Here is a 57,671-nt window from a genome sequence, read left to right as displayed (position 1 = left end):
CCTGCCAGGCGGCGGGCACGGGGTGGGCGCGGTGCATGGCCTCGGCGAAGCGCCGGTGCCGCGCCATGGCACGCAAGCCCGGCACCACAGCGGCGGGTGCCGGAGCGGCCGCTGCGGCCGTGCCGGCGGTGAGGCCCTCGAGGACCGCCAGCGTAGCGCCTCCGACGCCGGTGACCTCCCCGGCCAGGAACAGGCCGGGGATGCTGGATTCCTGTCGCTCGGTGACTACGCCGACCAGGGAGCCATCGGCATCCATGCGGGTTTCAACTCCGAGGGACAGGGGCAGTTCCATCTGCGGTGTGAAACCCCAGCCGAAGCCAACGACGTCCACGTCCCGGTAAACGCGCTCCGTGCCGGGCCGGACCCGGCCCTCGGCGTCGACCTTGGCTGTGCGCACCCCCGAGGCGCAGTCGGTTCCCAGCACCTCCGTGACGATGGTCCGAATGCGGTACGGGATCCGGTGCCGGGCGAACACGGCTCCGTACTCCACACCCTCGAGGGCCTTCTCCGGCACACCCGCGGCTGCCCTGAGGTGCGGCAACCAGGCCTTCGGTGAGGACGATTCGAGCACTGCGAGGACCTGGCCCCCGGCTTCGGCAATGCCCGCCGCCACCGGCAAAAGGAACGGACCGGTGCCGGCGATGACAAAGCGCTTCCCCGGTAGGCCTCCGTTGCCCTTGATGAACGCCTGGATTCCGCCGGCGGCCATCACGCCGGGCAGGTCCCAGCCGGGGACCGGCAGCTGGCGGTCGTAGCCGCCGGGGCACAAAACCAGTCGGCGGGCGACGACGGTGCTGCCGCCGTCGGCCGTCCCGGACGTCGGGCCCGCGGTCACGGTGGGTGTCGTGCGGACAACGAATCCGGCGTGGACCTTTTCCGCCATCCAGACCTGTTGGCCGGGCACGTACGTGATCCGGCCACTGTGGCGGGCGGCGTCGAAACGGGCACGGAGGTCACGGTAGGTCCGCCAGCCATGGTGGCCTTTACCATCGGGGTCGGGCTCGACGGATTCGGGGCGGTGCCGCCAGAACTGGCCGCCTGGTTGGGGGCCGGCATCCACAACCACGACAGCGGCTCCCGCCTCGGCTGATGCGACGGCCGCAGCCAGCCCGGCCGGCCCTGCTCCCACGACGGCAACGTCCGCTTCAACGGTGCCCGGAAGTGCGGCGCTCATTTCCGTCCCCCTTCGGGTTCGGCCAATGGAGGCACATTGGGCTCTGAGGAACCCTTGATTTCCATGCCTTCGTGCACTTCCACCAGGCAGGCGCGCTGATTCGGTGCGCCGTCGACCGTTACGAGACAGTCGAAGCAAACGCCGATGCCGCAGAACAGCCCGCGGGGACGTGCGTGCTTGCGCGTATCGCGCCAGGCGGTGATGCCGTTGGTGACCAGCGCGGAGCCAACGCTTTGGCCCGCAGACGTCGTGATCGGACGGCCGTCAAAGCTGACGGTTACCTCGCCCGGCGTGCCGGAAGGGTTGTTTCCTGATGTGTTGGCGCTCATGCTGTGGCCTCCTCTCGGTGGGTGGTGCTGTTGAGGGCTTGTTCACCGAACCGGGCGGGGGCAAAGGGGGCCAGGGCCAGATCCGGTGACTGGCCGGCCAAAGCCTGTGCCAGGAGCTTGCCCGTTCCTGCGGAAAGGCCAATGCCGGCACCCTCGTGGCCGGCCGCATGCCACAGTCCGGGGGCGCGCTCGTCATGGCCGATCACCGGGAGGTGGTCCGGGCAGTAGGGCCGGAAGCCGTGGTAGTGGCGGATGGCCTTGACGTGTTCAAGGAAAGGAAACAGCGACACGCCGTTGCCCGCCAGGAGCCGGAGGGCGTCGGTGCTTACGGTGCGGTCGAAGCCGACGCGTTCGCGCGTGGAGCCGATGAGGATGGTGCCGCTGGGGGTTCCTTCGACCACTGGGGAGGCCTGGAGTCCGGCGTCGGAACTGCCCACGTTGTCGATGTATTCGGCCGCATAGACCTTGTGGTGGATCATGGGCGGCAGCGGCTCGGTGACCATAACGAAGCCGCGGCGGGGAAGGACGGGAACGCTGACCCCGGCAAGGGCGGCGAGCTGGCCGGCCCACGTCCCGGTGCAGTTGACCACGGCGCCGGCGGAGAAGTCGCCGCGCGGTGTCCGGACGCCGGTGACGCGGTCTCCGCTCCTGAGGAAGCCGCTGACAGGCGTATCGGCAACGAAACGTGCTCCTGCCTGGGTCGCCAGCCGGACCAGGTGCCCAGCAACCAGCATCGGCTGTACCTGGCAGTCCTCCGGGTAGAACGCCCCGCCCAACGCGTCGGGCGTGATGTGCGGCTCGGCTTTCCGCAGGTCGTCCGGGTCCAGCCTGTCCACACGAACGCCGTAGCCGGCCTGCGAGGCCATCACCCGGTTGAGCGAGGCCAGGCTGCTTTCGCGGGAGGCCACGATGATGCCGCCCTTGGACTCGAATTCCCAGAGCCGCTTGTGCTCAGCCAGGTCGCCATGCCACACGTCCAGCGAGTAGCGGGTAAGTTCAAGCTCGGGGCCGAGTTCCTTGTCCGAGACGAGGATGTTTCCTTCGCAGGCCGACGACGTGCCGCTGGCGGGAAGCCCCTTGTCCAGGACGGTCACAGTGAGGCCCTGTTGCGTTGCGAAATAGGCAGTGGCAGCCCCGATTACGCCAGCGCCGATGACAAGCACATCGCTTGCTGCGTTCATGTCTGCTGCTCCTGCGGTGTCTCGGTCTCGCCGGTTGCCCAAAGGCCCCGGGCGTGGCTGATGTGTTGGCGCATCAATTCAGTTGCGCCGGCTGCGTCTCCGGCCTCGACGAGGTCCAGCAGGACGTGGTGTTCCTGGGCGGAATCGGCCAGGCGGTTGCTCTCGCTCAGGATCTTGAGGCCGTACAGGCGGGTTCGGGACCGGAGGCTGGTGGCCAATTCTACGAGCTGGCCGTTGCCGGCATACCGCAACAGCTCGGCGTGGAAGATGCGGTCCGCGGAAAGGTAGGCCGTGAGGTCGCCCTTCCGCGCTGCCTCCACAATGTCGTCGGCCATGGACCGCAGGAGCTTGATTCCGGATGGTGGAACAGCGCCGGCTACGTCGCCAACAACCGGGGGCTCGAGAAGCAGCCGGATTTCCGTCAGTTCGTCCAGCTCCCGGTCGCTCATGGTGGTGATGCGGAAGCCTTTGTTTTTGACTGTCTCCACCAGGCCTTCGCGCGTCAGGTCCATCATTGCCTCGCGCACCGGTGTGGCCGAGACACCCAAAGCGGCGGCGAGTGCCGGCGCGGAATAGAGGGTGCCTTCCTCCAATGTGCCGGCGATGATCGCTGTTCGCAGCGACTCCGTCACTGACTCGCGCAGGCTGTGCTGGCGGCCGAGCGGGGCGATCGGGAGCTGGCTATTGGTTGGCACGGTGAGCACTCCTTGTACGGAATTCATGATCGAGTGCCTCCTTCATACACCAGGCCGGCGATCACAAGGTCTTCCCATGCCATCCCCACTCCTGCGTACAGGCAGGACTTTCCTGCCGAGCGCCCGAATTCGCCTTTCACAAGATCGCGGAGGTTGGCGGGCCGGATCGCTTCCCATTCCTCTGCAGACCGTGCGGGTATCAGGTCCCCGGCTTCGCGCAGCGCCGAGGCCCGTCCTTCGACCACGACGTCGCTTCGCCGCACAAGTTTGGCGTCCACTTCCCGGGCGTCCAACCCGTGCTGGCCCACCGCTGCCACTACGGCACCGGGGGCAACCAAACCGCCGTCAAACAGCGGCGTGCGGGAGGAGGTTGCGCAGATCACGACGCCGGCGTCGGGCACATCGGAGGAAGCGCCCTCACGGACTTCAAGGCCCTCGGCAGCCAGCTGTTCGATCAGCGCCGTCACCCGCTCGGGGCGCCGGCCGACGACGGCGAGGCTCGCCTCCGGGAGCACGGCGTGCGCGGCGCGCAGGTGGTTGAGCGCCTGCACTCCGGTACCGAACACGAGCACCCGGGTCGTGCCGGGGTGACGGGCAGCGGCGGCGGGCGGCGCCGAGGCAAGGATGTGTTTGACCGCCAACAGCGTGGTGGCCGGTGTCCGGATAGCCGTGATCTCGTTGCCATCCATCGTGGCCAAAGGGGTTGAGGTGTCTGAATCGAAGAGAACATAGACCCCCTGGATCTTTTCCAGCCCCCGTGCCGGGTTGCCCGGGGCCACGGTGAGCGCCTTGATCCCGCTATACTCGCGGTTCGATGCGGGCATGAGCAGGAATTCGCCGTTTGGCGCGGGGCTGAACAGCCGCGGGCTGTCGTCCTCAGGGTCAACGACGTTCAGGAGGGCCTGCTCAAGGGCATCAATGGCCGTTGTCCAGGGAGCAGCAGCCCGCACCGCCGTCGAATCAAAGTAGGGAATGTTCACAGCAGGAACCCAGCAGGAAAGGGATCGGTGGGATCGAGGAAATACTGTGCGGTGCCGGTCAGCCAGGCCCGTCCTGTGACGGTGGGGATCACTGCTGGACGGCCGGCGACTTCCGTCTCCTCGACCAGGCGGCCGATGAAACGCGAGCCAATGTAGGACTCGTTGACGAAGTCCGTGCCCAGGGCCAGCTCGCCGCGGCCGTGCAACTGGGCCATCCGCGCACTCGTGCCTGTGCCGCAGGGGGAGCGGTCGAACCAGCCCGGGTGGATGGCCATCGCGTGGCGGGAATGCTCCGCTGTGGAGCCCGGCGCCTTGAGGTACACGTGATGGCAGCCGCGGATGTCGTCCCGCTCCGGGTGGACCGGTTCGTCCATGGCGTTGATCGCGTCCATGATCGCCAGTCCGGCCTTGAGCAGGTCATTCTTGCGTCCGCGCTCGAACGGCAAATCCAGGCTGTCCAGGTCCACGATCGCGTAGAAATTTCCGCCGAACGCCAAGTCATAGGACACAGGGCCGAACCCGGGCACTTCGACCTTGGCGTCGAGCCGCTCCACGAACGACGGAACGTTGCGGATCGTCACGGATTCGGCGTGCCCGTCGTTGACCGCCACCTCTGCGATCACCAGACCGGCAGGCGTATCGAGCCGGACCGTGGTGACCGGCTCGACAACCTCCACCATGCCGGTCTCCACGAGGACCGTTGCGACGCCGATGGTGCCATGACCGCACATCGGCAGCAGACCGGAAACCTCGATAAACAGCACACCGAAGTCCGCGTCCGCACGCGTGGATGGCTGGAGGATGGCCCCGCTCATCGAGGCGTGGCCGCGCGGCTCGGTCATCAGGAGGGTACGGATCCAGTCGCTGTTCTCCATGAACCAGAGGCGGCGCTCAGCCATGGTGGCACCGGGGATCGTCCCGATGCCGCCGGTGATGACGCGCGTGGGCATGCCTTCGGTGTGCGAGTCCACGGCGTGGAAAATGCGGCTGGTTCTCATGGAATACTCCCTCTTTGTTCCATCTGGTGGTCCGTAACTGCCCCTTTGGAGACCCAAGGGGCAGTTACGGAACTGGCGGTGACCTGGTTGGTTATTTGTAGCCCTTGGCGAGGGCTGCTTCGGTGTCACGGATGACGGCGTCGCGCACGGCCGGGGTGAGCGGACCGCGCGGCGGGCGGCAGGCGCCGCCGCGGAGGCCCACGACGTCCATGGACAGCTTGATGGCCTGGACGAACTCCGTCTTGCTGTCCCAGCGGAGCAGCGAGTGCAGGTCACGGTAGATTTGGCGGGCCCGCTCGAGGTCTGCGACATCGCCGGAGGTGGAGAGGCGGTAGAGCTCAAGGGTGGCTTCCGGAATGGCGTTCGGGTAGCCGGCTACCCAGCCCACGGCACCTGCCAGGCCCATTTCGACGACGGTATCGTCGGTCCCGATGAGGAGGTCCACTTCGGGAGCGAGCTCCTTGATCTCGTAGGCGCGGCGGACATCGCCGGTGAACTCCTTGACGCCGACGATCAGGCCTTCGCCGTGCAACCGGGCGATCAGCTGCGGGGTCAGGTCCACCTTGGTGTCGATCGGGTTGTTGTACGCCACGATGGGCAGCCCGACGGCGGCCGCGAGGCGGTAGTGCTCCACCACCTCGTCATCGGTGGCCCGGTAGGAGTTCGGCGGGAGCAGCATCAGGGCACCGGCGCCGGCTTCGGCGGCCTGTTCCGCCCACTTGCGGGTTTGAAGGCCGCCGTAGGCGCCCACGCCGGCCATGACGGTAAAGCCTTCGGGGGCGGCGTCGACTGCCGTGGTGATGACCCGGGCGCGTTCTTCTTTGCTGAGGGTCTGGTATTCACCCAGGGAACCATTCGGGGCCACGCCGTGGCAGCCTGCGTTTGCCAGGAAGCGGACGTGCTCGGCGTAGGCGTCGTAGTCCACGCTGTGGTCGTCATTGAACGGCAGCGAGGTAGCGACGAGCACTCCATGCCACGGCTTACGGGTTTCGGTCATGAGGATGATCCTTTCGGTTGGCACGCTTGGCGCGTGTGCTGCGGCCGTGACGTACCTCACGGCCAAACTTACCATGTGACATTGCACAGTTGGCTGAAAATCGGTGATCGTTTTCGTTGAGATCGGTTCCGGTGCGATCAAGCACCGGGGCTAGCTAGCCGGAACCACGTACTGTTCGGCGGCGACCTTGCCAAGCCCCTCGGACAGGCCGGCGTCGGTCAGTAGCTTCGCGATCGTTCCGTCTTCGCGCTGGGCGACAATTCCGGCGTCGAGCGCTTCCTTAAGGCTTGTGTTGCCTTTCGTGATCGGGAAGGCAGCCTCGGGGGCATTCTTGATGGCGCCGACGCGCGGATCCGGCTTCTCGTTGGAAAGGGCCACGGTCACACCCTGGGCATCCTTGAACTGGAGCACCTGCACGCCATAGGCGTCGACGTCCGCGTCGAGCCGACCGGCGTCGAAATCGGCCTTCAGCTCCACGCTGCTGGGGTACGTCACCAGGCGGTCGCCCAGGATCTTCTTGAGGTCTTCGACCCAGAGGTAGCCGTCGATGGTGCCCACCTTGTTCATCTTCTCCAGGTCTGCCACCGTGGTGGCGCCGGACTTGGAGACGATGCCCATGCCGTCAAGGTACGTGGAGGCGGAGAAATCAACAGCCTTGAGACGCTTCTCGGTGGCGTCGATCGTGCCGAGGGCGAGGTCGATGTTTCCGCCCGAGATGGACTGGACGGCGTCGGCATAGGTGGCCTGCTGGTACACCGGGGTCAGGCACTCATCCGTGGCGATCTTGTTGACGATCTGGACGTCGATGCCTGTCGGGGTGCCCGAGCCGTAGCTGCTGAACGGCGGGATGTCGATGACTCCGATGGTGAGCTTTCCCGGGGCGACGGTCTGGATGTCGGCGTGCTTGGGCGTGCACCCTGAATTGCCTGCCTCCGAGGCGCCTCCGCAGGCAGAGAGGCTGAGGCCCAGCGTGAGTGCGCTCACGGTCAGGAGTCCGGCTGTCTTGATGCGATTGTTGATCATGATTGCTCCCGTGGTGGTTGGGTGGGGGACTGATGGAACGTTGAAGATGGTGCCGGAAAACGGTCAGGCGTGGCGGGCCATGCGTTTTTCGAAGAAGACGGTGATCCAGGTGGCAGGCATTGAGATGGCGGCGTAGCAAAGACCAGCGAGGGCGAAGATCTGCAGGTAATTGAAGTCCTGGCTGCCGATGTTGTAGGCGGACTTCATCAGCTCGGGGACCGCGATGGCGTATGCCAGGGACGTTCCTTGGAACATTTGAATGGCGACACCCATGAGCCCGGGGATTGCCGAACGCATGCCTTGGGGCATGATGACCCGCCAGAAGGTGTGCCGCTGGGCGAGCCCCAGGGCGCTGGAAGCCTCGAGCTGTCCGCGGCCCACAGACTGGATGCCGGCCCGCATGATCTCGGACGAGTAAGCGGCCGAGTTCCAGATCAGTGCCAGGCATGCCGCGGTGATGCTTTCGAAGGCGATGCCGAACTTTGGCAGGCCGTAGTAGAAGAGGTAGAGGATCACCAGGGCCGGTGCCCCCCGGCCGATTTCGACGACGGCAAGCGCCAGAGTGCGGAGGGCGAGGTTTCTTGCGCTCACCATGACGCTGAGGACCAGGCCCAGCGGGTAGCCGGCGACGATTGATACCCCTGCGATCAGGAGGCTGACGCCGAGGCCGGACATCATCTGGGGCAGGTATGCTGCCCATTCGGTAAGCCAGGTCATGCGTAAACAGCCTTCCTCATATGGGAATCGAGTCTGCGGGACAGGTAAGCGACCGGCAGGCTGAGCGCGATATAGAGAATGCCCACCAGGATGTAGGGCAGGATCCCCTCGACGGTGGGGTGCTGCCGGGCGAAGGACTGGGACTGGAAGACCATCTCGGCAACGATGATCGTCGAGGCGATCGAGGAGTCCTTGAGTAGACCGGTCAGGTAGGTGGCGATGGACGGCGACACTATCCGGAAGGCCTGGGGGACCATCACGCCGTAGAACGTGGTTCCGCGGGTCAGGCCCAGTGCGTGGGCAGCTTCGCCCTGGCCACGCGGAACTGCCTGGAGTCCACCACGGTAGATTTCGGCGAGATAGGCAATGGAAACCACACCCAGTCCGACTATCGCTGCGGCAACGGGGTTGAACTTGAAGGTTCCGATCTGGATGCCGAACTTGAGCAGGAACAGCCAAACGATGATCGGCACACCCCGGACCAGATCGACGAAGAGCCGCGACGTCAGCCGGATGAGAATGTTCGACGACGACAGGCCTACGGCCAGTGGGACGGCGCCTAGTATGCCGATGGCGAATGCCGACAGGGTCAGCACGATGGTCATGGGCAAGCCTTGGAGCACTGCTGAAAGGGCGTCCATGTCAGCGCTCCAGCACAGCTCGCAGGAAGCGGCGGGTCCGGGCCTCCTGGGGGTCGCTCATGATGGCGCCCGGATCGCCCTGTTCGATGATCTTGCAATCGGCCATGACCACGAGCGTGTCGGAAACGTCCCGGGCGAACTGCATCTCATGCGTGACCACGATCATCGTCATGCCATCGGCCGCCAGTTCGCGCATGACGGCCAGGACCTCGAGCCCCACTTCAGGGTCCAAGGCCGACGTCGGCTCATCGAACAGCATGATGCTCGGATCAAGTGCCAGGGCGCGGGCGATGGCGATGCGTTGTTGCTGGCCGCCGGAGCACCTCCCCGGGGGTTGGTTCGCCTTCTCCTTGAGGCCAACCCGTTCCAGCAGCTCCATCGAGCGTGCATCCGCTTCCTCCCTGCTGCGTCCGAGAACCTTCTGCTGCGGAAAGCTGATGTTTTTCATGGCGGACATGTGCGGAAATAGGTTGAAGGACTGGAACACCATGCCCACAGTGCTGCGCAGGGCGGCAAGGTCCTTGTTGTTGACCACCTTGCCCGGTTCGATGGTGTGCCCGGCGACTTGGATGGTGCCGGAATCGGGACGCTCCAAGAGGTTGATGCACCTCAGGAACGTGCTCTTGCCGGCACCCGAGGGGCCGATAAGTGCTGTGACCGTACCCGGCTCGACGTGCAGGGACACGTCGTCGAGGACAGTGTGATCGCCGTAGCGCTTGCAAATGTTGTCTAATTTGATGCCCGTACGGGGCGCCAGCTTGCCGTCTGCAATTTCTGAAAGGGTCATAGCGATCTTCCATGTGGGGACCAAAAGGCCATCATTCGATGTGGGCCATGTCACGTGATATGTAAAATGGTACATGTCACACCGCGCAAAGGGAAGAGTGTTTTCGCGACGCGCGTCGACGGCCCTCGGTATGGCGGTCCGCGGGTAGGAAGCGACAAGCGTGCGTCTGATCGTCGTTCGGATAGGAGATCGCCTCCAGCATGCCTTCCCAAAGTGTCCGGGCTTGTTCGAGAGTATCGCCTGCGTTCATCCCGCGAATTGCTTTCACCCGGTCATCGACGGCGTCCGCGGTGCGGCCTTCCTTGGTCGAGGCCGGCAGGGTGATGCGGTTTGTCCGTTCGATGGTGTTGCCGCGATAGACGAATTCGGCATTGATCTGGCTGGACTTAGTCGCCGTCAGCGGCAGTGCCATGCCGTCCCGGGGGTCGCCGTCGTACGGGGAAACGGTCTTGTCTCCGACGAGGAGTCCGTCACGGATAGTCATTCAGCGTTCTGCCAGCGCACCGGTTAGTGTTGCGATGGTTGCTGCGTGCGGGGCTGCCCGGGTTTCTGTGGCTCAGAGGTGTACACGGCGAAGAGCACGCTGGCGGCGCTGGTGTCATGGGCGAGGTAGTCGGCGACGTGCGGGCGTACCTGAGTCCGCCCTCGCGGTTGGGGAGGTCAACCCTGAGTGTGGCCCCGACGCGGTTGGTGTCCAGGGTGATGCACACGAGGCTCTCGTGCGGCCAGAACCTGAGCGTGTGTCCAACGAAACTGAGGACGTCGGCCGGGGTTTTGATGGTGAGCGGTTCCATGTTCCTTCTCCTTCAGCTGTCATCAATCACGACGAGGTAGGCGCGGAGGATGCGGGTGACGGCGCGGGTGACGCTGTCGTCGGTCCGGTGTGCCCGGATCAGGGCGCCGAGGTCCTCGAGCCGGAACCAGGCCACGCGCATCCCGGCTTCGACGGCTTGCTGGCCGAGGGCTTCGAGGAAGAACGTTTTCCCGGTGCCGGAGGGCCCGCAGACGACGAGGTTTTCCCGCCGGCCGATCCATTCCAGGGTGCGCAGGGCCTGCTGGGTCGGGGCCGGGATGGACGAGGCGGCGGGGTCCCAGGCGTCGAAGGTTTTCCCGGTCGGGAAACCTGCTGCTTTGCGGCGGGTCGCGAGCATGGAACGGGCCCGGCCGGCGGTTTCCTCGGTGAAGAGGGCCTTGATGATTTCGGCCGGTTCCCAGCGCTGGGCGCGTGCGGTCGCGATCAGTTCCGGGGCGAGGGCCCGGGCGTGGGGCATTTCCAGCTGACGCATCAATGCTTCGAGGTCGGAGCACTATGGATGCGTTTGGTCGGCCCGTTGCCTCACTTGGATGCGAATCTTAACATGTTGACATAGAGCGAACTTCTTCGCACTATCGCGGCGGGCGCTGTGAGGCGCCCTCGTCACAGGAGGGCACAGATGGCACGGCAGGACATGGTGACGGTTGAGGCTCGGCCCGGGCCTTTCGGTCTCGATCTCGGCCACGCAGCGGTGATCGTCGTCGACATGACAAACGACTTCGGATCGACGGGTGGCATGTTCGAACGGGCCGGCATCGACATCGCCGCGATCCGAGCGGCCGTCGGGCCAATCGTTCGCGTCGTGGACGCGGCGCGCGAGGCAGGGATCCCGATCGTTTATCTGAAGATGGGGTTCCGGCCCGATCTCTCCGACCTCGGGCCAGATCATGCGACCAACCGCCAGCGTCACCTGTTCTTGGGCGCAGGTGAACCGGTCGTGGCGCCGGACGGCACCCCCAGTCGCGTGCTTGTCCGCGACACCTGGAACACCGACATCGTCGATGAGTTGGCGCCGGCCCCGGGGGATCACGTCATATACAAGCACCGCTTCAGTGGCTTCTTCCAGACCGACCTGGAGGGGCTGCTTCGGAGTCAGGCGGTCCGGGACATCATCTTTACGGGCTGCACGACGAGCATCTGCGTCGAGTCGACGCTCAGAGATGCGATGTTCCGGGACTTCCGCTGCCTCCTGCTGGAAGACTGCACTGCCGAGCCCATCGGCGCGGCGGCTGATCGCACCAACCACGAGGCATCCTTGCTCGCCATCGAGACGCTCTTCGGATGGGTGGCCACATCGACCGCGCTGCTCCACGAGCTCACGGCGACCGCACCGGCAGATCTTCGTCGCGCCGCCAGCGCCTGAGACACTGCCCTGGGTCAACACCGTGACGGACCTCGTCGGGCTCGCCCGGCGTAGATCCGGACCCGGACACAACCAGGCCATGGCGCTTGCGCAAACGTTCAGCAGAGTTGGGTCCGGGGTCTCCCGGCCAGCCACTCAGTTGAAGATCAGCACCTCTTCTCAGCGCACACATCCGCGTCCAAACTAGGTGCCATCGCCGAGGAGGCGGGAGTCAAACAACTGGTGCTGAACCACCTGGTTCCATCCGAACCATCGCTGTCCCGGTTCGATCAGGCCCGGGAGGGCTTCTCGGGCAAGTTCTACATTGGGAAGGACATGGAACGGCTCCCCATCCGGCTCTAGGGCAGAGAATTGCAGGCATAGCCATCATTCTTACCCGCCTTGGCCCATCTGGAAGACACGCGACTTCGATCCGCAAAGCTGTCAGTGCTCGGTGGGATCATTGGTCCATGACGGCTCCAACTGTGGAAGCGGCGATCAACGACCTAATGGATCGTGCCTGGAATGTTGTCTATGACCTGCTCGCCGAGCGGGGCCTGCTCGGTGACGGGCTGGACGTCGAGGAGTACACCGGGATCCATTCCTGGGTGGAGGGCCGCACGCGGTACACAGTGGTCCACTCCCGATCGGCGGCAGTGCTCTTCATGGACACCCGACCGGTGGATGCCATTGTGTTCCACCACGACCTGCTCGGTGCCGACGACCCGAAAACCTTCTTCACCGTTCCTGGGTGAAGCCGCTGCATCCTTTTGGCCCATCGTTCATCTGGCTGCCAGTGTCCTGGCGGCTGTCACCGGAGTGGGGATTGACGGCAGCAAGCTCATGGACCTGGACCGGGGGTATTCCCTGGAAGCTGGACGCCCGTCTCGCCGCAGACCAGCAGACGGGGGAGCGGGTCTACGCCCGGAACGACATCGACTGCGGCCACCTGGTCCGCCGGTCCTCGGCCGTCTGGGGCGACAGCCTGGCCGAGGCTGAGCTGGCCAACGAAGACACCTTCCACTACACCAACGCCGCCCCGCAGGCGGCCAAGTTTAACCAGGGCCTGGAACTTTGGCTGGGCGTCGAGTCATAGCTGCAGGAGCACGCAGCCGAATACCGCAGCCGGATCGGGGTCTTCACGGCCTGATCTTCAGCGCCCTCGATCCGGTCTACCGGGGCGTGGACAGTACGCTGGGCTACTTCAAGGTCGCCGCCTTTATCCACCAGGGCGAGCTGGCGGCCATCGGGTATGTGGTGGACCAGTCCCCGCAGCTGGCCGACCTGCCGGAGGTGCCACGGCCCGGAGCCATCGAGGACGTCCCGCCGCTGGGTCCGTTCCGGACGTTCCAGGCGCTATTGTCGCCGCACTCGCCAGGCTGACCGGTCTGAACTTGGACAGCAAGCGTATCCGGAACAGCGGGAAGCAGTTGTTTGGGGTCACCTTTAGCCGGCCCACTGCAGCCCAACGTGAACGAGAGTTGCGTTCGACTTTTGAGCAGCCGGAGTGGGGGCATAGCAAGCTGTAGTAGAAGCAGCCCGTTGAAATCATGTTGCGATCGACAGGGCGACTACTCTCCGGGTACTCAAACTTCCACCCAAACTTTGTCGCGGCCTTTGACTCAGCTTGTCATGTTGTTTGCAGCATTTTTCATCGGGTTTTTCTATTCTTTTGATATTTGTTCCCGTACTTTGGGCTCAACTATCCAAACGCTTGCTGGGGAGCAACGATGCTTAATGGGGGACGGCGCGCAGAGTGCCACTTTTCTACACATCAATCAGTGCATGACGTACAGCTGATTTCTTTGATTGGCCAAGGATTTGTCAGCCCGGTACTTGGTTATGGCCTGACCGTGAAGGCAGATAATCAGATTTCGTTGGCCGGAGCGCCCGCGACTATGGGTTCGAGGGGCTGACGTGGGGCTGCCATTCGTAAAACCTGCAGGTATCGCATTCGCTCTGGCGCTCGCCACAGTATCTCAGATCGTTGGCGCTGCAGGGCCGGTTCAGGCTGCAAACAGCCTTGCTAACGATATTGCCTCAGTAGCCACCGCGTCTTTCGAGGTCACGAGCGCGGGGGCAAAAGACGTGCTCGTGGCTTCACTGAAACCAGCAGAGTTGAAGACACCGGGGCCGGCCCGCGTCGATGCAGTTGCGGGAACCATCGGCGGCTACGTTGACGGCGTACGCTACCGGGAGGATTTCAATGGTCAACAAGCGTTCCTCGATGACCTCCAGCTAACATCGCACCTTGACTCCGCCATCGGCAAAGCCACTGACACGGTCGCCAAAGAGGTCCTGTCCGCCGCTCTGATAGATCTGCTGCTCGCGGATCGTCTGACTTCCGAGACGGCGGTTGGGGACACGCGAACCGCTCTCTCTTCGCCGGCAGGTTCATCTGTAGTGCAGGACGCTTCAGAGCGTGTAGACGCGGAGAAGGAGCTGGCTTCAGCCGAGAAAGCGCTCGAACAGGCGAAAGCTGCCCTGGCTCAGGGGCTGCCGGTTGCAGCTGAGGCGCACTTCGGTACTGCTTGGCGGCACGGCACGAACGCGCTGGCCGAGCTCGGCATTACATACGACGGGGACCGTGACAGCGATGGCATACCGGACCGCGCGGAGCTGAGCGTGGGTGCCTCGCCACTGTCGCTCGACACCGATGGCGACGGGTTGCGGGACGCCTTTGAGTTCAACGCCATGGCCGTATTGGCGCTGAACAAAGCGGATACCGACGCTGATGGAACCAGTGACGCCGAGGAAGACCACGACGGCGACGGGCTCACGGCGGCAGGGGAACAGTCAGCGGGAACCTCCGCTGTCGACCGTGACACGGACGGTGACGGCCTCAACGACGCCCAGGAGCCGACCAACCGAACGGACCCTCTGCGAGCCGACACTGACGGCGACACGCTACGGGACGGCGCAGAGCTGCGTGCCAAAACGGATGCAACCAACCCGGATACCGACGGTGACGGCGTTCGGGACGCAGACGAACTGCTCTCCGTATCCGTAGAGGGCCCCGATCGTGCCTCGGCCGAGGTAAGAGGAACGGGACAGTCTGCCCTGGGTGCCTGGATTGCAAGCGTGCCCGCCGAGGACCTACGCACGAAAGTCGGCGCCAAAGTTGGTCCGGCCTTCGAGTTCGAGTCCCCGGGCGAGGGGATGGTCCAAGCCGACATTACTTTGCCTTACGACCCCGCCGCCCTGCCACACTCTGACGCCAACGCTAAGGCGCGCGTGTTTTGGCTGGACGAGAACGCCAACACCTGGGTTCCCCTGACTGCGGAGCAACGCGTAGACGCTGCTGCGGGTACCGTCACCGTTACCGTGGACCACTTCTCCACCTACGCAGTTTTCGACATCGTCAACTGGGGCCAGACTTGGGAAGCAAAAGAGAACCCGTGCCGCCTGCGCACGGACGGTGGGGGAGACGACGTCGTCTTCCTTGACCTAGCCCTCTCCATCGACTCGTCCGGCTCCATGAGCTGGAACGACCCAAACGGTCTGCGCCGGGACGCCGCAAAAATTTTCGTCGACGCGCTGCTGCCCGAAGACCGCGCAGCCGTCGTCGACTTCGACAGCAGTGCCCGTGTCCTGCAGTCCCTCACAACGAACAAGGACGCGGTCAAGGGAGCTATCGACCGCATTGACGACTTTGGCGGCACGAACATCTCCGCCGGTGTCAGCACCGCAAACAGCGTCCTGATCAATAACAACGACCCGGACCGTGGGCGGGTAATGATCCTGCTGACCGACGGTGACGGATCGTGGAACTCGTACTACCTCGACCAGGCCAAGCAGGCCTACATCACGATCTACACCATCGGCCTGGGAAATGCCGTGAACACCGGCCTGCTCAGCACCATCGCCTCCGAGACCGGCGGCCAGTACTACCAGGTCGACAGCGCCGAAGAGCTGCCCGAGGCTTTCCGCCGCATCAGTAATGACACAGGCGGAGACGAGGGCGTCACTTTAGATTCAGACACGGATGGCCTCAACGACTGCGTGGAGATCCAGGGCGCGCACAGCCCCGGCACTGAGCTGCGCTACACATCTAACCCCTTTGACGCCGACACGGACAAGGATGGACTGCCAGACGGCGACGAGGTGCGTCCCCTCGGCGCCGCAGTCGGCATCCCAACAGCATCAGACACTTTCCAGGTGCTATCCGATCCTGCAAAGCCGGACACGGATGGCGACGGACTCACTGACCCCGCCGAACTCGACGAGGACACCTCCGTATGGCGCGCCGACACCGACGCCGATGGGCTAGGAGACTCCGATGAGCTGACCTGGACGACCGACCCCCTGGCCGGCGACACAGACGGCGATGGGTACGGTGACGGCACCGAGGTAGGTCAGACGGCCGCAGGATTCAGCCCCGTCGTCTTCGATGACCCGATGAGCCCGGACGAATGGGCTAGCGAGTTCGCTAAGGGGGCAGCCCTTGGTGATGCCGGGGACGGCACTACTGTGCCGTACCTACTTGGAACGATCAGTTCTTCCGCTACCAGCTTCATTCCGGTCGTTGGCTGGATTGTCGGGGCGATCCTCGATCTACGGGACCTGATTGCCAACACCGTGAAAGGTGACTGGGTCGCCGCCGGTATGTCCCTCGCCGGCGTAGTGCCATATGTAGGGGACACCGCGAACATCATTGCGAAGGTCATCAAGTTCCTCGGCCGCAGTGCGCACCTGATTGATGATGTTGTCGCGGCGATCGCCAAACTTGACGATTTCCCCACCAGCGCCCGCGCTCAGATTATTGCCGGTATCAACAGCAATTGGGACGCGCTGCGCAAGGCCTCACCTGGGATGAGCGAGGCCAGCTTCCTTCGCCTCGCCTCCTCGCGGCACGGTGCGGACCACATAGTCGAGGCGCTACGGCGTTCCAACGGAAGTGTCGGGGCCTCCATCCCCTTTGTTAGCCACTGGCGGGAGGCAGAGGACGCAGTTGTCGCCCTCTTCGATGTGGCCTCCGACCAACGCCAGCTCTACCGCAAGGCACCAGGATTCAGCTTCGGGCGCTTCGTGGACATGATTGACGAGGACTCCGTTATGCGTGAGGTCAAGTCCGGGTTTGTCCCCTTCCGATCCAGAATCCAACGGCAGATCGAAAAGGACGCCGCAATCGTCGCGGACACAACTGGCGAGAACGTGCGGATAGAAGGCGTGGTCTGGCACTTCGTGGCAGGCCCGACCGGTTCACTTGGCGCCGACCCGCGCGTACTGAGCTTGCTTGCCGATAAAGGTATCCCCTACATTGTCCATCTGCCATGACTAATTATCGCGACCTAACCAAGCCCGAGGCAGCCGCCGCCCTCCAGGAATTTCTTGACGAACGTGGACCAGCGCTCGCGCTGCTCCGGGAGCGCCTGGATGAAGACAGGCAGGATACCGATGCGCTCCTCGATGGAAGCCTCGAGAGCCTGGTACCACTGTGGCGCTGGTTGCTGTCCCGCATGACGAGACGGGACGCCCCGGGCGCTACCGACCCCGCCTCGGTCGCCCGGGAGGCATGGCCTTCTTGGGAACGATACACGACAGAGGATGAGCGAACCCTATCCCTCGAATCCCTGAGTCTCCTGGACGGCCTCGTGTCCTACCTGGCCGCAATAGCGCTGAACCACGCGCCTAGGGCCAGGTGGGAGATAGCCAGGGACCGCGTAAAGCGTTACGTCTACAACAACCACCCGGTCCTCGTCAGCGGCAGGGGCGACGTACACAACTTCCTGCCCGATCTACCGGTGGCTCAAGCACGCGCGTCAGTGCGCGGCACCCGGGAGTCGCCGGACGACAGAATCGCGGCCTACGCGCGAAGTTTGATTGAACAACTGCACCAAGCTGAAAGTGTCAATGGCGAGGCCGAGGAAACGGAGCCGTTGCTTGAGATCGAGGACATCCGGGACGAACCGGGCGGATATGACTTCGAGATTGGCTTGAGTGACGAACTCGCCCACGGGCGGTCACGTGACGTGGACCGCTTGGTCAGTGAGTTATCGGGCGAGGACGGCGTAAAGAAGGTCTTGCGCGAGGACCGGGACATGGTTTTAGTGAGGGCACCGTCGTGGAGTGCAGACAAGCTTGAAACCTGGATCCTGCGAAGACTTTGACGAGTGGCATCCTGGAATCGTCAGAGCGGCGAGGCCTAGATGTACGTGGCCCTCCGCATGCCTGCTTACTGGGTCCGCAGCGCTTTGCAACCGCAGGTTCGCCGCGGGTAAAGACCAGGACTGCCGGTTAGAGACGGTTGGGTGGCACGGCAGCTTATCTGCCGTGCCACCACTGTGCATACTGGTCATAAGGGATAGCAGATGGATTGACAGGTGCCAGATACTCCAAGCCCGGGGTAAAAAAATGAGTCACCACACCTCAATCCCCAGCCGCCGGAGTTGGCCCGAACGGCTACTCTGGGTGCTGCTTATCGCCGCCTCCGTGATCCTCGTGTCGATGGGACTGCTCCGGTCCACGTTCTTCGGGTTCATGCCTGAACCGGCGATGATTGCGGCAGCCAGGGTGGGAGCTTGTACATTCTTGCCGGCTCTGCAGCGTCAATCGCTGCAGCAGGATGGTCGATCTACCGCGGGCACCGCACTGGTGGTGGCCTTTGTCGCAGCGCCCGCGGTGCTTGTAGGCGGAGCTGCATTGGCGGTGCCGCACAGTCTGCTTAGGCATGTTGCCGCCGCAGCCGTCGCCGTCCCACCAGCCCTCACCGCCATCTTATGGGGGTCACGCTTCTGGACCTGGCGGAGCAAGAACTGAGCACGTGGCTGGCCGCCGGTCACCGCCTGGTCGCACATAGGATGGTCCGGTGTTCGACGAACCCAAGAAGCGCCGATTCCTGACTATGTCGCCAGCAGCCGAAGAGCTGAAGGTGAGCCCTAACTAAATCCGGGCCTTAGTGAAGACGGGGATCTGCGCGCCATCCAGATCGGCGGCCGGGGAGTGTGGCGCATAGGGGTCACTGACCTCGAAGACTATATCGCCGAGGCGTATCGGCGGAGTGCCGAATAGGCGGCCACGAAAATGCCCACTGACGGCCAGTAGAACTGCCCCTTGGTGGCCATGAGCTCTGCCCACTTCCTTACTGAACCTGCCGCGTCTTAAGCGGCGGGCGCCTCTCCCCGGGATTTGATGACGGTGTCTAAGCGCACCAAAGTCCGCTTCTTCATGGTGCTGGGCACGTCCGAGGCCATTGCTGTATTGGTTCCATATAACCCGTCTGGAGACCTTAGAGGGGCGCTGACAGTTTTGCTCGTGCAGCTCGCCATGATGTGTGGAACCCTTGGCGTGGGGGCCGACTTGATGGCTCCGCAAGGCGAACGAGGGCGTTGAACGCCTTGCTGATCTCTACAACGTGAGCCGGCTGGCACTGGGGTCGACGGGAGTCGCAGCATCCGCTGCCACAGCCTTGGTCACGGCCCTACTCGGAGCAGCCCTTGCAGCCGCCACCCGAAGTCTCCTTCCTCCGCCGCCGCCACCGATCGTCCAACCGCAGAAGTCTGCCCCGACCGAGTCGGCCCGTGAAACGGCAAATTTACCCGACCGCGTCACAGCGCCAGAGACTCGACCAGACTTTGCTGGCGGTACCCCGTGTTCTGCGGCATCACGAATGACTCCGCCTTAAGCTGCCGGATCGGCCGCGGTGCCGCCGCTGATGGGTGAGGCTTCCTGGGCTGCGCGCTGTCCCACGACCTCCGCAGAACTAACTGACACCATGCGCGTCGGGGATTGAACAGCGCACGGGCAGGGTTCCTCGTAGATCCACGGGGCCGCGCCTCGACGGGATGCGCTTGTCTTCGCCGTCAGGGCCTAGAAAATTCTCTTTATGCAGGCGCCGAACATGATCTGTGCCGGTGTCGCCGACACCGGGACCCAGTGTCCGCCCGAGTCGACGACGCCCTCGATAGCGGTTCCATGTTCCTTCTCCTTCAGGGGCTGGCGGGCACCGGATGTGTCTGTCAGGGTTTCGGCGTCGTTCTGATAAACGGAGTTGCCGCTGGGTTGAGGGTCCGGAATTTCGTGAGGAAGTAAGCGACGGAGGACCAGCGCGCGGCGGTGTGCCGCCACAGGGTCCACTTCGGCATGCGACAGGCTGGCGGGAGCAGGCTGGTTCAGGGTCGCGTCAGTGTCCGCTCTCATGCGCGATCACACCGGCTGTGGGATGATCCGAATGTACGGCTTTGGCTCCTTCCAATCGCCAAAGATCTCGCGGGCCTCGCTGTTCGGGACGGAGCCGGCGATGATGACGTCCTCGCCTTGCTTCCAGTTGACCGGCGTCGCCACCCGGTGCTTCGCGGTGAGCTGAAGCGAGTCGACGACGCGAAGCACTTCGTCGAAGTTGCGTCCGGTCGTCATGGGGTAGACGAGGATCAGCTTGATCTTCTTGTCCGGCCCAATTACGTACACGTTGCGGACGGTCTGGTTGTCCGCGGGCGTGCGGCTCTTGGCGTCCCCGGACGTGGCTGCCGGGAGCATGCCGTAAAGCTTCGCCACGGTGTAGTCGTCGTCGCCGATCACGGGGTAATTGGGGCGGGCCCCTTGCGTCTCCTCGATATCGGCGGCCCACCGCTCGTGATCAGCTGTCGAGTCCACGGACAGGCCGATGATCTTGACTCCGCGTCGGTCGAACTCGGGCTTGATCTTGGCCATGTAGCCGAGCTCAGTCGTGCAGACCGGGGTGAAGTCCTTCGGGTGCGAGAACAGCACTCCCCATGAGTCTCCGAGCCAGTCATGGAAGCGGATGTCGCCTGCGGTCGTCTTGGCGGAGAAATCGGGTGTGATCTCACCGAGTTGCAGTCCCATTTTGTCCTCCTGGGCGTTGTGATGTAGTGACGGAGCCCATTGGCTCGCCGTCACTTCTAACGGTAGGGTGACCCTGTTCCCCGACCGTTCCCCCAGCTACCATAAGGGCGTGGAGAAGTGCGCCGTCGTCATGCTGGGCGCGTTCCGTGTCGTGGTTGACGGCCGGCCGGTTCCGGGCAACGCGTGGAAACGGACCAAGGCGGCCGGGCTCGTCAAGATCCTCGCCCTCGCGGAAGGGCATCGGCTGCATAGGGACGTCGTCGCCGATTTGCTCTGGCCCGATCTCAGCGGGCAGGCTGCCGCTTCGAACCTACGCAAAGCAATGCATTTCGCGCGCTCCGCCCTCGGCTCGTCAGACGCCGTCCAGGCGCGCGGCGACCTGCTGGTGCTGCTGCCCGACGCCGAGGTCTCCATTGACGCGGAGCGGTTCGAAGCGGACGGGCGCGCCGCGCTCGCCTCATCGGCAGGGCTGGCCGAGGCGCTCGCCCTGTATCGAGGCGACCTGCTTCCTGGTGATCGATTCGCTGTGTGGTCCGAGGACCCCCGCGATCGGCTGCGCACGCTGTACCTGCGTCTGCTTAAGGCCGCGGCTCGGTGGGACGACGTGGTCAAGGCCGAGCCAACGGACGAGGACGCCCACCGCGCGATCATGGTTCGCGCGCTCGACGCCGGCGATCGCCAGGGCGCTATCCGTCAGTTCGAGCGACTCCGTCGACAGTTGCGTGCGGACTTGGGCGTCGGCCCAGGGGCGGCGACGGTTGCGGTCTACGAGGAGGCCATCGCCGAGGATAGCCGACGCGTTGAGAATCGCACGCGGGTCACGTTGGCGCGAGCACTCATCGCACTCAACAGCGGCGACCTCATCGAAGCCACCTCATACGCCCGGCGTGCACGGGACCTGGCCATGGAAGCGACCTTGGGCCGAGAGATCGGCGAGGCCAGTGCGGTGTTGGCGATCGCGGCGAACATGCAGGATCGTTGGCCCGAGGTGTTTGAGGCTGAGTTCGTGGAGTTCACACGGCACGACTCCGCGCGCTCCGGCTACATTCTTGACGCGCAGTTGTGCATCGCCGAGTTCTGCCTGTGCGGGCCGGACGGGCACCGGGATATTGCGCGGCGGGTAGCGCGTCTGCGCACGATAGCCGAGCGAGCAGGCTCGGTGCGTGGCCAGGCGATCGCCGACCTGTTGCTGGGGGAGGCGGCACTGTTCTCCGGCGAGCTCGGCGACGCGCGCAGTCTGCTCCAGTCCGCGCTCGAGCTGCACCGGCGGGCCGGGGCACCGGCCGGCGAGATCGTGACGCTGCAACGACTGGCTGAGGTTGACCTCGCGCAGGATCGGCCCGAGGAGGCCGCTCGGGCAGCCAGTCGCGCATTGGCTGTCGCCGCGTCCACATGGCTTGAGCCGCACCTCGTTGTACGCCTATACGGGGTGCTCGTTGAGGCAGCCAGATCTCCGGCGCAAGCGGTCCGCATCATCGAGCGAGCCGACGCCGCTCTGGCCGGCAGGAGCGTCTGTCCGCCGTGCTCGATGGGTTATCAAGTCGCCGTGGCGATGAATTACGCACTGGCAGGGAAGCTGGACGCAGCCCGCCGCCGGCTCGCCAATGCCGAGCAGCTCGCTGGCATGTGGCCTGGCGGACCGTGGCACGCCGCCCTCTGGGAAGCACGAGCCATCCTGCGCCGCGCAGAGGGTCACGAGGATCAAGCCATCGCCCTGTTTCGGGAGGCGGCGGCTACTTTTTCCGAGCTCGGCAGGCGCCAAGATGAGCAGCGCTGCCTAGCTCGAGCGGCACAAAGATCGCCAATGACGATCGGAAAGTCTCTTGCCGGCTAGGCGGTATTCACTTCGACAAATGCATCAACGTCTTCGACCGGGCAGGACGACCTTGGATCTTTCCCCTTGGACACCATTCGAACAGGAACGGGCACTCTCAAAGCAGCCGCCGATGATCCTGCTCGGCATGCAGTACTACGCCATGCTCGGGGCCTTTACCCACGCGCGGTGGAATGAGGGCCGCGCTGGCGAAGGCGGAGTCGGGCGTGTGGCAGGAGTCTGCTCGAAGGGAGCTCCGCCTGTCCGGGGAGGGTGGATACCCGGTGTTGTGCACCAGTTGTTGAACCGTCTGGCGGCCACGTTGTGCTGGAATGTTGGTGGGTGAAGTGAAGCGCTTCGTCAGGGGTCGTTACCGGCTTCGTCCTGACCGCCCCGGTCTGTCCTGTCGAACGTATTGGTCTGGAGTGTCCGCCGCGCCCCGTCTCAGGGGCGGCCGTTGTCGCCTTGGACGGGGAAGCTGTCCGGGGGCTCAACACTGTCCGATAGCACCGGTGCCTTCCACCTCACGTTGCCTGACGGTCGTTACGTGATCAGAGCGAGCAACGTCGGCGGTTACGCTTCGACGGCTATCCAGCCAGTGGTGATCTCGGACACCCCCGTTCACATCACGTTGGTTGTTGACAGCGGGATTCGCTAAGCGAGCACGGGACAGGCAGGCCCGAAAGCCGGCGACTTGATTACGGAGCAGACGCGTGAGGGCGGTGGGGGCGTACTGAGAGTGACTGACGGCTCTGAGCTGACGGCCGCAGCCGCATCTTGGACGTCAACTTTTTGGGCGGCCGCCTGCTGACGCCCTAACTGTTGGCCGCGGTTGCGTCGTAGGCCCCGCGGGGGTATTGGATGGTCTTGTGAATTGTCTCGGTGAAGTCCAGGAGGGTGGAACTGAGGGTTGGGAGTTCATGGGCTGGCAGACCGTATTTGGTGTATTCCGTGGTTGGGAGTGTCCGGTGCCTGGTGATGGATGTTGCGAACATTGGCAGGTGCAGGTTCGGGTCTCGACGTTGGCACAGTCTGATGAGCTGTTGGTTCGTGAAGCGTCTGCTGGTGATGATGGAGTAGGCGTCGAGGAAGTCTCGGGCGTATCCGCGGCTGTAGACGGCGAGGAGCTTGGACGCTACCGAGTCGTTCAGGGAGAGCATCGGTCCGATGTCGATGATGGCGGGTGAGTTCTCCCACCAGTCCAGGCCAAGGTCGATGACGACGGCTTCATCATCGTGCCCTACGGTGACGCTGGCGAATTCGTCGTACTGTCGGGTGATCTCGACCGCGTAGCCGGAGGCTTGGAGTGCGTCTGTCATCTCACGCCGGCAACCTTCGCTTGGCCGCCGGCGAGGATGAAGCCATCAGCTGCCAGAACAGCAGGGGAGATCTTGGCCCCTACACGCTGAGAGTGGTCCACGATGGGTGTTCCTTCGCTTCGTGGTGGGCGGGGAGCTGGGGGAAGGTTGTCTCCCAGAGCTGTCTGCACCGTGCGGGCAGGATCATGGTGGGCCACAAGGCGGTCAGCCGTTCTCCCTGGACGATGCTACAGATTTCCTCGAGGGACCCGGAATTTTGAAGTGTGAGTTGGTACAGCACTGTGCAGCTACCGTCTTCGTCCACGTTGTAGGTTCTCTCTGGTCCCCAGTCCACGCCCGGAGTGGGGGCCAGCAGCTCCTGCCGAACGACCACGGGCTGACTCCAGGTGTGAAGTGCCCCAGTGGGTAGCTCAGCCGTAGGCACCCACCGGTCTTGATGGTCGCGGAGTGGTGTCCGGGCAGGACTGGACACCGGAAGGAAATTTGCGCCGGTTCAGGGTCAGCCCGGATGCGGTATTTCGACACGTTCATGCCCGCCGTAGTAGCCGGCCGTAACATTGAAGTAGATGCAGGTGCTGGTTGCCAAGTTTGGTGAAAAGGACTGAGACGTTGCCACTCGAAACACTGCCCGTACTGGACTTCTCGCGATTGAACGCGGGCGCGGAGGCGGCGTCCCAGTTTCGTGAAGAACTGCGCAATGCCATGCATGAGGTCGGTTTCCTGTATCTGGCCGGCCATGGCATCCCGCAGGAGTTCACGGACGCAATGCTGGACGTGTCCCGCCGCTTCTTCGAGCTGCCCGAAGAACAGAAGCTCGCGATCGAGAATGTCCACAGCCCGCAGTTCCGTGGCTACACCCGTGTCGGCGGCGAACTCACGGACGGTGCAGTCGACTGGCGCGAGCAGATCGACATCGGCGTAGAGCGGGAGACGGTGGCGCCGGGCCCAGGCGTCGCGGACTATTGGCGCCTCGAAGGGCCCAACCTGTGGCCGGATGCGCTGCCCGAAATGCGGGAGATTGTCACCGGGTGGACGGAGCGGCTGAGCACAATCTCATTGACTCTCCTGCGGGCCCTGGCGGTGTCCCTCGGAGCGCCTGAGGACATTTTCGACGCGGCATTCGCCGCACGGGCTTTCCCCATGCTCAAAGTTGTACGTTATCCGGGGGCGTCCAACAGGGAGCCCATGCAGGGTGTCGGCTCCCACCGCGACGGCGGGGTGCTGACGCTGCTCCTGGTGGAGCCCGGGAAGGGCGGCCTCCAGGTCGAGTATCAGGGGATGTGGATCGATGCACCGCAGGTGCCCGGAACTTTCGTAGTCAATATCGGCGAGATGCTCGAGCTGGCCACGAACGGCTACCTGAAGGCGACCCTGCATCGCGTGGTCTCGCCGCCTCGCGGCACCGACCGGGTCTCTCTTCCGTTCTTCTACAATCCGGCACTGGATTCGAGGATGCCGCAGCTCGCGGTGAGCCCGGAGTTTCAAACCAAGGCGCGCGGCCTGTCGGTTGACCCGATGAACAACCCGATTCTGGAAACGTACGGGGATAACGCCCTTCGCTATCGGCTTCGGGCCCACCCGAACGTTGTCGCGGTGCACCACGCGGACCTGCTGAAGGGCTGACGGCGCCTGTCCCAATGACCAGCCTCGCGCGGGGTGGGCCTGCCCTGGACCCCGCAGCTCCCCAGGGACTCCAGTGTTGCCTCAAAGTGTTATACAGACACTCCGGTTCGATAGGGCGTCCGCTACCAGAACTGTTGGCCGGTCCGTCCAGTGCAGCCAGCAGTCGCGAGACCATGCGGACTTGTCTGGACGTACAAGGGGACTCTCCGACTGGCCCGCGGCGCCCGATTCTCTCTATTTGTGCGCCTCACCCCATCAGTCCCGAAAGAACGATTGTGGGTCAGTACCCACGGCAACGGAAAGTGGTGTCTAGACCGGAACGGGGTGCGTAGGAGATTTCGGACAGCGGATTTGTTGGTTTTGTACGCTGACATGGCTGGCTGCTGGTAACTGTAGTGGACCTCGTTGGCTGTACCGGATAAGGTCGCGCATGGCCTGGCCAGGGCCTTTGTCGCGTAGCCCGTACGGTAGACGCGCTCGTTCTTCAATGCCAAGAAGAACGTTTCCGCTTGGCTGTTGTCCCAGGACACACCGGTGCGACCCATGGACGAGCGCATTCCCAGTTCCTTCACCAGCGCGCGGAATGAGGCCGAGGTGTACTGGACGGATTCAACCGGTCGTCGCAACACCTCGATTCGGAGGAAGCGATGGGAGGCCGGCAGGCTGGATGAAAGCGTTGACGGGCAGGTCTGCGATGAGATCACCCCGAAAGCCGTCATTACGGCGGGATACTGAGCGGGCGTTCTGGCGTGCGATCGCGACGGGGTGTACGAGTGAGGCGGCGGCCGGGGGCGTCCTTTTACATCAGAGGCTTTCAAGCTGCGCAGCGCGTCGGTAATGCGTGCGTCTTCGATGGTGCGCAGGGCCGGCAGGCGTTTCTTCCACGCCCGGTAGGTTCGTGCGGCGACCTGGACGCCCTGCTCCCGCAGGACAGCGCAGATCGACTCGACCGCATAACCTTCAGCCCGCATTTCGTCGATGAATCGACAGATCAGCGGCGGCGAGGGTCGAGCTCCCTCGCGAAGAAAATCGACGCCTGCTTCAGGATCTCGTTGGACTCCTTCAAATCCCGCACCTCAGCCCGAAGCCGCTTGATTTCCTCCAACTCGTCACTACTCGGACCGGTCTTCTCACCGGCATCGAACTGGGCCTGGACAACCCAGCGGCGCAGCGATTCAGGACCGACTCCGAGCTTCGGCGCCAGCGCCTTGCAGGCAGCATAAACAGACGGAAACTCGGACAACCGATCCGCCGTGCCTGAGAGGGTGGCGACTGCGGTCGCCGCTGCGGGAGGCCCGGTAGCGGTGGAAGAGGCGGGCGAGGATGAAGCTCACCCAGGCCTGTTCTATCCAGATGAGATCATCGACTGGGTCGAAGAGATCGCAAATAATGAAAATCCACATGACTCCGTGTAAAGGGAGTAGATCCGGGGTCTGTGCGCAGCCAGCACGCGGGGTTAGGCAGCGGCGCAAGGGCGGCGGACCTCGAACCGGTCGACGTCCAGTAGCTCGCATCCGGCGAGCACCTTCTCGTCGACGTAGGCTAGGCAGGACGCCGGCCCTGCCCGGGCCGGCACTCCGGCCCTTTCGCAGGCTGGCACCGACCTACGGAAAGGGCCCCCACTCATGAGCGAACCCGACTGGGTCCAGCACGCCATCTGGTGGCACGTGTATCCGCTGGGCTTCGTCGGAGCCGAGAAGACAGCGACGGCGGACCCCGCCGCTGCGCACCGGTTGCTGGACCTGGTGCCATGGCTGGACTACGCAGTGGAGCTCGGAGCGTCGGGGCTGGCGCTCGGTCCCATCTTCGCGTCGGAGACGCACGGCTACGACACCACGGACTACTTCCGGATCGATCCACGGCTCGGGACCCTCGAGGATTTCGACAGCCTGGTCGCGGAGGCGCACGGCCGCGGGCTGCGGATCCTGCTCGATGGCGTCTTCAACCACACCGGCCGATCCTTTCCGCCCTTCCAGCAAGTCCTCGGACAGGGCCCTGGTGCAGCTACCGCCCCGTGGTTCTCGCTGCAGTGGCCCGAAGGAGCCACGGCCGGAGTCGAGCCCGGGTACCGGGACTTCGAGGGCCACCACCACCTCGTGGCGCTGAACCACGAGGAGCCTGCCGTTGAGGATTTCGTCGTGGACGTCATGAAGCACTGGCTGCGTCGCGGGGCCGACGGCTGGCGCCTCGACGCCGCCTACGCTGTCCCGTCGCCGTTCTGGGCCGGCGTGACGGCACGCGTCCGTTCAACCCACCCCAGTACCTACTTCGTGGGCGAGTACATTCACGGCGACTACGCGTCCGAGGTACGCAAAGGCAGGCTCGATTCTGCGACCCAGTACGAGCTGTGGAAGGCCGTGTGGAGTTCACTTAATGACGGCAACTTCTTCGAACTCGCTGCCGCACTGGAGCGGCACAACGCCCTGCTCGGGTCTTTCGTGCCGCTCACCTTCATCGGCAATCACGACGTCACGCGGATTGCGAGCAAGCTGGAGGATCCAGGGCTGCTCGCGCACGCCGTCGTGGTCCTGCTCACGGTCGGCGGAACCCCGTCGATCTACTACGGCGACGAGCAGGCCTATCGCGGCATCAAGGAGGACAGGGCAGGGGGCGACGACGACGTCAGGCCGCTCTTTCCGGCTTCGCCCGGCGATCTGTCACCCGTGGGGCGACCGGTCTTCGAACTGCACCAGGAACTGATCGGCCTGCGCCGCCGCCATGCGTGGCTGCATCGGGCACGGACCGAGGTGCTGCAGCTGTCCAACGAGGTGTTGGTGTACCGCGCCTCGGCCGGTGGTCCCGAACAGCTCATCGTTGCATTGAACCTCTCATCCGAGCCCCAATTCGTCCGTACAGCGAGCGCGCAGGTGCTGGCAGGACGCGCAACCCCTGACGGGAGCAGCGGGCATGCTGTCCTGGCTGCACGGTCATGGGCCGTGCTGGGCTGACCCTCGGTGCATTGCCGGTACCAGCGCTGATGGTTCCTTTATGCGGTGCGCGGGGTCCCGGTCTAATGGAGCCGTCTCTCAAGTCACGGCTTGCGGGACAGCAGCGGGGGCTTCTGTTCTAAGATCAGGAGGTGTCCGTGGCTGATTCCCGCCCAACAGCGTAGGCCTCGCATACAATCCCGGCACCAGAGGGTCAATCTGTGGGCGCCTCAACCAGGCTTACGGGACTTCGCAAGGGTGATCCAGTAAGTGGGTGCCAGGGGTGGGGACGGCTACTTCCCGACGGTGTCGGCCAGGCCGCGGATGAAGTACCGCTGGCCGGCGTACACGGAACACGGAACGCCGTGTACAGAATCAGCAGCGCCCAAAAGCTGTTGTGGAGGCCCATCGCCTGGAACATCTTCACCAGCGGAATGAGGCCACGGTGGGCGCCAGCATCAGTCCGCCCAGGATAAGGATCAGCACGGTACGGCTGAAGGGGATGTTGACCTTCGTTAGTCCATAGGCCGCCCAGGCACTGATGAACACCGTCCGGGCGAAAACCCTGCCAAGAACGATGAGTACGGACGTGCGGGTTAGCATTCGACTCTCCTGCGCTTGGTAACCGGAGCTGAAGCACTGCGAGCACCAGCGTGATGATGAATACGGCGGTGGCAATGGCGGCCGCGTAGCCGAAGTCGTTGCGGACAAAACCGCTTCGGTAGAGCCAGGTACCCAGGACCTGGCTGGAATTGTTCGGACCGCCGGTCGTCATCACCATGACTTCGTTGAACACCTGGAAGGCCCCTGAGACCGTGACGATCATCATGAGGCTGCTCATTTCCCTGACCAGCGGAAGGGAAATGGAAACGAACCGCCGGAATGGGCCGACGCCGTCGATCGATGCTGCCTCATGGAGTTCTGTGGGGATCGGCCGTAAACGCAGTGAAATAGCGCCACTGGGTCGAAGCGGGCTGGTCGTGGCTTGTAGCTGGTCAGATACTGCCCACAATCGGCCCGTTGTTGGTGACAGGCGTTGTTGCTGGCCTAACCGTGGCTGGTCGTGAACAGCTACAGTCCACTTGTGGGCCACAAGTGGGCGGACGCGGGCTGGGCGCGCAAGACGAGCTATTCGTTGCGTTGAGCTGTGGCACTACCGATCGAAGGGTCAGAACGGAGGCGGCTGAACATAATTTCTCCGTGGTCGGCCCGTGTTCGCCGGGCGCGGAACACTCTGTCCACTATCAACCCAAGCGCCGTAGCGTGGCCGTATGCGCATCCTGGTCCTCGGCGGTACTGCCTTCCTGTCAGCAGAAATCGCACGGCAGGCGGTTGCCTCCGGGCACAATGTCACCTGTCTTGCGCGCGGCACGTCCGCGAACCCACCCGACGGCGTTGCCTGGGTCCGTGCCGACCGCGCCTTGGGTGCCGGGGCCTACGCGGAACTCGACGGCGGCTGGGACTCTGTAGTTGAGGTGTCACGGGATCCTGTGCAGGCGCGGGACGCGTTGGGAGTACTGGGGGTCGGTGCCGCGCATTGGACGTTCGTCTCGAGTTGCTCCGTATACGCGGACCATTCGGTTCCCGGCGCCGATGAGGGCGCCGCACTCCTTGAGCCCTTGCCCGAGGGTGAAGCGGGCACTCCGGAGACCTATGGTGAATCGAAATCGGCAATCGAGCAACTGACCCTTGGCCAGGTGGGCGACAAGGCCCACATTGTCCGGGCAGGGCTCATCGGAGGTCCGGGAGACGGTTCGGACCGCTACGGATACTGGCCTGCCCGCTTTGCTGCGGCCACCACGGATCCGGTCCTGGTGCCGGACATACCCGCCGACGCGACCCAGATCATCGATGTCCGGGATCTTGCCGCCTGGATCATCCAAGCGGCCGAAGCCGGACTGACGGGCGCCTACAATGCGCTGGGGGACGTTGTGCCGTTCGGTGAGTACCTTGCCGAGTCGCAACGAGTGGCCCGGGCGACAGCTGACCGGGGTGCGCAGGCTGACAGGGGTGTGCAGACTGAGGCGGCTATGCAGGAGGAGCCCGTATGGGCTGACCCTGAGTGGCTTCATGCCCAAGGCGTTCAATATTGGGCCGGGCCCGACTCGCTTCCCCTGTGGCTGCCACCGGACTACGAGGGACATTCGACGCGGTCAAACCGGGCTGCGAGGGAACGCGGCTTGTCCCTGCGCCCGTGGCAGGAAACGCTTCTGGCAACCCTGGAGGATGAGCGCCAGCGTGGCTTGGACAGGGAGCGCAAGGCCGGCCTGGGCCGCGAAACCGAACGCAGGCTCGTGGCACTTTGGCGAGGGCAACAGCGTTAGGCTGCGTCCGTCGTGGTGGTTGGTTCGTATAGCACCGGGAAGTTGACGCTGCGGGCGATGAAGCAGACCTGGTTGGCCTCGTTTTAGGAAGGCTTGCGGCTGAGGAATTATGTCGGCATGGTATACGTTGCAGGTCGGACGACAACTCCTGCTAAGAAAGAGATGTATACCTCAGTGGCAACTGACTACGACGAGCTCCGGACAGAAGTGAAGGAATCGCAGAACGATTCTCTGGAGGCGCTCAAGTCAGCAAGCGCACCCGATGCGCGCAGTGTCGTGCGCGAGCTGGACGAAGCGGATGACATGGACAGTGTCGGAATCCCCGGCGGAGAATTTGTGGCCGAGGAACTGATCGTCCAGGTCGTTCCGCAAGGTGACGACGAGTTCACCTGCTATTCCTGCTTCCTGGTCCGCCACCGTTCCCAAGTGGCAAGGGAGAAAGACGGTCACTGCATTGAGTGTGAGGGCTGAATCAGTCCAGCTTGTTCGTAGACCAGACCTGCGGCCGCTGGCCTGACGGTGGTTGTTGGAGCCGAGCTGTAGCATCAGGGCCATGACCCGAGACGAGAACTATGTCGAGTATATGCTGCACGTCGGCGGAGGGTTGAGCGGCCTCAGTCTGGAGCAACTGGGGTACGAGCGGCGCCCGGAGGATCTGAGCGATGACGAGCGGAACCTTCTGGAGGTCGATGACCTGGAGTGGATGGAGTCAGTCACCCGGAGCAGCGTGACAAAAGCCTGTTCCAGGCAAAGCTCCTGGCGGGCGCGCTCCGGGAGGCGTCGGCTGTACTGATAGACCAGCTATTCGAGGACATCGCCGAGTTGCGGGGCCCTTGACGAGATCACCTGCAGTCAAACCTTCGCAGGGTAGATCCCCATGTAGCGCCTCATCGACTTGCGGGAGGAATCCCTGAAATGGGTCGTGGAAAATCGGAAGGGTCATAATCTAGTCCGAAGTATGTGCACGTTGACGGCGACGTGCGGAGTAGAACAAGGCGTCGCTTCTAAGGCCTGGCGGAAAGGCCGTGCCGCACTAATGGGCACCGGTGCCACAGCCTGCCATCGTCCTGGATCCGAATGTTGAGGTGCATAAAACTGAAGGGTCAGGCGCAGGAATACCAAGCGGCAGCCGCAGAGTTAATGTGACGGAGCGCCACCCGTTCTGATCCGGTAGTACGCATGTCCTAAGCAGACTTAGCCCCTAGTCAGTTTCCGGTCCTAAGCAGTAGTGGCAGTCCTCAGAACACGGGTCGGTCATGACGCCGCCAGCCGTAGATTGTAGCCGTCTAGGATATGGAACAGGCGGCGGCCGCCGACAGGGTTATGGACCCAAATGATGTCCCCATCCAATGTCCGCGCGTCCACTTCGCCGGCATACTCTGTCCGCCCCCTGTCGCTAAGCTGCACGACGTCTCCAACTTGGACATCGTCCCAAGCAGAGCCTTTCACGAGATTCGTCTTTGAAGTCACAATTCTCTCCTTGTGTTTGGTTGGCCAACGGAGCCGATGAACTGATCTAAGCGGAACGCGTAAGACTCTCTCAATGGAGGAAGCGACTATCAAGACGCGCTGTGCTGTGCAGAAGTCCAGCAGGGATCATGCGAATAGAAGCACGATGGTTCATGCCTTTGAAGCATGCAATGCCCAAACATTTGGTCTTAGACAGCATGCACTGCTGCTCGGACAATAGGAGGATGTTCAAATCCGAAGGGAAAAGCATGTCCGTTTCAGTGGAGTCTTCCGCAGATGTTGCACCAACGCATGCACCAGCCGGCGCTCAGCCTCAGGTGCTCGCGCACCGAACTCTCGCTGCCCGTCCTTCGGAGGTTCGCAAGGTGTTCAGGGCGGCGCAGCGGCCCGACATGATTTCCTTTGCCAATGGAGCGCCTTATCTCGGAGCTCTGCCATTTGACCGCATCGCCTTGGATGCCCACCGGATCCTGCTCGACAGCGGTGAGCGCTCGTTTCAGTACGGATCCAGCAACGGCATTCCCGAACTGCGTGCCCACATTGCCGAACTTATGAAGCTTGAGGGCATCACGGCGAGCCCGGAGCGCGTCCTTGTGACGGCGGGAAGCCAGCAGGCGCTCGATGTCGCCGCTCGCGTCCTGGTTAACCCCGGCGACGTGATCTTCGCTGAGGCACCGTCCTATGCGGGCGGCATGGCCGTGTTCACTAGCTATGAAGCCGAAATCGTGCACGTGCCGATGGACGCCGACGGGATCATTCCGAATGAACTCGAGCGGCTTGTCAGCGAGGTCCGCGCTGCCGGCAAGACAGCCAAAGGCCTGTACACTATTCCCAACTTCCAGAACCCGGGAGGTGTAAACCTTTCTGCGGAACGCCGTTTGCAGGTTGGCGAGCTGTGCCGCGACAACGGCCTACTGATTTTCGAAGATAACCCTTACGGCCTTCTTGGCTTCGACGGCGAGACCATGCCGGCCATCCAGCCTGGCTTCGAGGAGATCACGCTGTACTTCGGCTCCTTTTCCAAGATGATCGCTCCAGGCCTGCGCGTAGGTTGGGTCCTTCCGCCGGAATCGCTCTACGGACACCTGGTCAACGCCAGCGAGACCTCGCAGCTGAACCCCTCAGTCTTTTCCCAGCAGCTGATCAGCGCATACCTCGACGACCCAGCCTGGCAGGACAAGTTGGTCGAGTACCGAGGGATCTACCACGAAAAGTTCAACGCCTTGGTTGAAACCCTCGAAGAGGTCATGCCCACCGGGACCACTTGGAACCGGCCTACCGGCGGCTTCTACCTTTGGATAAAGGTCCCGGAAGGGATTGACACCGAAGCCTTGGTCTACGAGTGCATCGAACGCGGTGTCGTGTACGTGCCTGGTACGGCTTTCTACACCGATGGGAGCGGGCACAGCGAATTGCGGATGTCCTTCTGCCTGCCGTCTTTGGCCGATATCCGCAAAGGCGCCGGCATCCTGGGCGAAGTTTTCCGCGACGCGGCCTCCAAGGCAGGCCTCGGCAATGCCTCAACACTGCCTGCGATCGGTTAGAGAACCCATGTCATCAACCGAAACTCGTGCCGATGCCGCCATGACGCCAGGGAATCAGCCCGCTGCTTACGTCGAATCCGGCGATGAGGGCTACCGCAAAACCATGTCCAATTTCCAGATCCAGATGATTTCCCTTGGCGGCGCGATCGGAACGGGACTGTTCCTTGGCCTGGGCTCGCGCCTCCAGGCCGCCGGGCCCGCACTGCTTCTTGCCTACGCCGCCACCGGCGTTATTGCTTATCTGCTCATGCGGGCGATCGGCGAACTGGTGATGCACCGCCCCAGCACCGGGTCCTTCGTGTCCTATGCCAGGGAGTTCTTCGGCCATCGCGTGGCTCACGGGACCGGATGGATCATGGTCAGCCTGGGCGGCCTTCTGGGCGTCGTCGAAGTCACCGCCGTAGCCATCTACGTGCAGTACTGGTGGCCGCAGCTGGACGGCTGGATACCCGCCCTGCTTGCCTGGCTCATGATCGTAGGCTCCAACCTCTTCTCCGCGAGGGTGTTCGGCTTCATCGAAGTCGGCGCCAGTGCCATCAAAATCATCGCGATCGTACTCTTCCTCGCCGCGGGACTCGTCATCATCTTCTTCGGTGAACCTATGGGTCTTCAGACCCAAGCGGGCGCGCAGAACCTCTTCTCTGACGGGTTCTTTACCCAGGGCCTCCTTGCTGTGGTGCTGGTCAGCCAGGGCGTGGTGTTCTCCTATTCCGGCATTGAGATTGCTGCGGTAGCGGCGGGTGAGGCAAAGAATGCCCGCGAAGTGATGCCTAAGGCCATCCGCAGCATCGTATTCCGGATCGTGGTCTTCTATCTAGGCTCCGTGCTGGTGCTCAGCATGCTCCTGCCGACCAACCTTTACAGCGGTGCTGAGTCACCGTTCGTGACTGCACTTGCGGGCCTGAACGTCCCTTGGCTGCCCTCCGTGATGAACTTCGTGGTGCTGACGGCGTCTGTCTCAGGGATCAATGCAACGCTTTATGCCTCGGTGCGGGCTCTGCGGACGCTCGCGTCGAATGGTGAAGCGCCGAAGTTCACCATGAAGATGACAAAGGGCGGCGTGCCGATCGGAAGCCTCAGCGCCATCGGCGGGTTTTACCTCGTCGGCGTGGTGATGACGTACGTCTTCGGCGGCGGCGCCGTGTTCGAGACGGCACTTGGGGCCTGTGCCGTGTGCATCTTGCTGCTCTGGTCCTCGCTTTTCGCCTGCCAACTCCGCTTCCGGCAGAAGGTCAAAGCCGGCCTGCTGCCCGCCGTGAGTTTCAAGATGCCGGGCGCTCCGTACACGTCATGGTTCTCACTGGTGATCCTGGCGGTTGTATTCCTCACCATGGTCCTGCCAGGGACCAGCAGCACCTGGTGGATAAGCCTGACTGGCACCCTCCTTCTGCTCGGGTCGATCACGGTGGGCTACGAATTCAGCAAACGGCGCCGGATTCGAGTCGAGGGCCAAACCCAGGCCCAGGTCGACAGTGATCAAAGCTCTGTTTCTGCCTAAAGTTGGAATGCAGTAAAAGCGGAGTCTGCGGTGTTAGCTGGCGTCACCGCTCTTTTCATACCAGGGGTTTGGAGAAGCAAACTTCGCGTGGTGTTCGGTTGAGCGGTATTGCGCGCCGTTGAAGCAGAAGGGTCTTCCCAACTGCGCCAAAAGGCCTGCGGCCGAAAAATTTGTGCCCAGGGACGTTTGCCGCGACTGATGGGAGTACGCCCTCCGATTGCGATGTGGTCTCTGTGGTGGTTGAAAAGAACCCGCTCGGCGGTCATGCCTGGGACGGCGAACCAGGACACGGCCCGTTTCAGGACGTGACCGCGGCGGACGCTGTTTTGTCGCCGTGGACCTCAGCGTAAGCGCCCCCGGAGATGGTCGTTGATGGCCCTAATCCGACGGGTGGTGCACCCTGGGTAGACAGTCACAACTGGTCCACCCTCAGTGGTCTCCATAGGTGGCGTGCTTGTGGGCAAGTATCTTCGGTAATGGTGAAGCCCGCGCTCATCAGGTACGGTACAGGATCGCGGGCGATGTGATCGGCGCTGACGCGGATGCTCAGTGGTTCGATCGCACACATGACGGCGCGACCCCGGGTGCGCGTGGAGCGCCCGTGTTCGGCCAGAACGAATACCCCTCCCGGGCGGAGTACCCGGCAGGCCTCACGGCTGGCGGCCAGCAGACCGGGGACGGTGCAAAAAGTGAAGGTGGAAAGGAAGATGTCGGCGCTTTCTGACGGTAGGTCAAACGTCCGCGCGCCGCCGTGATGTAACTCGACGCGGTCGATTCCCTTTTCCGCTACGCGCCTGCGGGTGATGGCGAGCATCTTCTCGGAGAGGTCAAACTCGGTCACATGCTCCACCCCCGGGCCGTACGGCGGGAGGTTCATCCCCGAACTCACCCCGATTTCGATTTCTGCCACGTGGGCCATCGACACGACACAGCCCGAGCCCGGGCGCCATCGGCGATATAGCGCTCTAAGAAGACCATCCACCGGTCATAGAGGCGGGCGTTCTTGTTGAAGGCTTCCGTGATGTCTTCATTGCTGGTTCGGTGCACATCAACCTCCGGAAAATGGGTGTGGCTTCAAGGAACAGGGCTTTCCGCCAACACGCCCACCTCCAGGGAAGGCGGGACTCTGCGCCGTTCTGGATGGTGTTCTCCGGGTTTGCCTCGGAATGGAACCGAGTTTCAACGGAACGGCGAGCACGCTGCGGCAACCCGAAGCGCAAGGACTTGACAGTACTGCTCGAAGCGGGAATCCGTGAAGACATCGTCGATGAGGACCGACACGCCGGTCTCCAGTGCTTCGGTGCGGGGCCCCTGTCCCTGACGCTGGGCCAGGCCGGCGATCAGACCGTGCAGTAGCTCAAAATCGTGCGCGTGATCTCCGCCGGTAATGGCCAAATGTAGAAGCAGCACACTCAACGCCCAACACGCGGTACTACCCTGTTCCTTCACCGGTTACGGAGACGACAGCGCCTCTATGGCCCTCCAGGACAGTTGCCTCCACATCATCCAGGAGAGGAATCCCATGACTGAACGGGCCAAGTTCCATCTCCCCGGCATTTCCGCCCTGGCCCCAGTAGAGAATCCAGAGGTGAAGAAGGGAAACGTCGCCTGTTTCCAGCAGGTACCGGGCCTCCTGCCGGGAACGCTGCTACTCCTGTTCAGAACCTAGAAACGGCCGCACTGGCGATCTGGTGCGCCATCACAAACGATCAGGATGATGATTATTTTTCATGAGCTTTGTCCCGTAGCAAGGCCCAGCACTCCCGAGGTGCAGAACTGCCGGCAATGGTGCGGTCGTGCCTTTCGCGCTGTGGGGGGCAGATAGCCTGAGGAACGTAGGTGTCCCAAGGCGGACGACAATCACCGCGCAGGAAATCATCCAGCACGTTCGCCTTACAACGAGTAGTCCGGTAGTGGTTGGAGTACAGACGGATTCGGACGTTCCGTGCAGACGAGTTCCGAAAATGACAGCGAGTCATCACATTCACGCAACCAACGCCCCTGGGCAATGAACCTGGACAGCGGCGCGGTCGGATCATCGCGCCCGCGCCAGTCTTCTATGTCTATGCGGTCCGCCGGCCGCAGTCAGCGTCCGACGAAGATCTCGTATGAGTCGAAGTCGACAAGTCGCCTGGTACTTGTGATCGTGTCTTGAATCCAGAACAGTCCAAGGGCGGGAAGGGCTTCGTCCACGAGGCCCCGGTGGTGAACCCTTTGACCTTGTCTCGCCTCAACCAGATCGCCGATGGATAGATGGCTGAGGTCGTAGGACCGAAATTTGTGTGCATGTGGCGGGGTGGCCGTGTCAGTGTCGTGGCGGGTTCCCCGTCTGGGTTGCACATCGGTGCCGGTTTTGCTTTCCGTGGCCGGGGCGTTGGCGTGGGGGACCACATGACGATTGAGGCGCTTTTTCATGTTCTTTTTTCCAAGTAATTGTTCCAAGGGCGGGGGAGACGAGACGCCAGTGGGCCACGGAGTCCATAGCCCACTGGGTTTCTGTGTGACGAAAATCCGCACCTACTTGCCGGTGCGGATCAGCTTTCGGTTGACGAATTCGTCCATGCCGTATTTGCCAAGTTCGCGGCCGACGCCAGAGCGTTTGATGCCCCCAAAAGGCAGTTCGGCTGCGGTGCCGGGGGCTTCGTTGATGTAGACCATGCCGGTGTCCAGTCGCTCCGCGATCTCTTGCGCCTTGGCGCCGTTAGTGGACTGGATGACGGCACCGAGGCCGTATACGGAATTATTGGCCAGTTCTACAGCCTCATCTTCGGACGCCACGCGGTACAGGACAGCAACCGGGCCGAAGAGCTCCTCGGAGAAGGCACGCATGTCCTCGGTGACGCCTGCAAGGACCGTCGGCTGGAACCACGCGCCGGGCTGTTCCAATCGGTTGCCGCCGGTGAGCACGGTAGCCCCCTTGGCGACAGCGTCGTCCACCTGTGCAGCGATGCCGTCCCGCGCAGCGGCAGAGGACAACGGGCCCATGAACGTGTCAGCCTCAGTGGGGTCGCCTACCTTGACAGAGGAAACGGCGGTGAGGAACTTCTCGACGAATTGGTCGTAGACGGCGTCCGCGATGATGATGCGCTTGGCAGCATTGCAGGCTTGGCCGGTGTTGCCGAAGCGGCCGAACAGGGCGTGTGTTGCCGCTTGGTCGACGTCAGCGGAGTCAAGCACCAGGAAAGGGTCTGAGCCGCCGAGTTCCAGCACGACCTTCTTGAGGTTGCGGCCGGCAATTTCGGCAACGGCGGATCCTGCCCGCTCGGACCCCGTGAGTGAAACGCCCTGTACACGGGGATCGGCAATGATGTCAGCGATTTGTTCGTTGGTAGCGAAGACGTTGACGTAGGCACCTTTGGGAGCGCCGGCGTCCAGGAAGATCTGTTCCATGGCCAGGGCAGACTCCGGGCACTGCGGGGCGTGCTTGAGCAGGATCGTGTTGCCGTTCATCAGGTTGGGAGCGGCGAAGCGCGCCACCTGGTAATACGGAAAGTTCCAAGGCATGATGCCCAGGAGCACACCCAGACCTTCCTTGCGGACGATCGCCCTGCCGCCGGCTGCAACCTCAAGCTCCTCATCTTCCAGATAGGAGGGGCCGTTGTCGGCGTAGTAACGATAGATTGAGGCGACGGTGTCCACTTCAAGTTGCGCTTGGAAGATGGGCTTGCCCATTTCCCGGGTGACGATAGCGGCAAGCTCATTACGGCGCTCGGCGTAAAGCTCGGCGACACGTCCCAGAAGTTTTACGCGCTCGGTCAGCGTCGATTTGTTCCACTCCTTGAAGGCTGAGTGGGCGCTGGCTACTGCGGATTGGATTTCTGCGTCAGTGGCTGTGGCGTATTCCTTGACGGATTCACCGGTTGCCGGGTTGGTGACTGCATAGAGGCTCATGCTGTTCTCCTTCTAAGGTCCTGATCGCTCAGGGGAGGGCGATCTGCGGGTCGGTGATGACGTGAATGATGGCTGGGATGCGCTGGTTCTGTACGGCCTTAAGCGCGCGTTCGACGGCAATAGGTGCGTCGTCGTCGCTGGTGACGGTTTCGCCATGGCCCCCGAAGGCGCGGGCGAAGGCGGCGAAGTCGGGATTCTTCAGCTGGGTGCCGCTGACCCTGCCCGGGAAGTGGTGTTCCTGGTGGTCACGAATGGTGCCGTATTGGCCGTTGTCCATCACGATGACGAGCATTGCAGCCCCGTGCTGGACTGCTGTGGCAAACTCCTGGCCGTTCATCAGGAACTCACCGTCGCCTGCGATGGCGACCGCCAGTCGTTCCGGGCTCTCCAGGGAGGCCGCAACGGCTGCCGGGACGCTGTAGCCCATGGAGCCGTTGCGCATGCTCAGCTGGGACGGGAACACATTGGTGGGCAGGTACCGCTGGGCCCAGGCACAGTGGTTTCCGGCGCCGAAGCTGTAGACGGCGTCCTCGGGCAGGCGCTGGACCAGCTCGGAAACAACGGCGCTCATGTGGCCGGTTCCTTCGCGGGTGAGGGGGAGCGTAACCAGGTCCGGCAGCGCACTGAATGCGGCCTGAGCGGCGCGTCCGGCGGCACGCCAGGCGTCCCACTCTGCGGACTTGCCCAATTGGATGTCCTTGATGGCGTCGGCGAAGGCGACCGGGCTGGCAACGATGTGCGCGGTAACCGCGCCGGTGCGTCCGCGTAGGGAAGTGTCAATGTTCACGAGGATGTTGGTGGCATCCTTGGACTGGCGCAGGGTGTAGCCGTCCGTGGGTACGTCCGTGGGGAGGGCGCCAATGGCCAGCAGTACGTCGGCTTCGGCGAAGATCCGTGCCGTGTCTTGAGTGCGGCCGTAGCCCAGAGCACCGGCGTAAACCTCGGAGTTGAAGGGTATGCGGTCTGACGCGCGCCAGTCCTGGACCACCGGAATACCGTTCGCTTCAGCGAACGCGGTTACGGCAGCAGCGGCTTCGGCGGTCCAGCGCTGGCCACCCACGAAGATGGCGGGCTTCTTGGCGGTGGTAAGGGCCGCTGTGACCAGTTCCTGTTCCTTGGGGGAGACTGCGCCTTCGGCAACGGTGATTACTGGGTGGAGTTCGCCGGTGAACTCGTGGGTGATGACGTCTTCCGGCAGGCCGACGATGACCGGGCCCGGGCGGCCCGACTTGGCGGCGAAGAATGCTTCGGCCACAACTTCGGATGCACGGGAGGCTTCATCCAGCACAAATACGCGCTTGGCCTGGGTGCCGAACCAGGCGTTGGGGTCGAACTCCTGGAAGGATTCGCGCTGGCGGTCGGTGACCGGGATCAGGCCGACGAACAGGACCATCGGAGTGGCGTCCTGCCATGCCGCGTGGATAGCAACGTAAGCGTTGGCTGCACCGGGTCCGCGGGTCACCATGGCAACACCGGGCTCGCCGGTGAACTTGCCGTGGGCTTCAGCCATGTAGGCGGCGCCGCCTTCCTGGCGGCAGACGATGGTCCCGATCTCTGCTCCGTGGAGTCCGTCGAGGACGGCCAGGTAGCTTTCGCCCGGGACGGCGAAGACGCGGCTGACGCCGTGCAGGGCCAAAGACTCGACAATCGCCTGGCCGGCGTGCGTTTTCTTCTTCAAGGTGGTGCTCCTAAAACTTGTGTTGGGCCCTGCCATCGGGGGTGTGATCTGGTGCTGGCCGAGTGGCTGCCAGATGGGTGGTGTTCCCTCAAGTATTGGTAGTGACGTTCATGCTGTCTAATACTTGTAAAGTTGAAAGTTCATGCTGTGAAGGCATGCACTTGAGCAGTGGATTGCTCTAGAGGCTTCCGTGGGCCAGCTGTCCGCCCACCACGGTTGCGGTGACGTGGACGTCGCGGATGGCTTCTGCCGGAACGTCGTAAAGGTCCTCGGACAGTGCCACAAAATCCGCCAGCATGCCGTGCGTCAGCGATCCCTTGTAGCGATCCTCGTGGGCAGCGTAGGCGCTGCCTACCGTGTAGGCCCGTACTGCCTGGGCGACACTGATGCGTTCCTCGGGGACGAAGTCAACCCCGGAGGAGGTTTTGCGGTTAACCAGATCATGGATGTTCAGGAGGGGATCTGCGGAGACTACCGGCGCGTCAGTGCTCGCCGGAATTTCAATTCCGGCATCGAGCAGGCCTTTGACCCGGTAGGAGAGCCTCGTCCGTTCCGGCCCAAGGGCCCGGGCGGCACCATCTCCGAGTTCATTGACGAAGCGGCCCTGCGGAACGGGAATGAGGCCCAAAGAAGCCAGGCGCCGGATCTGCTCATTGCTGGCGACGTTGACATGCTCGATCCGGTGGCGGGCGTCCGGGCGGGGATGGAGCTGCTGGGCCTCCTCGAAGATATCCATTACCACGTCCAGTGCGGCGTCTCCGATTGCGTGGGCGGCGACCTGCCAGCCGGCATGATGGGCTCCCAGGATCCGACGCCGAAGGTCCTCTGCCGGGAACTGGAGAAGGCCGCGATTCTCGTTCCCCTCCTCCGCGTCAGCTTGGTAGTTGCAGCACATAAACGCGCTGCGGCCGATGAGGGAGCCGTCAGAAAGGATTTTGGCCGGGCCGAGCCTCAGCCACTCGTCGCCGAAGCCCGTCCTCATGCCTAGGTCAAGACCGAGTCGAGAAATAGCGCTGACGCCGTTCTTACCCTCGAAATCATCACCCAGGCTGTGGAGCGTGGTGAGGTATGGCATAACCGTGGCACGGACGCCCAGCAGACCGGCGTCGCGCGCGGCCTGGTAGCCGGCGATGTCGGACAATGAGTGGCCGATGTGTTGAGGGGCCCCCAGGCCGGGCTCGGTGATGCTGGTGATTCCCAGATTCAGCAATGCAGCGCTGCCTGCGCCCACCATGTCGGCGACGTCCTGCACGGACGGTCCGGGGATTGCGTCCATGACCAGCGCCCGCGCTGTCTCCTGGAGAAGGCCGACGGCCCTGCCCCCGGCGTCCACCGAAACCGCCCCTCCGTCGGGTGCCCTGACGTTCAGACGGCCCGGGTAGCCGGCGCGCTCAAAGGCCGCCGTGTTTGCTACGCCCATGTGCCGTGAGTTGTGCATCAGCCACACGGGGTGTCCGTGACTGATGGCGTCGAGTTGCTCGGCAGTTGGGTGTTGGTTGCCAAGGTAATTCTGGTCGTAGCCGGAGCCCTGGACCCAGGTCCCGGACGGCGCTGACGCGCACGCGCGTTCTACTGTGTCCAGGAGTTCGGCCATGGTGGCGCAGACGGCGGGCCGCAGGTCAGCCTGGAGGAGCGCTTGGCCTACATAGCTCAGGTGGCAGTGCGCATCGTTAAAGCCCGGGACGACGGCGGCGCCACGCAGGTCGTGTACGTGGCGGAAGAAGGACGGCGGCAGTTCGTCATCAAGACTGACGATGCGGCCGCCGTGGACCCCCACGCTGTGGGCCAGCGGTCGTCGGGCGTCTTGGGTGCGGAACGAGCCGTTGGTGTACAGCGCGTCGAAAAGCATGCACTTCTCCCGATTCTATGGCTGTGTCATTGACGTAAGCTCCAGTATCGGAACAGCCCCTTCATGCTGTCCAATACCTAATGGATTTCACTTCAATGCCTGATCGGCATAGGGGCGGGAAGTTAGTCCCTTATCAGGGCTCCCCGTTCGTTCAGGAATCCCCGCAGCCGAGTAGCTACCGCGCGGATGGTGTCCTCAGCGAAGTGCCCCGGGATCCATGCGGTGTGCAGTGGAAGGCGGAGGGCATGGCGGTGCTGTCCATGGCTGGCTGCGAGGATACGGATGGGATGTGTTCCATAGGCCGGGAGGTCAGTCGTGACGCCGACTCCGTGCCCGGCCGCTGCCAATGCCATGATGGTCTGGCCGTCGTCGCACTCTGAAACCCGTCGGAAGCTCAAGCGATCCTGGTTGAGGGCGTCATCGAGGATGTAGCGGCTTACACTGCGATGTGAGGGCAGGATGGCGTGCTGGTCGCATAGCTCACTCAGCGGGAGTTCGGTAACTCCGGCCTGGGCCCATTGGTGGTCCGCGGCGACGTACGCGGTCAGCGGGATGCTGCCTAGCGGCATGGTGGCCAGTCCCGGTTCCGGCGCGGCGGGGGAGACTGCAAAGTCGCTGCCGTGAAGGAGCGCCTCTGCGATGGCGAAGTGGCTTGTCTCGCGCGTGATGATCAGCGGATCCTCAGGGCCGGTAGTGGCGATGTAGGGCGCCAGGAAGCCGCGGACGGACGCGGCGGTCGCGGCAGCTACGAGTGTAGCCACCCGCCCTGCCCGCAAAGCATTGGCCGCATCCTCGAGGCTTTTGGTTTCCAGCATAAGGCGGCGGGCGGCGGGTACGAGGGCACGGCCTGCGGGCGTGAGCGCCAGCTTGTTTCCCTGCGCCTCAAACAGTTTGAGCTTGAGCTCATTCTCAAGCGTTTTAATTTGGCGGCTCAGGGCCGGCTGGGCAATGTGGATCTGCTCCGCGGCTGCCGTGACCGTGCCTGCGTCCACAACGGCAAGGAAATACTGCAGGCGGCGAAGGTTCATGAGCCCATGATGCCCTTTGGGCATGCTTGAGCGCAATAAGGGGTATTGGCAGGTATGTAGTAGCTCACAGTACGGTGATGCTCTCACAATCGACATTCAGCTATCCCTGAGAGACCTACCATGACTATCCCCACTTCGCGTTCCACCGCCCCCGCGGCGACCCGGTCAGGCCCCTCGAGCCCCGGAAAGGTCGTTGCCGCTGCTTTTATTGGCACCGCACTGGAGTGGTACGACTTCTTCCTGTTCGGCACCACGGCCGCTATCGTCTTCGCCCCGCTGTTCTTTCCCAGCAGCGATCCCGTCGCCTCCACCGTCTCGGCTTTCCTAAGCTTCAGCGCAGCCTTCGTTGCCCGGCCAATCGGCGCAATCATCTTCGGCCACGTCGGTGACAAGTATGGCCGGCGAGGCGCTCTCGTTGCCACCGTGATGCTGATGGGCGCGGCTTCCACCCTCATGGGCCTCTTGCCCACCTATGAGACGGCCGGCGTTGTTGCTCCCATCCTGCTGACACTTCTGCGCGCGGTCCAGGGTGTTGCAACCGGCGGTGAGTGGGGTGGGGCCACCCTGATGGCCATCGAATACGCCCCCGCCAAACGCCGCGGCCTTTATGCCGCACTGGTGCAGCTCGGTTCACCGGTGGGTACGCTGCTCTCCACCGGTGCGATCACCCTGGTTGCCCTGTTGCCCAGGGAAGACTTTATGGCCTGGGGCTGGCGCGTGCCGTTCATTGCCTCCATTGTCTTGGTCGGTGTGGCACTGTGGCTCCGCTGGAACGTGGAGGAAACCCCCGAATTCCAGGACCTCAAGGCAAGCGAGGGAACCAAGAAGGCTCCGGTCATCGAACTGTTTCGCAAATTCAAGGGGCGTCTGGCGATCGGAGTCTGCACCTACCTGGTGGGCAATGCCGGCTTCTTCATCCTGACCACGTTCATGATCAGCTATGTCACCCGTGTACTCGGCCTGCCGTCCTCGGTAATCCTTACTGCGATGACCATCGGTGCCGTCGCCCAGATGGTGATGACCGTCGTGGCAGGACGCCTCGCGGACCGGTTCGGGGCAGCGCGTGTGGGCATCATTGGCTACTCGATTTTCCTGTCCCTGGCGTTCCCGATTTTTGGGCTCGTGGATACTAAAGACCCGGGTCTGATCATCGTGGCCATGGTGCTGGCGTTCGGCCCCTGCGCCATCACCTACGCCATCATCGGCGCCCTGATCGACAGGCTTTTCCCCGCAGAGGTCAAGTACACGGGCATGGGTCTCTCGGCCAACCTTTCTGCAGTAATAGCCGGGTTTATGCCTGCGCTGGCAACGGTCTTCCTGTCCTTGTCCGGGAATGCTTCCTGGGGGCCGGCCACGCTCCTGGTGGTCATCGGCCTGATATCGCTCGGCGGCGCTGTCGTGACGTCCAGAGTTCCCCTGAGCGGTAAGTAGCCACGGGCCGGATGCAGGCTCGAGCAAGCACCTCCGCGGTTTGAACTGCCCAGTTCGGCTGCGGGGGTGCTTGCGTCTGACATATATGTCACTAAAGGTTGCTTGCCGCGCGTTCAGGGCTCTTGCCTGTAGCGGATGACGCCGCCGGTGACCGTCATGCGGACCTTGGTTTCCCTGACTTCGGCCGGGTCCGCCGAGAAGATATTCGTGTCCAGTGCGACAAAGTCCGCCAGCATCCCCGGGACCAGCCTGCCCTTGGAGTCCTCCTCACCGGAAGCGTAGGAAGGGCCCACGCAGTAGCCATGGAGCGCCTCAGCCAAGGTGATCCGCTCTTGCGGTTCCCAGCCGCCGTCAGGCCTACCCTCCCGGGTTGTCCTCGTCATAGCGGCATGGAGGCCGTGGAACGGATTGGGAAGTTCCACAGGGGAGTCGGAGCCGAAGGCGACGGTTGCTCCGGCACCCAGCAGGCTGCGCCATGCGTAAGAGGCCAGGTTGCGGCCCTGCACCATGCCCAGGATGGGAAGGTCGCTGGGGCAGTGCTGTGGCTGCATGGACGCTACAACGCCCAGAACTGCCAGGCGCTGAACATCCGCGGGCTGCAGGAACTGGACGTGTTCAATGCGGTGCCGCAGATTGTGTCGGGCGGTGAGGTCCTGAATCCGGGAGAGTGCGTTGAGCACCAGATGGTTGGCGCGGTCTCCGATGGCGTGGACAGCAACGGCAATTCCCGCCGTGGCGGCGCTCGTTGCCAGCGCCACCAGCTCGGGGAAGGCCGTGACCTCCATGCCATGGCCGGTGCCGCCCGGAAAGGGCTCGCTCATGTGGCAAGTGTGGGAGCCTGCCGCCCCGTCCGCGAAAATCTTCACGGCCCCGTGGCGGATCCAGCTGTCACCCTGACCTGTGCGGAGCCCTGCCCGGATGGAGTCCTGCAGGTCGTCCTGGGCAAGCAGTTTGTGTACGCGCAGGGCCAGCGCTCCTTCGTCGCGGAGCTGCGAGTAGGCCGCCAGTGCATCGGCTCCATCAATGTCATGGACGCCCGTCAGGCCCAATGACAGCAGGTACTGCTGCGTTTCCCGCAGTTGTTCCGTGAGATTGCCCGAGACTCCGGAAGCCGCAAGTCTGCGGACCGGGTACACCGCGCTTTCCCGCAGGAGTCCGGTTGCCTCCCCGTCAGTATCCCGGACGATTTCACCGCCGGCAGGATCCGGAGTCATCCGGTCAATTCCTAGCGCCCGCAAAGCCTGGCTGTTGGCCCACACGGTATGGCCGTCGGCGCTGGTCAGCGCCACGGGGTTCCTTGGTGCTACGGCATCCAGCCCGGCGTGGTCCGGCTGGACGGGGTGCTTCCATCTGTTGAAGTCCCACCATCCGCCGAAGATCCATTCGCCCTCCCGGTAGCGCGGCAGTACTGCGCGGACCCCGGCCAGCGCTTCTTCCAGGCTCTCGGCCCGCCGAAGGTCAACCTCCTGCCGGGAACGGGCCAAGCTGGCCGTGTGGATATGGGCATCCGTGAGCCCGGGAATGACCACAGAGCCTTCAAGATCCACAACTCTCGTCCCGGCCGGGGCGTGAGCGTGAAGTTCCGGGCCCGATCCTGCCGCCGCAATGATGCCCTGGTCCACCAGGAGAGCAGCGGCCCGCGGCTGATGAGGGTTGAGAGTGTGGAAGACACCGTTGGTAAAGAGGGTGGGAGTCACGGACTCAGGGTAAGCGCCTTGAATTGGGAATGCAGTCTCGCTCCGCAACAAGTAAGTCATATACCGTCCCCGTGGTCACGAAAAGGTAACTGCGGGACGGCTTTCCCACGACAGTGCGTCCCTAAAGTGGCGGAATCACTGAGCCAGACCCGCGAATATGCCGAATAGGTATAGAGGGTTTGCAAAATGAGTCTTAGACGTTCTGGGATGTGCCTTCGCATACTCGATCAGCAGGTGTTTTGCGTGACTCACGCCACACCGCCTCGTGCACCCGTATCGGACCAAAACAGAGGACCATTCGTGAAACAGAATTCCCAGTCAACGGCAGACAACGTCGCCCGCCGTGGCGGCAGGATCGTCCCGCTGGCCGCCGCAGTCGCGGTCATCGCCGTAGCTACCGGCTGCACTACCGGAGGCACGGGCTCGGCGCCCGCTGCAGCCGGGCAGGTTTCCACCGACACCATCCGGACTGTCGTCAACGCAGACCCCACAAGCTTCGCACCGGTTGAAGTGCGTAACGCCGACGACTACACCTTCAACCGGTTCTTGTTTTCAACGCTGGTGCGCCGTGACGAGAACAATAAAATCGTTTCGGACCTTGCCAGCAAATGGGACATCACTCCCACGCAGGGCACCTTCACTATCCGGGACGGCGCCACCTGTTCGGACGGCACGCCCATCACGGCCAGCGTGGTCGCCGAATCCCTCAAGGTCTTTGCCTCACCGGACAGCAAGTCCAGCTTCCGCACCCTCGTTTTGGGTGACGGTCCCGCCACCGTCACCGCCGACGACGCCGCCAGCACAGTCACGGTTAAGCTTGCCCAGCCCTGGACCGACCTCCTGCAGGGCATGAGCCTGCACGCCACCGGCATTGTCTGCCCCGCCGGCCTCAAAGACCCCAAGGCCCTGACGGCAGGTGATGTCCCCGGTGCGTTCTCCGGCCCGTACACGCTTACCAAGAAGCAGCACGGCGTTAGCTACACCTTCACGCTGCGGGAGGACTACAAGACCTGGCCGGCCTATGAATCCAAGATCGAGGGCACGCCAGCCAAAACCATTGAGGCCAGCGTCAACGCCAACGCCAGCGCCGTATCCAACGAACTCCTGACCGGAACCCGCGACATCGCCAATATCCGCGGCAAGGACACTTCGCGCTTCGACGGCAACAAGGACTTCACCACGCAGGTCATCCCGCAGGGCAGCCTCTACATAATGTTCAATGAACGTCCCGGCCACCCCTTCACCGACGCTGCCCTCCGAAAGGCCGTTGCACAGGCCCTGGATGCCAAGGCATTCAACCAGGCCGCCTCCGGCGGGCTGGGAGAAATCTACTCCTCGTTCGCCCACCCGGGCGTGCCCTGCTCCAGCAAGGACACCGGCATGCTCATCAAGCCAGACCCCTCAGCAGCTGCGAAGACCCTCGCCGGGGTGAAGATCCGCATGGTCGGAGCACAGGTGTTCGGGCCCAACGGTGCGGCCAACACCTACGTTGCCGAAGCCCTCCGCGCAGCCGGCGCTGACATTGAGCTGCGGAACGTGGACCTCGCCACCTGGAGCACCGACTTGACCCAGAACATCGACAGCTGGGACGTCACCGTTATGGGCGGCATCAACGCCGGCGGCACCATGTACGGGGCGCTCTCCCCGGTCATTGGCACCCCCGTTGAAAAGGGCGGACTCAACTGGGGCGGCCTGGAGAACCAGCCTGTCCTGGACATCGTGGCCAAGGCCATGACTCAAACCGATGATACCCAGCGCTGCACCACCTATAAGGACGCGCAGAAGATCATGATCCAGGAAGCCCACGTGGTGCCCTTGTCTTCCCTTCCCTCCCAGGTGACCATCCGGTCCGGCTTCGCCATGCACACCTTCAATGGCCAGCCGGACGAGAGCACCATGCGGATCACGAAGTAGCGAAGAAACCAACCATGACTTCTTCGATTGTTGTTGAGGCTTCCCGCACTCCCGGCGTTGGTGCCGGGAGTGCGGGGGGCCGGTTTATCCGCCACCCGTGGGTGGGGTTTGTGTTGCGCCGGCTTGGCGGGCTGGTGCTCTCCTTTGTGGTGCTGACCGTCGTGACGTTCCTGATCGTGCCCTTGATTCCGGGGGATCCTGCGGTGATCGCGGCCGGCGACGGGGCAAGCCCTGCCCAGGTTGCGAGCGTTAGGGCGGAGTTGGGTTTGGATTTGCCGGTGCTGACGCAGTTTGTAAATTATGTGTCCGGTGTTCTTCGCCTGGACATGGGCAACTCTTTTGTCAGTGGCGAGAGCGTTTCCACTCTGATCTTTACGCGCTTTCCGTTCACAGCGGAGATCGCTCTGCTGGCCATCGTGCTGGTGCTGCTGCTCTCCGTGCCGCTGGGCATGATCGTGGCGATCCTTACCCGCGGTGGCCGGAACAAGTGGCTGGACAACATCTTCAACTTCCTGACCAGCCTGATCTACTCAGTCCCGCAGTATGTAGTAGCGACGTTGCTCGTGGTGGTATTTGCCGTGACGCTGCGCTGGTTTCCGGCGGCGGGTGCTACGACCCTGAGCTCGCTGGTGCTTCCCACCGCTGCCCTGATGCTGGGGCCCGTCTGTGTGATCTCCCGGATCGTGCGGCGGGAAACGGCCGTGGTCCTGAACAAGGACTACATTCGCACGGCCCGCGGCTGGCGGCTGGGCGCGCTGCGAACCAACCTGCGCTACGTCCTGCCGAACCTGGTCACCACGACGTTGACACTCTCGGGGCTCATCCTGGCCGCGCAGCTGGGCGGCGCGGTAGTCATCGAGACCGTCTTCGCCTGGCCCGGCTTGGGCCAGGGGATCGTGAACGCTATTTTGCAGCGTGACTACCCGGTTATCAGGGGCATCATCTTGATTCTGGGCCTGCTCGCGACCCTCATCATCACCATGGTGGACCTGATCCTGGCCATCATCGATCCCCGCAACCTCGGAGGAACCTCAAGTGACGTCTAGGTTTAGGAGCAAGGAGTTCTGGACTCCTGCCATGATCACCGGTGGCGGTCTGCTGATGGCGCTGATCCTCATCGCCATCATCGCCCCGTCGACCATGAAGCAGGCGGCTGAACAGCTGACCCCCCATGCCGCCCTGGGGCCCAGCGCCGAGCATTGGCTGGGCACCGATGATTTCGGCCGGGACCTGCTCGCCCGCGCCCTGGTGGCGACCCGGCTGACGCTGCTGATGACTGCCGGTGCGGCCGCAATCTCGGTGGTGTCCGGTGTGGTAATCGGCTTGGCCATCTGGCTTTCGGGCCGGCGGGTCCGCGAGATTGCGCTGCGCATCCTGGAAACCGCCGTCGCGTACCCGTCCCTGATCTTCGCCCTCGTGATCGCCGCCGTCCTGGAACCCGGCGTTTCCTCAGCTGTCATCGCGATCGGAATTGCCGGGATCCCCGGCTTCGCTCGGATCACCGCCAACCTGGCGTCCGCCGTGTCCAGCAGCGACTATGTGGTCACCGCACGCCTGCTGGGCGTCAGCCCGGTACGGATCGCGGCCCGGCACATGCTGCCGAACATGGCCGAGCCGCTGTTGATCCTCTCCGCCACAGTCTTCGCGCTGTCCCTCGTGGAGATCTCCGCGCTGTCCTTCATTGGCTTGGGCGTCCAGTCCCCTGAATATGACTTCGGCCGGCTCCTCAACGACAGCCTCGGCGCCCTTTACACTCAGCCGGTCGAAGCGGTGGGCCCCTCGGTGATGATTGCCCTGACAGGCCTGTCGGTCATGCTGATCGGGGACGCCCTGGCAGCACACGCGGACCCGCGCGCCAAGCGCAGCTTCTTCCGGCGAGTCCTGGACCGGAACCGGACCGTGCCCCTCGCGGAGAGTGACACTGCACTGGTGCGGGTTAAAAACCTGCGGGTGAGCATCCCGGGCCGGCAGGAGCTGGTCAAGGGCGTGTCGTTCTCGATCAATCCAGGCGAGGTTGTTGCCTTGGTAGGCGAGTCCGGATCCGGTAAGTCCCTGACCGCAATGGCCGTGGCGGGCTTGCCGTCCGAGGACTTGGCCGTGGACGCGGACCTGCTGCGGGTTGGGGATATGAACATGCTCGCCGCCCCGGACCAGTCCCGACTGGCCAAAGAGATCAGCATCGTGTACCAGGACCCCGGAACCACGTTCAATCCTTCCCTGCGGATGGGCTCCCAACTGACCGAAGTACTCCGGACCCACCTGGGCATGGGCCGGGCCGAGGCACGCGAAGTCATCGTCAATGCCCTGGCCAGCGTAAACATCACCCAGCCCGCGCACCGGCTCAGGCAGCACCCGCACGAGCTCTCCGGCGGAATGCGGCAGCGGGCCATGATCGCCGCCTCGATCGTCACCTCACCCAAACTCATCGTCGCCGACGAACCTACGACGGCGCTGGACGTCACCGTCCAGGCCGAAGTCCTGCGCCAGTTCCGCCGCATCCACCGGGAACAAGGCACCGCGATGCTGTTCATCTCCCACGACCTCGCCGTAGTGGAGGCCCTGTGCGACACCATCCTCGTCATGAAATCCGGCGAAATCGTTGAGCGGCTTACCGCCGCTGAACTTGCCGCCCGGAAGGTAACCCACTCCTACACCAAAGCACTGCTCGCCGCGATCCCTACCCTGGAACTCGGCTCGGCCCCCGCTACCTCAGGAGCTCCAACGTCATGAACGCCAACGCACAGATACCTCCGGCAGTCCTGGGCCCGCAGCCGGCGGGCCTGGGGCGCCGGGCAGCACTCGCCGCCGGAAAAGCCGAGGGTCCCGCTGCCCCACACGCTGCCTCAGTCACCAACCTCAATGTTCGCTTCGGCGCCGCCCACGTCCTGAAGGACGTCATCATGGCAGTGCCCGCCGGCACCGTGGTGGGGCTCGTCGGCGAGTCCGGATCCGGGAAGTCGACCCTCGGCAAGACCCTGGTCGGGATCAACAAACCCGCCAGCGGCGAGATCACCATCGGCGGAGAGGACTTCACCCGTATGCACGGAAAGCGCCGTCGGCAGATGCGCCGCGAAGTCCAGTACATCCCGCAGGACCCCTACTCCTCGCTCAGCCCCCGCCGCACCACCGGGCAAACCTTGGCCGAGGCGCTGGACCCCCACGGAGCCAACCCCATGGAGCACCGGGAGGTCATCGCGGCGGCCTTGGAACGGGTCAAGTTGGATCCATCGGCCGCGGAGAAATACCCGCACGAGTTCTCCGGCGGGCAGCGGCAGCGGATCGCGATCGCCCGGGCTCTCATGCTCGAACCGAGGCTGGTGATCGCGGACGAAATCACCTCCGCCTTGGACGTTTCCGTGCAGGCTGACATCATCCGGCTCCTCCAAGGCATGCGCGGGAAGGTGGACAGCGCCATGCTGTTCATCTCCCACAACCTCGCCGTTGTCCAGCAGGTCTGTGACGAAGTCATGGTCATGTACCAGGGCCGCATCGTCGAACAAGGCCTTATCGAATCCGTCTACCGGAACCCCCAGCACGACTACACCAAAAAACTCCTCGCCTCAGTCCCCGGCTCACCCGCCTTCACCCTCGACTAAAGGTCATCAGAATGCAGTCCCGACGCCGACGGAGCATGCATCACCGGGTTTGCGCCGTCGCTATTCGCTGACGGACTCCATAGCTACGCAGCGATTCAGGATAAATGGACGCCAATGTTTATGCCTAACCGGTATGAGGATCGTGCGATATTGGTCGTGGACGGCAAGTCGCGCAGCTCACATACTCGAATGAGCTAGACCACGTGTTTGTGGCTAGCAGCCTATTCGAAGGGAACACTCCGTGTCGGCCGCAAAAATTCTTGAAGACGCACGCGAACTCCATGGCGACATCGTCCAGCTGCGCCATGACCTCCACCGCCATCCCGAGCTCGGACTGGAACTGCCCCGCACCCAGGAGAAGGTCCTGGGTGCGCTGTCCGACCTGCCACTGGAAATAACCCTTGGAAAAGGGCTTACCTCGGTAGGGGCGGTCCTGCGCGGCACGGCACCTGACAAGTCAGCAAACAAAAGCCGACCCACTGTCCTGCTCCGTGCGGACATGGACGCGTTGCCGCTCCAGGAAGAAACCGGGGTCGAATACACCTCGGCCGTGGCTAACCGTATGCACGCCTGCGGCCACGACCTGCACACTTCGATGCTTGTCGGAGCGGCGCGCCTGCTTTCTGAGCGGCGCCATCAGCTCGCCGGCGACGTCGTCCTGATGTTCCAGCCTGCTGAGGAACAGCTGGCGGGCGCGCCCATGATGATCGAAGAAGGCATCCTGGAGCTTTCCGGCCGACGGGCAGACGCAGCCTACGGACTCCACGTTTTCAGCGCCGGCGGTAATACCGGACGGTTTGAAACGAAGCCCGGTGTCATGATGTCCGCCGCGGATGCCTTGTTCGTCAAGGTCATTGGCCGTGGCGGCCACGGATCCGCACCACACCAAGCCAAGGACCCGGTTCCCGTCATGGCGGAAATGATCCTCGGCCTCCAGCACATGGTGACGCGGCAGTTCAACGCCCACGACCCCGTGGTTATCTCGGTGGGAATGGTCAAAGCAGGTGAAGCGGTCAACGTTATCCCCGACACCGCGGAATTCGGTGCGAGCCTGCGGATGTACTCGGCTGAGGCGCGGACCAGGATGCAGTCGGCCATTCCGCGGCTGCTCGAAGGAATCGCGTCAGCCCACGGCCTGGACGTCGACGTCAACTACCACGTCGGCGGGCAGGTGACCGTGACTGATGAAGCGCAAACCGCCTTTGCCGTCGACCAAATTACTGGGCTCTTCGGCTCCGAACGCCATCACCGCCTCGCCGCACCCCTGGGCGGATCCGAAGACTTTGCCGACGTCCTCGCCAAAGTTCCAGGCAGCTTTATCTGCTTGGACGCCACGCCCATTGGTGGGGGAGCCGACACCGCGTTCAACCATTCACCCCGCGCCACATTCGACGACAGTGTCCTGGTTGACGGGACTGCACTCTACACCCAGCTTGCCGTGGCCCGCCTCGCCCAGCTTGCCGTCTGACCATCCCCCCACCCACAGCTCTTCCACTCAAGGAAATCCAGTGATCCACAAACCAGCTCCCGGCGCCCCAGCAGCGGCTGCCGAAATTGCCGCACCTGTGGCGCCAAACAAAGCTACAAAAGCCCAGCGCCAGACCCTGTTCGCCACCGGACTGGGCAACGCCCTTGAATGGTACGACTGGGGCATCTACTCCGCATTCGCCATTTACTTCGCCACCGAGGTCTTCAACCCCAAGGACCCCCTGGCAGCGCTGCTGGGAGCCATGGCTGTCTTCGCGGTCGGCTTCATCGCGCGGCCCCTCGGCGGCTTCGTATTCGGATGGCTGGCAGACCACATGGGTCGGCGTGCCTCCATGATCTCCACAGTGGGGCTGGCATCGTTTGGGTCGCTGATGATCGCCTTGGTACCCACCTACAATGCAGCCGGCGCCTGGGCCGCCGTTGTCCTCCTCACCGCACGCCTGCTCCAAGGCCTGGCACACGGGGGCGAGATGCCCTCGGCGCAGACGTATATCTCCGAGGCCGCCCCTGCAGCCCGCCGCGGACTCTGGTCCTCCCTGATTTACGTCTCAGGCACTTCCGGTGTGGTTATCGGGCTGCTCTTCGGCTATTTCCTCAACCTGGTCCTGAGCAAGCAGGACATGCAGGCCTGGGGCTGGCGTATTCCGTTTATCATCGGCGCAGTGCTGGGGCTCTATACCCTCATCGCACGTTCACGGATGAAAGAGACGGAAGCCTTTATGGAGGTCAAGGCCAGTGTCCGCGAACCGGTCTGGCCCGAAATTCGCAGGAACTGGCGCTCGGCGCTGCGGGTGATCGGCCTCGGAGTCGGTGCCACCGTGTGCTACTACGTCTGGTCTGTCAGTGCAGTCCAGCAGGCCGTCCTCATCCACAAGATGGACCAGGGCACCGCACTGCTTGCCAGCGTCCTGAGCAACGTCGTCCTGATCATCTCGCTACCCTTCTGGGGCAAGTTCTCGGACCGCTTCGGCCGCCGCGCAAACATGCTCATCGGCACTGGCGTCCCGATCGTGCTGTTCCCGCTGCTGGTCAACACCATCGGCCAGAGCTTCTGGTCCCTCTTCCTCCCGGCAACCCTCATCCTTGTGTTCATGGGAGCCGTACTGTCCATCTCTCCCGCCGTCTTCGCCGAGATGTTCCCGACCCGCATCCGAACCGTGGGTGTGGCTGTTCCGTACGCTGTCGCCGTCGCAATCTTCGGCGGGACCGCGCCCTACCTACAGAGCTGGACGAATGCTACCTTCGGTCCCGCAGCGTTCACCGTCTACGTTGTAGCCCTCCTGGCCATCTCCACTCTGGTGGCTTGGAAGCTGCCCGAAACCAAGGGCAAGGACCTGACGAAGTAGTACCGCCAGCCGTAAACACTTTCAGGAGGATTCGATTGCTTATCGACGCCATATTCACCAACGCACGCATCCGAACACTGGATCCGGCGCGTCCTGCCGCCAGCCGGATAGGCGTCACACACGGGCGGATCGTCGGGCTGGATTCCGATCTCGACGGCGTGACCGCCCGCCGGACTATTGACCTTCAGGGGGCTCCTGTCCTGCCGGGATTCCATGACGCCCACAACCACCTGTCGTTTACGGGAGCCCGCCTTGCCTCACTCGACCTGAGGCACGGCGTCATTCAATCAACGGACGCCCTTTACGCGGCCGTAGCCCGGAAGGCGGCGGAGCTTCCCGCTGACGGGTGGGTGCGCGGTTCCGGTTATGACCAGAACTTTCTGGGCGGGCACCCGACCGCCGAGCGACTCGATGCCGCAGCCGGGGGACGTCCCGTGATCCTCGAACACGTCAGCGGGCACATGATCACCGTGAGCACCCGGGCTTTTGAGCTCGCGGGCTATCCAGGCCGTCACGGTGTTCCGGATTTCGACGGCGGATTTGTGGCTCGGGCTGCGGACGGACGGGCGGAGGGGCTGCTGCAGGAAAGGGCAATGTCTTTCATCTATGAACTGGTTCGCCCCATGGGACTGGACGAAGTGCAGCGCAACCTCGCCCTGGCGGGGGAGCAGGCGCTGCGGTACGGGCTCACGTCCATAACGGAGCCCGGCATTGGTGCCTACAAAATGGTCGGGAATTCGCCGGTGGATTTCCACTCCTACCAGCAGGCAGTGGAAAACGGGGTGCTTTCCACGCGCGTAACCCTGATGCCGTACTGCACCACCCTGCACGACGTTGAGGGCTTCAAGGACGGGGGCTGGTTCGGCCTGGATCTCGGGATCCGTACAGGCTTGGGCAACGACCGGCTGCAGATTGGGCCTGTGAAGATCGTTTCCGACGGTTCGTTTATCGGCCGTTCCGCGGCCATGCACCACTGCTATCACGGCGAGCCGGACAACCACGGAGTCCTGCTATTCGACCCGGCCGAGCTGCAGGCCATGATCATCGGAGCTCACGAGGCGGGCTGGACTGTGGCAACCCACGCGATCGGTGACGCCGCCATCGACCACGTGATGGACGCCGTCGAGAAGGCCCAGCGGAATCACCCCCGGCCCGAAGCGCGGCACCGAATTGAACATTTTGCTCTTGCCACCGACGCCCAGATCACGCGTGCCGCCGCGCTTGGGCTCACGGCTGTTCCGCAGGGAGTCTTCATCTCGGACTTCGGCGACGGCATGATAGCTGCGGTTGAACCGGAGCTGGCACCGCTGATCTACCGCATGAAGTCACTCCTGAAGGCCGGCATGGTTCTTCCCGGCTCCTCGGATTCACCGGTCTCGGACGGGAATCCGCTGGTGTCCCTTCACGACATGGTGAACCGGCGGACTAGCTCCGGGACCCTGCTGGGGCCTGACGAGCGGCTCACCGTGGAAGAAGCCGTGCGGGCGTACACCTTTGGTTCGGCGTACGCAGTAGGCCAGGAACGGGACAAAGGCCAGTTGCGCGTAGGGCAGCTGGCAGATTTTGTGGCTCTTTCCGACGATCTCTTCGCCATCCCCGAAGAGACCATTCGAAACGTGACGGTCGGAGCCACCGTGATCGGCGGGGAAGTGGTGTTCAATGACGGGGTCCTCGGCGATGGAGAGTCAAGGATGGAGACCGCGTCGATCCTTGCCGGCTAGTTCAGACACGCGCGGCTTCCCGATGGACCGCCACATTCCATTTCGGAGGCCAACCTGGTCCGTGGCTCCCTTGGGGCTCGAGTGGAACACTGGCAATCATGCACAGCATCGAGCTGCCGGCGAGTTCGATCGCCGGCACATCCGGAAATAGAGTCAGCTGAAAGCGGCGGCGCCGATGTGGTCGGTTACCCGCGAGGTCGGCATATTCATTGAGAGGGATGACATTGGAGTGGAACATTGACGAAATCGCTTGTTGGGTGGCGGCGGGATGTCCACGCCCATCCGAAACTCGGTTTCCAGGAGAAGCGCACTTTCGAATCTAGTGGCAAGCCTTTTAAAGAATTTCGGGTCTTGCGGTTTACCGACCAACTGCCACGAGCGCCGTGGCCATCCTAAGCGGCGCCTGCCGCGGCCGAAAAGTCGTCCTCCGGGCAGAAATGGATGCCCTTTCGGGCAAGAACAGACGGGTGAGTCGTTCGTATCGCAGACCCCAGGGGTGATGGGTGTGCTCGCAGAGCTCTCGCCAGGGGCGTCTTTCCAGCCTGGCGATCCCGGGTCGGTCGGCCGATTTGCTGGTGCTCCGCCGTGGCTGGCGCTAAGAGCAATGCCGCCAGACGCCTGGTCTGGCGGCATTTCTACAAATGTGGACTGGGTTCATGTAGGGGAGGACCGCTGCGGTCGCTACTTCCCCGAGTTGCCGCCGTCGTTCGTGTGGCTGATGGAGGCGACGGCGCCGGTCGGCTCGTTGAGCAGGACCTTGTCGTTGCGTTGGTGGGGGAAGTTAAACATGGCATTCACGGAGCCGGCGGTGGCGTCGGCGGATGAATCGCCGATCCGGCCGGTGCGCCAGTTGTCCTCGATGAAGCGCAGGATGGAGGCCTGGTCGGTCTGGGTGTGGTCCACGAAGTTCTTCTTCGCGTAGGGGGAGATGATCACGAGTGGCTGGCGTACTATATGCCGGCCCGGGCGGGTCAGTCCCGGTGGGCCCGGGTGACGAAGTGGTCAACCCGGTGGTCAGGATACCTTTCCGCCCG

General features: G+C 63.4%; 52 protein-coding genes and 2 pseudogenes (1 of these 54 running past the window's edge). 25 read left to right on the top strand and 29 right to left on the bottom strand.

Annotated elements, in window-relative coordinates:
• The 14 genes from J7I92_RS22495 to J7I92_RS22430 form a co-directional block, all read right to left on the bottom strand.
• On the bottom strand, nt 1–1,174 hold the 5' portion of the coding sequence (locus tag J7I92_RS22495) for an FAD-dependent oxidoreductase (RefSeq protein WP_214844083.1). It extends 290 nt beyond the left edge of the window; 1,174 of the gene's 1,464 nt are visible here — the first part of the coding sequence; its start codon is at nt 1,172–1,174; its stop codon lies beyond the left edge, outside the window.
• Nucleotides 1,171–1,503: a (2Fe-2S)-binding protein gene (locus tag J7I92_RS22490; protein ID WP_214844081.1), complete on the bottom strand. Its 333-nt coding sequence runs from the start codon at nt 1,501–1,503 to the stop codon at nt 1,171–1,173. The genes J7I92_RS22495 and J7I92_RS22490 overlap by 4 nt, the downstream gene beginning before the upstream one ends.
• Complete coding sequence (locus J7I92_RS22485) at nt 1,500–2,684, bottom strand: FAD-binding oxidoreductase (protein ID WP_214844080.1); 1,185 nt, start codon at nt 2,682–2,684, stop codon at nt 1,500–1,502. The genes J7I92_RS22490 and J7I92_RS22485 overlap by 4 nt, the downstream gene beginning before the upstream one ends.
• Complete coding sequence (locus tag J7I92_RS22480) at nt 2,681–3,406, bottom strand: GntR family transcriptional regulator (RefSeq protein WP_214844078.1); 726 nt, start codon at nt 3,404–3,406, stop codon at nt 2,681–2,683. The genes J7I92_RS22485 and J7I92_RS22480 overlap by 4 nt, the downstream gene beginning before the upstream one ends.
• Entirely contained in the window at nt 3,403–4,359 is a 957-nt protein-coding gene (locus J7I92_RS22475; RefSeq protein WP_214844076.1) for an ornithine cyclodeaminase family protein, read from the bottom strand. Before J7I92_RS22475 ends, J7I92_RS22480 begins: the two co-directional genes overlap by 4 nt.
• Nucleotides 4,356–5,357 carry a proline racemase family protein gene (locus J7I92_RS22470; protein WP_214844074.1) on the bottom strand — a complete coding sequence of 334 codons (1,002 nt, stop codon included), beginning with the start codon at nt 5,355–5,357 and terminating at the stop codon, nt 4,356–4,358. The genes J7I92_RS22475 and J7I92_RS22470 overlap by 4 nt, the downstream gene beginning before the upstream one ends.
• 91 nt (nt 5,358–5,448) lie before the next feature.
• On the bottom strand, nt 5,449–6,354 hold the full coding sequence (locus tag J7I92_RS22465; RefSeq protein ID WP_214844073.1) for a dihydrodipicolinate synthase family protein: 906 nt from the start codon (nt 6,352–6,354) through the stop codon (nt 5,449–5,451).
• A gap of 150 nt (nt 6,355–6,504) precedes the next feature.
• The gene (locus J7I92_RS22460; RefSeq protein WP_214844072.1) at nt 6,505–7,377 is read right to left on the bottom strand and encodes an ABC transporter substrate-binding protein; all 873 of its coding nucleotides are present in this window, start codon (nt 7,375–7,377) and stop codon (nt 6,505–6,507) included.
• 63 nt (nt 7,378–7,440) lie between these two features.
• Nucleotides 7,441–8,094 (bottom strand): amino acid ABC transporter permease, encoded by a 654-nt coding sequence (locus tag J7I92_RS22455; RefSeq protein WP_214844071.1) that lies wholly within the window; start codon nt 8,092–8,094, stop codon nt 7,441–7,443.
• Nucleotides 8,091–8,735, bottom strand: coding sequence for an amino acid ABC transporter permease (locus J7I92_RS22450; protein WP_214844070.1), 645 nt, complete (start codon nt 8,733–8,735; stop codon nt 8,091–8,093). The genes J7I92_RS22455 and J7I92_RS22450 overlap by 4 nt, the downstream gene beginning before the upstream one ends.
• Before the next feature lies 1 nt (nt 8,736).
• The gene (locus tag J7I92_RS22445) at nt 8,737–9,522 is read right to left on the bottom strand and encodes an amino acid ABC transporter ATP-binding protein (protein ID WP_214844069.1); all 786 of its coding nucleotides are present in this window, start codon (nt 9,520–9,522) and stop codon (nt 8,737–8,739) included.
• Between the two features lie 76 nt (nt 9,523–9,598).
• Nucleotides 9,599–10,006, bottom strand: coding sequence for a hypothetical protein (locus J7I92_RS22440; RefSeq protein WP_214844068.1), 408 nt, complete (start codon nt 10,004–10,006; stop codon nt 9,599–9,601).
• Nucleotides 9,993–10,316 (bottom strand): DUF4192 family protein, encoded by a 324-nt coding sequence (locus J7I92_RS22435; protein WP_214844066.1) that lies wholly within the window; start codon nt 10,314–10,316, stop codon nt 9,993–9,995. The genes J7I92_RS22440 and J7I92_RS22435 overlap by 14 nt, the downstream gene beginning before the upstream one ends.
• 12 nt (nt 10,317–10,328) lie before the next feature.
• Complete coding sequence (locus J7I92_RS22430; protein WP_285290150.1) at nt 10,329–10,808, bottom strand: ATP-binding protein; 480 nt, start codon at nt 10,806–10,808, stop codon at nt 10,329–10,331.
• Between the two features lie 147 nt (nt 10,809–10,955).
• On the opposite strand from J7I92_RS22430, the gene J7I92_RS22425 reads away from it, so the two are divergent.
• The 7 genes from J7I92_RS22425 to J7I92_RS22395 all read left to right on the top strand — a co-directional run bounded on the left by J7I92_RS22425 (nt 10,956) and on the right by J7I92_RS22395 (nt 18,437).
• Entirely contained in the window at nt 10,956–11,699 is a 744-nt protein-coding gene (locus tag J7I92_RS22425) for a cysteine hydrolase family protein (RefSeq protein WP_214844064.1), read from the top strand.
• Nucleotides 11,700–12,148: 449 nt separating this feature from the next.
• Nucleotides 12,149–12,433: a hypothetical protein gene (locus tag J7I92_RS22420; RefSeq protein WP_214844062.1), complete on the top strand. Its 285-nt coding sequence runs from the start codon at nt 12,149–12,151 to the stop codon at nt 12,431–12,433.
• Between the two features lie 71 nt (nt 12,434–12,504).
• Nucleotides 12,505–12,774 (top strand): DNA/RNA non-specific endonuclease, encoded by a 270-nt coding sequence (locus J7I92_RS22415; RefSeq protein ID WP_214844060.1) that lies wholly within the window; start codon nt 12,505–12,507, stop codon nt 12,772–12,774.
• Entirely contained in the window at nt 12,753–13,061 is a 309-nt protein-coding gene (locus J7I92_RS22410) for a hypothetical protein (RefSeq protein WP_214844059.1), read from the top strand. The genes J7I92_RS22415 and J7I92_RS22410 overlap by 22 nt, the downstream gene beginning before the upstream one ends.
• 711 nt (nt 13,062–13,772) lie before the next feature.
• Nucleotides 13,773–16,955, top strand: a complete 3,183-nt coding sequence (locus J7I92_RS22405; RefSeq protein WP_214844058.1) for a VWA domain-containing protein — start codon at nt 13,773–13,775, stop codon at nt 16,953–16,955.
• Nucleotides 16,952–17,788, top strand: coding sequence for a hypothetical protein (locus J7I92_RS22400; protein WP_214844057.1), 837 nt, complete (start codon nt 16,952–16,954; stop codon nt 17,786–17,788). The genes J7I92_RS22405 and J7I92_RS22400 overlap by 4 nt, the downstream gene beginning before the upstream one ends.
• A gap of 244 nt (nt 17,789–18,032) precedes the next feature.
• The gene (locus J7I92_RS22395; RefSeq protein WP_214844056.1) at nt 18,033–18,437 is read left to right on the top strand and encodes a hypothetical protein; all 405 of its coding nucleotides are present in this window, start codon (nt 18,033–18,035) and stop codon (nt 18,435–18,437) included.
• Between the two features lie 1,050 nt (nt 18,438–19,487).
• On the opposite strand, the gene J7I92_RS22390 is transcribed toward J7I92_RS22395, so the two are convergent.
• Nucleotides 19,488–19,817: a hypothetical protein gene (locus J7I92_RS22390; RefSeq protein ID WP_214844055.1), complete on the bottom strand. Its 330-nt coding sequence runs from the start codon at nt 19,815–19,817 to the stop codon at nt 19,488–19,490.
• A gap of 6 nt (nt 19,818–19,823) precedes the next feature.
• Complete coding sequence (locus J7I92_RS22385; RefSeq protein WP_214844054.1) at nt 19,824–20,480, bottom strand: peroxiredoxin; 657 nt, start codon at nt 20,478–20,480, stop codon at nt 19,824–19,826.
• A gap of 109 nt (nt 20,481–20,589) precedes the next feature.
• Between J7I92_RS22385 and J7I92_RS22380 the strand changes: the two genes are divergently transcribed.
• Nucleotides 20,590–22,314: a tetratricopeptide repeat protein gene (locus J7I92_RS22380; protein ID WP_214844053.1), complete on the top strand. Its 1,725-nt coding sequence runs from the start codon at nt 20,590–20,592 to the stop codon at nt 22,312–22,314.
• A 794-nt stretch (nt 22,315–23,108) separates the two neighbouring features.
• On the opposite strand, the gene J7I92_RS22375 is transcribed toward J7I92_RS22380, so the two are convergent.
• Both J7I92_RS22375 and J7I92_RS22370 read right to left on the bottom strand, forming a co-directional pair.
• Complete coding sequence (locus J7I92_RS22375; RefSeq protein WP_214844052.1) at nt 23,109–23,612, bottom strand: hypothetical protein; 504 nt, start codon at nt 23,610–23,612, stop codon at nt 23,109–23,111.
• Nucleotides 23,613–23,691: 79 nt separating this feature from the next.
• Nucleotides 23,692–23,985 carry a hypothetical protein gene (locus tag J7I92_RS22370; RefSeq protein WP_214844051.1) on the bottom strand — a complete coding sequence of 98 codons (294 nt, stop codon included), beginning with the start codon at nt 23,983–23,985 and terminating at the stop codon, nt 23,692–23,694.
• 236 nt (nt 23,986–24,221) lie between these two features.
• Between J7I92_RS22370 and J7I92_RS22365 the strand changes: the two genes are divergently transcribed.
• Nucleotides 24,222–25,235 carry an isopenicillin N synthase family oxygenase gene (locus J7I92_RS22365; RefSeq protein ID WP_214844050.1) on the top strand — a complete coding sequence of 338 codons (1,014 nt, stop codon included), beginning with the start codon at nt 24,222–24,224 and terminating at the stop codon, nt 25,233–25,235.
• Nucleotides 25,236–25,672: 437 nt separating this feature from the next.
• Here the strand turns inward: J7I92_RS22365 and J7I92_RS22360 are convergent.
• Nucleotides 25,673–25,834: pseudogene (locus J7I92_RS22360) on the bottom strand (IS3 family transposase); the annotation flags it as partial.
• Here J7I92_RS22360 and J7I92_RS22355 point away from each other — a divergent pair.
• Nucleotides 25,779–25,970, top strand: a complete 192-nt coding sequence (locus J7I92_RS22355) for a hypothetical protein (protein ID WP_214844093.1) — start codon at nt 25,779–25,781, stop codon at nt 25,968–25,970. The pseudogene J7I92_RS22360 and the gene J7I92_RS22355 overlap by 56 nt on opposite strands.
• Before the next feature lie 256 nt (nt 25,971–26,226).
• Here the strand turns inward: J7I92_RS22355 and J7I92_RS22350 are convergent, their stop codons facing one another.
• Nucleotides 26,227–26,478 carry a transposase gene (locus tag J7I92_RS22350; protein WP_214844049.1) on the bottom strand — a complete coding sequence of 84 codons (252 nt, stop codon included), beginning with the start codon at nt 26,476–26,478 and terminating at the stop codon, nt 26,227–26,229.
• A 382-nt stretch (nt 26,479–26,860) separates the two neighbouring features.
• On the opposite strand from J7I92_RS22350, the gene J7I92_RS22345 reads away from it, so the two are divergent.
• On the top strand, nt 26,861–28,183 hold the full coding sequence (locus J7I92_RS22345; RefSeq protein WP_214844048.1) for an alpha-amylase family glycosyl hydrolase: 1,323 nt from the start codon (nt 26,861–26,863) through the stop codon (nt 28,181–28,183).
• A 402-nt stretch (nt 28,184–28,585) separates the two neighbouring features.
• On the opposite strand, the gene J7I92_RS22340 is transcribed toward J7I92_RS22345, so the two are convergent.
• Together J7I92_RS22340 and J7I92_RS22335 are read right to left on the bottom strand one after the other, a co-directional pair.
• Nucleotides 28,586–28,765, bottom strand: coding sequence for a hypothetical protein (locus J7I92_RS22340; protein WP_251040336.1), 180 nt, complete (start codon nt 28,763–28,765; stop codon nt 28,586–28,588).
• Between the two features lie 88 nt (nt 28,766–28,853).
• A pseudogene (locus tag J7I92_RS22335) lies at nt 28,854–29,255 on the bottom strand (carbohydrate ABC transporter permease); the annotation flags it as partial.
• A gap of 178 nt (nt 29,256–29,433) precedes the next feature.
• Between J7I92_RS22335 and J7I92_RS22330 the strand changes: the two are divergent.
• From J7I92_RS22330 to J7I92_RS22310, 5 genes are all read left to right on the top strand, one after another.
• Nucleotides 29,434–30,486 carry an epimerase gene (locus J7I92_RS22330; protein ID WP_214844047.1) on the top strand — a complete coding sequence of 351 codons (1,053 nt, stop codon included), beginning with the start codon at nt 29,434–29,436 and terminating at the stop codon, nt 30,484–30,486.
• 174 nt (nt 30,487–30,660) lie between these two features.
• On the top strand, nt 30,661–30,957 hold the full coding sequence (locus tag J7I92_RS22325; RefSeq protein ID WP_214844091.1) for a DUF4193 domain-containing protein: 297 nt from the start codon (nt 30,661–30,663) through the stop codon (nt 30,955–30,957).
• An 82-nt stretch (nt 30,958–31,039) separates the two neighbouring features.
• Nucleotides 31,040–31,279, top strand: a complete 240-nt coding sequence (locus J7I92_RS22320) for a hypothetical protein (protein WP_214844046.1) — start codon at nt 31,040–31,042, stop codon at nt 31,277–31,279.
• Nucleotides 31,280–32,084: 805 nt separating this feature from the next.
• On the top strand, nt 32,085–33,500 hold the full coding sequence (locus tag J7I92_RS22315; protein ID WP_251040327.1) for a PLP-dependent aminotransferase family protein: 1,416 nt from the start codon (nt 32,085–32,087) through the stop codon (nt 33,498–33,500).
• 7 nt (nt 33,501–33,507) lie between these two features.
• A complete protein-coding gene (locus J7I92_RS22310; RefSeq protein ID WP_214844045.1) occupies nt 33,508–34,998 on the top strand; it encodes an amino acid permease in 1,491 nt (496 codons plus the stop codon).
• A gap of 412 nt (nt 34,999–35,410) precedes the next feature.
• Here J7I92_RS22310 and J7I92_RS22305 read toward each other — a convergent pair whose 3' ends face one another.
• On the bottom strand, nt 35,411–35,908 hold the full coding sequence (locus tag J7I92_RS22305; protein WP_214844044.1) for a class I SAM-dependent methyltransferase: 498 nt from the start codon (nt 35,906–35,908) through the stop codon (nt 35,411–35,413).
• Nucleotides 35,909–36,222: 314 nt separating this feature from the next.
• On the opposite strand from J7I92_RS22305, the gene J7I92_RS24270 reads away from it, so the two are divergent.
• Entirely contained in the window at nt 36,223–36,354 is a 132-nt protein-coding gene (locus J7I92_RS24270; RefSeq protein ID WP_285290148.1) for a hypothetical protein, read from the top strand.
• 1,161 nt (nt 36,355–37,515) lie between these two features.
• Here the strand turns inward: J7I92_RS24270 and J7I92_RS22300 are convergent.
• The 4 genes from J7I92_RS22300 to J7I92_RS22285 form a co-directional block, all read right to left on the bottom strand.
• Nucleotides 37,516–38,889 carry an NAD-dependent succinate-semialdehyde dehydrogenase gene (locus J7I92_RS22300; RefSeq protein WP_214844043.1) on the bottom strand — a complete coding sequence of 458 codons (1,374 nt, stop codon included), beginning with the start codon at nt 38,887–38,889 and terminating at the stop codon, nt 37,516–37,518.
• 28 nt (nt 38,890–38,917) lie between these two features.
• The gene (locus tag J7I92_RS22295; protein WP_251040326.1) at nt 38,918–40,567 is read right to left on the bottom strand and encodes a thiamine pyrophosphate-dependent enzyme; all 1,650 of its coding nucleotides are present in this window, start codon (nt 40,565–40,567) and stop codon (nt 38,918–38,920) included.
• 178 nt (nt 40,568–40,745) lie between these two features.
• Nucleotides 40,746–42,416, bottom strand: coding sequence for an amidohydrolase (locus J7I92_RS22290; protein WP_214844040.1), 1,671 nt, complete (start codon nt 42,414–42,416; stop codon nt 40,746–40,748).
• 122 nt (nt 42,417–42,538) lie between these two features.
• Nucleotides 42,539–43,444 carry a LysR family transcriptional regulator gene (locus J7I92_RS22285; RefSeq protein ID WP_214844039.1) on the bottom strand — a complete coding sequence of 302 codons (906 nt, stop codon included), beginning with the start codon at nt 43,442–43,444 and terminating at the stop codon, nt 42,539–42,541.
• A gap of 120 nt (nt 43,445–43,564) precedes the next feature.
• On the opposite strand from J7I92_RS22285, the gene J7I92_RS22280 reads away from it, so the two are divergent.
• Nucleotides 43,565–44,875, top strand: a complete 1,311-nt coding sequence (locus J7I92_RS22280; RefSeq protein ID WP_214844038.1) for an MFS transporter — start codon at nt 43,565–43,567, stop codon at nt 44,873–44,875.
• A gap of 113 nt (nt 44,876–44,988) precedes the next feature.
• On the opposite strand, the gene J7I92_RS22275 is transcribed toward J7I92_RS22280, so the two are convergent.
• On the bottom strand, nt 44,989–46,572 hold the full coding sequence (locus J7I92_RS22275; protein WP_214844037.1) for an amidohydrolase: 1,584 nt from the start codon (nt 46,570–46,572) through the stop codon (nt 44,989–44,991).
• 300 nt (nt 46,573–46,872) lie between these two features.
• Here J7I92_RS22275 and J7I92_RS22270 point away from each other — a divergent pair, with 300 nt between their 5' ends.
• The 7 genes from J7I92_RS22270 (at nt 46,873) to J7I92_RS22240 (ending at nt 56,637) form a co-directional block, all read left to right on the top strand.
• Nucleotides 46,873–48,486, top strand: coding sequence for an ABC transporter substrate-binding protein (locus J7I92_RS22270; protein WP_214844036.1), 1,614 nt, complete (start codon nt 46,873–46,875; stop codon nt 48,484–48,486).
• A 14-nt stretch (nt 48,487–48,500) separates the two neighbouring features.
• Nucleotides 48,501–49,532, top strand: coding sequence for an ABC transporter permease (locus J7I92_RS22265; RefSeq protein WP_214844035.1), 1,032 nt, complete (start codon nt 48,501–48,503; stop codon nt 49,530–49,532).
• Nucleotides 49,522–51,216: a dipeptide/oligopeptide/nickel ABC transporter permease/ATP-binding protein gene (locus J7I92_RS22260; protein ID WP_311380463.1), complete on the top strand. Its 1,695-nt coding sequence runs from the start codon at nt 49,522–49,524 to the stop codon at nt 51,214–51,216. The genes J7I92_RS22265 and J7I92_RS22260 overlap by 11 nt, the downstream gene beginning before the upstream one ends.
• The gene (locus tag J7I92_RS22255; protein WP_214844034.1) at nt 51,213–52,082 is read left to right on the top strand and encodes an ABC transporter ATP-binding protein; all 870 of its coding nucleotides are present in this window, start codon (nt 51,213–51,215) and stop codon (nt 52,080–52,082) included. Before J7I92_RS22260 ends, J7I92_RS22255 begins: the two co-directional genes overlap by 4 nt.
• Before the next feature lie 241 nt (nt 52,083–52,323).
• A complete protein-coding gene (locus tag J7I92_RS22250; RefSeq protein WP_311380462.1) occupies nt 52,324–53,550 on the top strand; it encodes a M20 family metallopeptidase in 1,227 nt (408 codons plus the stop codon).
• 40 nt (nt 53,551–53,590) lie between these two features.
• Entirely contained in the window at nt 53,591–54,916 is a 1,326-nt protein-coding gene (locus J7I92_RS22245; RefSeq protein ID WP_311380461.1) for an MFS transporter, read from the top strand.
• Between the two features lie 35 nt (nt 54,917–54,951).
• Nucleotides 54,952–56,637 (top strand): amidohydrolase, encoded by a 1,686-nt coding sequence (locus J7I92_RS22240; RefSeq protein WP_214844033.1) that lies wholly within the window; start codon nt 54,952–54,954, stop codon nt 56,635–56,637.
• 681 nt (nt 56,638–57,318) lie between these two features.
• On the opposite strand, the gene J7I92_RS22235 is transcribed toward J7I92_RS22240, so the two are convergent.
• Nucleotides 57,319–57,591 (bottom strand): alkaline phosphatase family protein, encoded by a 273-nt coding sequence (locus tag J7I92_RS22235; protein WP_311380464.1) that lies wholly within the window; start codon nt 57,589–57,591, stop codon nt 57,319–57,321.
• Nucleotides 57,592–57,671 lie beyond the last annotated feature (80 nt).

Origin of the sequence: Arthrobacter sp. ISL-72 (assembly GCF_018613755.1) — a bacterium.
Lineage (GTDB): Bacteria > Actinomycetota > Actinomycetes > Actinomycetales > Micrococcaceae > Arthrobacter.
This window is presented reverse-complemented; position numbering and strand designations above follow the sequence as displayed.

Bases quoted from the DNA above. Each gene is read 5' to 3' on its own strand.
- J7I92_RS22490 (WP_214844081.1), bottom strand. From the start codon at position 1,503: ATGAGCGCCAACACATCAGGAAACAACCCTTCCGGCACGCCGGGCGAG.
- J7I92_RS22400 (WP_214844057.1), top strand. From the start codon at position 16,952: ATGACTAATTATCGCGACCTAACCAAGCCCGAGGCAGCCGCCGCCCTC.
- J7I92_RS22435 (WP_214844066.1), bottom strand. From the start codon at position 10,316: ATGGAACCGCTCACCATCAAAACCCCGGCCGACGTCCTCAGTTTCGTT.
- J7I92_RS22440 (WP_214844068.1), bottom strand. From the start codon at position 10,006: ATGACTATCCGTGACGGACTCCTCGTCGGAGACAAGACCGTTTCCCCG.
- J7I92_RS22310 (WP_214844045.1), top strand. From the start codon at position 33,508: ATGTCATCAACCGAAACTCGTGCCGATGCCGCCATGACGCCAGGGAAT.
- J7I92_RS22280 (WP_214844038.1), top strand. From the start codon at position 43,565: ATGACTATCCCCACTTCGCGTTCCACCGCCCCCGCGGCGACCCGGTCA.
- J7I92_RS22320 (WP_214844046.1), top strand. From the start codon at position 31,040: ATGACCCGAGACGAGAACTATGTCGAGTATATGCTGCACGTCGGCGGA.
- J7I92_RS22385 (WP_214844054.1), bottom strand. From the start codon at position 20,480: ATGGGACTGCAACTCGGTGAGATCACACCCGATTTCTCCGCCAAGACG.
- J7I92_RS22485 (WP_214844080.1), bottom strand. From the start codon at position 2,684: ATGAACGCAGCAAGCGATGTGCTTGTCATCGGCGCTGGCGTAATCGGG.
- J7I92_RS22265 (WP_214844035.1), top strand. From the start codon at position 48,501: ATGACTTCTTCGATTGTTGTTGAGGCTTCCCGCACTCCCGGCGTTGGT.
- J7I92_RS22300 (WP_214844043.1), bottom strand. From the start codon at position 38,889: ATGAGCCTCTATGCAGTCACCAACCCGGCAACCGGTGAATCCGTCAAG.
- J7I92_RS22430 (WP_285290150.1), bottom strand. From the start codon at position 10,808: ATGCGTCAGCTGGAAATGCCCCACGCCCGGGCCCTCGCCCCGGAACTG.
- J7I92_RS22480 (WP_214844078.1), bottom strand. From the start codon at position 3,406: ATGAATTCCGTACAAGGAGTGCTCACCGTGCCAACCAATAGCCAGCTC.
- J7I92_RS22255 (WP_214844034.1), top strand. From the start codon at position 51,213: ATGAACGCCAACGCACAGATACCTCCGGCAGTCCTGGGCCCGCAGCCG.
- J7I92_RS22355 (WP_214844093.1), top strand. From the start codon at position 25,779: ATGGACGAGCGCATTCCCAGTTCCTTCACCAGCGCGCGGAATGAGGCC.
- J7I92_RS22285 (WP_214844039.1), bottom strand. From the start codon at position 43,444: ATGAACCTTCGCCGCCTGCAGTATTTCCTTGCCGTTGTGGACGCAGGC.
- J7I92_RS22340 (WP_251040336.1), bottom strand. From the start codon at position 28,765: ATGCTAACCCGCACGTCCGTACTCATCGTTCTTGGCAGGGTTTTCGCC.
- J7I92_RS22460 (WP_214844072.1), bottom strand. From the start codon at position 7,377: ATGATCAACAATCGCATCAAGACAGCCGGACTCCTGACCGTGAGCGCA.
- J7I92_RS22450 (WP_214844070.1), bottom strand. From the start codon at position 8,735: ATGGACGCCCTTTCAGCAGTGCTCCAAGGCTTGCCCATGACCATCGTG.
- J7I92_RS22470 (WP_214844074.1), bottom strand. From the start codon at position 5,357: ATGAGAACCAGCCGCATTTTCCACGCCGTGGACTCGCACACCGAAGGC.
- J7I92_RS22420 (WP_214844062.1), top strand. From the start codon at position 12,149: ATGACGGCTCCAACTGTGGAAGCGGCGATCAACGACCTAATGGATCGT.
- J7I92_RS22315 (WP_251040327.1), top strand. From the start codon at position 32,085: ATGCGAATAGAAGCACGATGGTTCATGCCTTTGAAGCATGCAATGCCC.
- J7I92_RS22330 (WP_214844047.1), top strand. From the start codon at position 29,434: ATGCGCATCCTGGTCCTCGGCGGTACTGCCTTCCTGTCAGCAGAAATC.
- J7I92_RS22345 (WP_214844048.1), top strand. From the start codon at position 26,861: ATGAGCGAACCCGACTGGGTCCAGCACGCCATCTGGTGGCACGTGTAT.
- J7I92_RS22290 (WP_214844040.1), bottom strand. From the start codon at position 42,416: ATGCTTTTCGACGCGCTGTACACCAACGGCTCGTTCCGCACCCAAGAC.
- J7I92_RS22425 (WP_214844064.1), top strand. From the start codon at position 10,956: ATGGCACGGCAGGACATGGTGACGGTTGAGGCTCGGCCCGGGCCTTTC.
- J7I92_RS22445 (WP_214844069.1), bottom strand. From the start codon at position 9,522: ATGACCCTTTCAGAAATTGCAGACGGCAAGCTGGCGCCCCGTACGGGC.
- J7I92_RS22390 (WP_214844055.1), bottom strand. From the start codon at position 19,817: ATGAGAGCGGACACTGACGCGACCCTGAACCAGCCTGCTCCCGCCAGC.
- J7I92_RS22375 (WP_214844052.1), bottom strand. From the start codon at position 23,612: ATGACAGACGCACTCCAAGCCTCCGGCTACGCGGTCGAGATCACCCGA.
- J7I92_RS22395 (WP_214844056.1), top strand. From the start codon at position 18,033: ATGAGTCACCACACCTCAATCCCCAGCCGCCGGAGTTGGCCCGAACGG.
- J7I92_RS22465 (WP_214844073.1), bottom strand. From the start codon at position 6,354: ATGACCGAAACCCGTAAGCCGTGGCATGGAGTGCTCGTCGCTACCTCG.
- J7I92_RS22455 (WP_214844071.1), bottom strand. From the start codon at position 8,094: ATGACCTGGCTTACCGAATGGGCAGCATACCTGCCCCAGATGATGTCC.